The sequence below is a fragment of the Caulobacter sp. FV1ye6ST genome (assembly GCF_058681225.1).
Map to the genome: position 1 here is coordinate 3,366,322 of NZ_CM178733.1, position 55,392 is coordinate 3,421,713.

Genomic DNA, 55,392 nt, shown 5'->3' on the forward strand with positions numbered 1-55,392 from the left:
GGGCAAGTTCTGCTCGGCCGGGTTGACCGAGCGGCCACGCTTCGCCCGCGCCTTTGCCGGCTAAGGATCTGTAAAGCCTAGCTTCCCGCGCATGGCCCACGCCTTGCACACAGTGTCGCACCCTCCAGTTCGAGCGCGCGTCATGTCCATTTCGTCCATCGGTTCGTCCAGCTACGCCGGCGCCTACAGCGGCGTGACCGCCAACACCTCATCGCCCGTCGGCGAAACGTCGGCCAAGGACGACTTCCTGAAGTACCAGGCGATGACCCCGGCCCAGAAGATGCGGGCCATGATGCTGGCCAAGCTGGGCGTCACCGAGGAGCAGGTGAAGGCGATGAGCCCCGAGGAGCGGGCCAAGATCGAGCAAAAGCTCAAGGACATGATCAAGCAGCAGGTCCAGAACGATCCGGCCAAGAAGGGTCAGAAGGGTCTCGTCGCCGACATCATGGCGTAGGGTCCGCCCTCGCCCTTCGACGAGCTCAGGGTGAGGACTACTTTTGACGGCGGTTTGGCAGAAACCTCACCCTGAGCCTGTCGAAGGGCGAGGTTTCGGTCCCCCTAGTTTTCCGCTTTCTCCGGCTCGCCCAGGAAGTCCTGGGCGAATTCCGGCGACTCGCCGTCGTCCAGATCCAGCGGATCCTCGTCGTCGGGGCGCAAGCCCAGCGGATCGGGCACGGTGAAGCCCGGCGGCAGGTTCATTTCCAGCAGACCGGCGGCCTTCATCTCGGCGATACCCGGCAGGTCCGACAGCGCGGCCAGGCCGTAGTGCTCGAGGAACGCGTCCGTCGTGCCGAACGTCACCGGCCGTCCGGGCGTGCGCCGACGGCCGCGCATACGGATCAGGCCCAGCTCCAGCAAAACATCCAGCGTGCCCCGGCTGGCCTGCACCCCGCGCACGGCCTCGATCTCCGCCCGGGTGACGGGCTGGTGATAGGCGACGATGGCCAGGGTCTCCTGGGCGGCCTTGGACAGGCGGCGCGGCTCTTCGCGCTCCTCGGTCATCAGGAACGACAGGTCGCTCGCCGTCTGGAACCGCCAGCGATCGGCCACGCGGACCAGCTCGATCCCCCGCCCCTCGTAGCGCGCCCGCAAGCCTTCCAGGCCTGCGGCGATGTCGGCTCCCGCCGGCAGGCGCTTGGCCAGGTCGACGTCGCTGAGCGGCTCGGCCGCCGCGAACAACAGGGCCTCGATGCAGCGCTCGACGAAGAGAGGTTCCAGAGGGGCGGTCATTCGCTGACCTCTAGCGGCTCCGCCCTGGTCCGCAAGTAGATGGCCTCGAACGCCCCCATCTGCCGCGCCTCCAGGACGCCCTCCTTCACCAGCTCCAGCGAGGCCGAGAGGGTCGAGGCCAGGTACGAGGCGGGCGTGGGGCCATCGTCCTCCTCAAGCGCCCGCTCGATCGGGGCGACGGTGGAGAGGACCGTCCAGTCCTCCATCTTCGGCAGCAGGCTACGCAGGCGGTCGCGGGCGTCCTCCAGAGGATAAGCCGTCGGTGGGCGTGGGGCGTAGTGGCGGCTGTGCTCGCGCTTGCGCTGGGTGATGTAGGCGCTCATCAGGCCGTAGAGGTCACCCTCCAGCCGGGTCGAGGAGACGATCTTCACCGCCTCGGGATCGCCACGCATGAAGACGTCGCGGCCCAGGATGGGGCGCTCCTTCAGGGCCTCGACGGCCTTGCGCATGACGTCGAGCTTGGCGAGGCGGAAGGCCAGTTGGGCGGCCATTTCCTCGGCCGGCGGCTCCTCGGCCTTGGCGCGCTCGGGTTTGGGCAGCAGCAGGCGGGATTTCAGATAGGCCAGCCAGGCGGCCATGACCAGATAGTCGGCGGCCAGGGAAAACCGCACGCGGCGAGCCTGCTGCACGAAGGCCAGGTACTGCTCGGCGAGCTTGGTGATCGACAGCTGCAGCAGGTCGACCTTCTGGCTGCGCGCCAGGGCCAACAAGACATGGAGCGGGCCTTCATAGCCGTCGATGTCGATGACCAGCGCCGCGCCGTCTTCGGCCGCCTCGTTGGCGGCCTCGAAGTCGAAGGTGGGCTGGAAGCCCGTGCTCAAGCGTATTTGCCGTCGAAGGCGGCGTCGAAGCGGGCGCGGGCCTCGGCCACGTCAAAGGGCTCTGGAACCTTGACCAGGCGGCCCATGACGGCCTGGGCCCGGCGGCGGGCCTCCTTGCCCAGGCGGCCGACGCCGGACATCACGGCCTTCATCTCGGCCATGTCGCCATTGCAATGCAGGACAACGTCGCAGCCGGCCGACAGGCTGTCCTTGGCCCGCTGCTTGAAGTCGCCGCTCAGCGCCTTCATCGACAGGTCGTCGCTCATAAGAAGTCCGTCGAAGCCGATGGATTCGCGGATGATCTTCTTGATCACCTTCTTCGACGTTGTCGCCGGACGGTTGCGGTCGATGGCCGTGTAGACGACGTGGGCCGTCATCGCCATCGGCATGTCGGACAGCACGCGGAACGGCGCGAAGTCGCGGATTTCCAGTTCCAGCAGCTTGGCCTTCACGACCGGCAGCTCCAGGTGGCTGTCGCTCAGGGCGCGGCCGTGGCCGGGGATGTGCTTGATGATCGGCAGGACGCCGCCGGCCAGCAGGCCTTCGGCGGCCGCGCGGCCCAGGGTGGCCACCTGCTCGGGCGTGTCGCCATAGGCGCGGTCGCCGATGATCTCGTGGCCATTGGGATCCGGCACGTCCAGCACCGGCACGCAGTCGACATTGATGCCGATCGACCGCAGGTCGTGGGCGATCAGCCGCGAGCCCAGGCGGGTGATCTCGCGCGCCGTCAGCGGATCATTGGCCACCAGCTCGCCATAGGCGCGGCCGGGAGGATAGACGCGCCAGTGCGGCGGCTGCAGGCGGGCGACGCGTCCGCCCTCCTGGTCGATCAGGATCGGGGCGTCGTCACGGCCGACCGCGGCGCGCAGAGCGGCGGTCAGCGCCCTCACCTGCTCCGGATCGGCGATGTTACGCTTGAACAGGATGAAGCCCCACGGCTTCACATCCCGGAAGAACGCGACCTCTTCGGCCGTCAGCGTGGTCCCGGCGCAGCCGAGGATAGCGGCGGAAGATGTGCTCAAGGGGATAGTTCCTTACTTCACGAAGCAGGACTTGCCCGAGGCCGAGATCGCCTCGCAGAAGGCCTTGGCGGCCTCGCGGGTGGCGAAACCGGTCACCGAGGTCCGGTAGAGCGTCGTGCCGTTCTTGTCGATCGCCTCGACCTTCTTGCCCTTGCCGGCGGCGAGGCCCGGGGCCAGGCGGGTGGCGTCGGTCCAGGCCTTGTCGGCCAGGGCCGGCGAGGACAGCGCGCCGATCTGCACGATGGCCGGGCCGCCCGATCCGGCGGCCGAGGTCGCGGCGACCGGCTTGGCGGGCGTGGTGGCGGCCAGTTGCACGGGCTTGGGCGCCGGCTTCTGGGCGGCGGCGGTCGCCAGGGATTCGATGGTCGGGGCCGGCTTGGCGGCCTGGGTCGCCGGCTGCGCCGCGGTCGGCGCGGGCTTGGCGGCCGGCAGGGCGGCGGTCTGCACCGGGGCGCTGGCGACCGGCGCAGCCGGACGGGCCTGCGGCGCCTCGGGCGGCGCGGCGAAGGTGGCGGAGGGCTGCGGCTCCTCGTTGTGATAGATTTGCAGGCCCGCGGCGGGATCCTGCGGCTGGCTGCCGGCCGGCGGCGGGGTCTTCATCTGGGCCACTTCCGTCCCGACGGCCTGCGGCGGATCGTTCGGATTCCGCACGCCGCCGCGATAGACCAGGATCACCCCGACGACGAGGGTCACCAGCACCACCGCGCTGATGATCAGCGTCATGGGCAGCGGGCGAGCGCCGCGTACGGGCTGACGCGCGTCGAAGGACAACGGCGCGTCGGTGGGCGGCGTATAGGCCCCGCGGTGCGGATCGGACATCTCGGCTAGGCTCCAGATACTCTTGGGCGTCCAAACAGGGTCGCACAGGTCGAACGCATCGAATCAGACGCGCGCGACCCTAGGTTACCCTTCGCCGGCCCGTCCCAGAAGCGTCCGCCCCGCTCAGGTGGCAGACGATCGGCCGCTCGCGTCCCCGCTCTGAGTCTCTGAAGCCCCGAGAGCAGAATAGCCGGCTATCCTGCTCCAACGTTTAAGATTGAGCCTGTCTGAAAGACAGGCTCGAGCCTCAGTTCCAGACGTCGAGGTGGAACAGCTTTCGGTGTTCTTCTATCGCGAAGCGGTCGGTCATGCCCGCGATGTAATCGCAGACGACGCGGGCGCGGCCGGCTTCGTCGCGGTTCTGCGACTTGGCGAACCAGACGGTCGGCAAGACCTCCGGCTCCTTGAGGAATAGCGTGAACATTTCGCCCAGAATACGGCGAGCCTGGCTGCGGGTGCGGTTGACGCGCCAGTGGCGGTACATGCGCTCGTGCAGGAAAGCGCGCAGACGGGCCAGGTCCTCGGCCATGTCCGGCGAGAAGGCGACCAGGGCGTGGTCCAGAGCGCGGACGTCGTCGGCTGACGACACGCCGGTGGCCGCGGCGCGCTGCAGGGTTTCGCCCATCACGTCGTCGATCATCGCGCCGATCATCCGGCGGATGGCTTCCAGGTGGGTCAGGCGCGGGTCGAGGTCGGGGCGCTCGCTCTTCACGGCCGCCAGGATCGGGCCGATCAGCGGCACGTCCATCAGCTCATCCAGGGTGAACAGGCCCGCGGTCACGCCGTCGTCGACGTCGTGATTATTGTACGCGATGTCATCGGCCAGGGCCGCGACCTGCGCCTCGGCCGACGCCCAGGTGTTCAGGCCGAGGTCGTACTCGGCGTCGTACTTCTGAATCGCCTTCCAGGACGGCTTGCCCAGCTTGTTCGTGACCGGCCCGTTGTGCTTGATGATCCCTTCCAGGGTCTCCCAGGTCAGGTTCAGGCCCAGGAAATCCGGATAGCGGTGCTCCAGCTCGGTCACGACCCGGAAGGTCTGGACGTTGTGGTCGAAGCCCCCGAAGGCCTTCATCTGCAGTTCGAGCTCGTCCTCGCCGGCGTGGCCGAACGGCGGGTGGCCGATGTCATGGCCCAGGGCGATGGTCTCGGCCAGGTCGCTGTCCAGACCCAGGGCCGTGGCCAGCGAGCGGGCGACCTGCGCCACTTCCAGCGAGTGAGTCAGGCGCGTGCGGAAGTTGTCGCCCTCGTGCGCAACGAAGACCTGGGTCTTTTCCTTCAACCGACGGAAGGCCGAGGTGTGGATGATGCGGTCGCGATCGCGCGCGAACGGCGTGCGCGTGCGGCTCTCGTCTTCCTTGAACCGACGGCCACGCGACTTGAACGGATCTTCGGCGTAGGGCGCGCGCGGGACGAAGTACGGGGTCGAGGTCATGAACCGCCTTTATCGCGTTGGACGATTTGGCCCCTTCCGTAGAGGCCGCGTCACCCTCATATAGGCCTGAGGTGAGTTTTCCACAGCCATGACCCAAGTAGACTTAACGCTTTCCGAAAACGCCGCGCGTCGGATCAAGGCCATCGCCGCCAGCGAGGGCCGTCCCCTGATGCTGCGCGTCGCCGTCGATGGCGGCGGATGCTCCGGCTTCCAGTACCGTTTCGACCTGGTCGACGCCGTCGAGGACGATGACCTGAAGGTCGAGCGCGACGACGCCGTGGCGCTGGTCGACGTCGTCTCCATGGCCCTTTTGAAGGGTTCGGAGATCGACTTCGTCGATGAACTGGCCGGCGCGGAGTTCCGCGTCCGCAACCCGAACGCCAAGTCCAGCTGCGGCTGCGGGGTCAGCTTCTCTATTTAAGCTGGCACGAACTGCAGCAGGGTCAGCGTCAGCGCGCCCCAGGCCAGCGGCGCGGCCATGGCGGCCCAGGCGAAGGGCGTTTGACCCTTGCGCCACAGGATCCAGCCGGCCAGCGGAGCCAGCAGGCACACCGCCCAGAACAGCGCGCCGAACACGAAGCCCAGCCAGGCGATGGGATTCAGCATGTTGCCCGCCCGGTCGAACACCAGCGGCGTGAAGATGGCCAGGATCGCGCCGATCCCGGCAAAGGCCAGGCATGCGCCGGTGGCCAGCACCATGAGCGCGAGCTGTCTTCGATCGATTGGCTTGCCAGCTGACTTGAGCGCGACCTTCATGCGCCCTAGCCTCCCGCCGCAGTCTGGAGCCGTCAATGCGTATCGCCACTTGGAACGTCAATTCGATCAACGCTCGCCTGGAAGGCGTGCTGGCTTGGTTCGAATCGGAAGCGCCGGACGTGGCCGTGCTGCAGGAGATAAAGTGCGTCGACGAGAAGTTCCCGACCGAAGCCTTCGAGCGGCTAGGCTACAACGTCGTCGTCCACGGCCAGAAGACCTATAACGGCGTCGCCCTGCTTTCGAAGTTCCCCCTGGAGGACGTCCGCAAGGGGCTGCCGTTCCTTTCCGAGGACGAGGTCGACGAGCAGTCGCGCTATGTCGAGGCTGTGATCGCCGCGCCGGTCCCGTTTCGTGTGGTCGGCATCTATCTGCCCAATGGCAATCCGATCGGCACCGAGAAGTTCGACTACAAGCTGGCCTGGATGCGGCGGCTGCACGCCCACGCGACGAGCCTGCTGGCCTTCGAGGAGCCGCTGGTGATCCTGGGCGACTACAACGTCATCCCCGAAGCCGAGGACGTGGCCAATCCGGAGGCTTGGCTCGGCGACGCCCTCTATCAGCCCGAGAGCCGCGGCGCGTTCCGGGCGCTGAAGAACCTGGGTTTCACCGACGCCTACATGCAGGTCGACGGCGCGCCGGGCGGCTACACCTTCTGGGACTACCAGGCCGGCGCCTGGCCCCGGAACCTGGGGATTCGCATCGACCACCTGCTGTGCTCGCCCCAGGCCGTGGACCGCCTGTCCCAGGTCGTCATCCACCGCGACGAGCGCGACAAGGAAAAGCCGTCCGACCACGTGCCGGTCGTCGGCCACTTTCGCGACTAAGCCCCCAATAGCGCCTCTGTCCGGGAATCAGGACTCTCGATAGCTTGGCCTCACTATGAGCGAACTCGCGCGTCTTTTGCTGTTCGTGGCCATCGCCGGCTCGGCGGTGACGTTCCTGGGCAGCCTGGCCATCTGGTACGGCGATGAGGACCGGCGTCTGCGCCGGGCCCTGCGCCATGTGCTGAAAAGCGATCCCGAAGGCTTCGTCGTGGCGCGCGGCCGGGGTCGCGGCGCGGGCTTCTCGTTCTCGACCAACCTGCTGGCCGTGGCCTGGGATCGGGGAGCCTGGTGCCTGATCTATCGCCTTGAAGAGCTGATGGGCGCCGAACTGCTGGTCGACGGCCAGGTGATGGGCCGCGTCTTCCGGGGCGAGGGCCGTCGGGCCATCGATCATGTCGCGCCCCAGGCCCAGTCGGTCACCCTGCGCCTGATCTTCGACGATCCGCGCCATCCAGACTTCGCCCTCGAACTCTGGGCTCCCGGCGACGAGCAGCGCCGCGAGAGCCGCTCGCCCGGCGAGCTGATGCAGGAGGCCAATCGCTGGCTGGCCCGCTGCGAGGCCATCGTCCGCCGCCCGCTGCCGCCGCGCCCGACCCAGCCAACGGCCGCGTCCGTGGCGGCCCCTCGCCCCGCGCCGATGCCCGAGCCCGTCGACTATGACGACGAGGACGAAGACGACGATTTCCGCGCGCCCCCGCCCCTGCCCGACACCCCGCCGCCGCTGGCGCGCCGCTCATCGTTCGACGACGCCTCGCGCGCCGCGCCGGCGCGCCCCGTCTCCCGCCCGACCGCCGCCCCGCCCCCGCCCGCCGCGCCCAAACCCGTCGCCGAGCCCGACATGTTCGACGCACCGCCCTGGGATGACGAGCAGGACGACGAGCCCTACGCCCCGCCGCCGACGCCGACCTACAAGCCCGTCTCCAAAGCCCGGCGCGAGACCCCGACAGACCAGGACGAGCTGCCCTTCGATCTGGACGACTGATCACGCTTGCGGCAACGGTAACGCCGATCCGTCGAATTTCGATTGCTGCGACGCGGGGACGAGCGTAAAGCGCCGCCGCCGGACGTGAGCCGGCGCATCGGAGCCTCGAGCTTACATGGCGGGCAAAGAACCCCTCGCCGACACAGCCTCCTCGACCCCCACAACTCAAGCTTCCAACCACGGCCACGCGACGTCGCGTTTCTGGCCGTTGGCGCTGGGCAGCGTGGGCGTCGTATTCGGCGACATCGGCACCAGCCCCCTCTACGCCTTCCGCGATGCGCTTGAGGAAGCCGCGCGCGACGGCCTGGTGCGTCCCGAGATCATGGGCGTGCTGTCCCTGGCCCTGTGGGCGCTGATCCTGGTCGTGACGGTCAAGTACGTCCTCTTCCTGATGCGCGCCTCGAACAAGGGCGAAGGCGGGGTGCTGTCGCTGATGGCTCTCGCCCAGCAGGGCGCCAAGGGGCGCACGGGCCTGATCTTCGCCCTCGGCGCCATCGGCGCGGCGCTGTTCTACGGCGACGGGGTGATCACCCCGGCCATCTCGGTGCTGTCGGCGGTCGAGGGCCTGAAATCGGTGCGCGGCTTCGCCGGCTGGTTCGACACCCAGGAGGTGATCGTCACCAGCCTGGTGATCCTGACCGCCCTCTTCGCCTTCCAGGCCAAGGGCACGGCCAAAGTGGCCGGCATCTTCGGCCCGATCATGGTCTGCTGGTTCCTGTGCCTGGGCGCTCTGGGTGTCTGGCACATCAAGGACGATCCCAGCGTGCTGGCGGCGATCTCGCCGACCTACGCCATCTATTTCCTGACGCACCACGGCCTTACGGGCTTCCTGGTCATGGGCGCGGTGTTCCTGACGGTCACCGGGGCCGAGGCCCTGACCGCCGACATGGGTCACTTCGGCCGCGGCCCTATCCAGATGTCGTGGTTCACCCTGGCCCTGCCGATGCTGGCCCTGAACTATTTCGGCCAGGCGGCCCTGGCCTCCCAGGCCCTGACCGCCGCAGAGGCCGCGGGCACGCCCCTGCAAAACGCCGACTGGTTCTTCCAGCTTGCGCCGCACCAGTGGCGGCTGGCCCTGGTGCTGTTCTCGGGCGTCGCCACGGTCATCGCCAGCCAGGCGGTGATCACGGGCGCCTTCTCGCTGACCCAGCAGGCGATCCAGCTGGGCCTGCTGCCGCGCATGGACGTCAAGATCACCTCGACCACCGAGGCTGGCCAGATCTATGTCGCGCCGATCAACTGGCTGCTGTTCGTCGGCGTCGTCCTGGTAGTGCTGTCGTTCCGCTCGTCCAGCGCCCTGGCGCACGCCTACGGCATCTCGGTGACCGGCACGATGGTGGTCACCACCCTGCTGGCGTACATCGTCGTGCGCCACGTCTGGAACTGGAGCCTATGGGCGTCCCTGGCCCTGATCATTCCGCTGTTCGCCCTGGACCTGACCTTCTTCGTCGCCAACCTGCTGAAGGTGCTGACCGGCGGCTGGGCGCCGCTGGCCCTGGGCGCGGGCCTCTGCCTGCTGATGTCGATCTTCGTCAGCGCCACCGAGCGCCTGCGCACGAAGCTCAACAAGGACGGCCTACCGTTCGCCGACTTCCGCGAGATGATCGCCCGCCGCCCGGCCGCCGCGACGCCCGGCACGGCCGTCTATCTGACCTCGGACCCCGAGACGACGCCGCCGGCCCTGATGCACAGCCTCAAGCACTTCAAGGTCCTGCACGAGCGCAACGTACTGCTGAAGGTGGTCAACGAGACCACGCCCTACGTGCCCGACGACCAGCGCATCGAGACCAAGACCCTCGACGACCGCTTCTCGCTGGTCACCGTGCGTTACGGCTACATGGAAAGCCCGAACATTCCGCAGGCTCTGGCGGCCTGCCGCAAGCAGGGGCTGAAGTTCGACATCATGAGCACGTCGTTCTTCGTCAGCCGCCGCACGATCGTGCCCTCGGTGGCGCCCGACGCCCTGCCCGCCTGGAAGCGCAAGCTCTTCACCTTCCTGACCCGCAACGCGGCCGACCCGACCACCTTCTTCCACCTGCCGCCGGGACGGGTGGTGGAGCTAGGGGCGCAGGTCAGCCTCTAGCGGCGGTCAGCCCTCGACCGCCTGTTCGACGGCCAGCGCCAGGTCCAGCGCCCGGGAAGCCTCCTCCCCCGTCACCACCGGACGCGGAGCGTCGCCGCGCACCGCCGCCAGGAAGCCGGCGACCGACAGGCCCAGCGGATCCTTGCCGGCCGGGGTCTCGGTGAAGTTTTCGATCAGCGGAAACGGCGTGGTGTTGCGGAAGGTGCGCGCCAGGAAGTCGATCTCGACCTCGCCCGAGGGGTAGACGACCTTCATGGTCCGCTCGCGGGCCTCGGCGACGCGCGAGCTGTCGAACACGGCGATGAAGCCGTTCTCGAACAGCGCTTCGACCTTCACCCAGTCCAGCGACGACGAGCGGGTGATCGCGCCTTCGCCGTCCACCGTCATCGGCTGGGCCTCGCAGATCGCCAGGGCCAGGTCGATGTCGTGGATCATCAGGTCCAGCACCACCGAGACGTCGAGATTGCGGTCCGAGGGCACGCCACGTCGCACGGCCTCCAAACGCAGCGGCTGCTCGGGAATGTCCAGCAGGCCCATGGCCTGGAACACCACCCGTTCCTGGTGACCGCAGGCCAGCGGGACCCCAGCCCTGGCGGCGGCGGCGACCATCCGGTCGGCGTCCTCGGGCGTCACCGCCAGCGGTTTTTCGGAATAGACCGGCTTGCCCGCCTTCAGCGCCTTCAGCGCCGCTTCGGCGTGGTGGACGGCGGGCGTGGCGACCGTGACCACGTCGACCGCCGCCAGGAAGGCGTCCATGTCGTCGAAGCCCAGGGCGCCCAGCGGCTCGGCCAGGGCCTGGGCGCGCGACAGGTCGATGTCGAACACGCCGACCAGGGTCACGCCGTCCAGCTCGGCGTACTTCTTGGCGTGATAGCCGCCGAACACTCCGGCGCCGACGACGCCTGCTCTTAGAGTTTGGGTCATGGCCCGCTGTCTACTCCGCTTCGGCGACGCTTAGAAGCACTGGAGCCTTGCGTAAGGACGCGCTAAACATTCGTTTGAATTAGCAACACTGGCCATGAGCCAGGGAGGAACGACCATGACCACCTCGCGCGAAATCCGCCTGAAGAGCCGTCCCGTGGGCGTGCCCAAGGTCTCCGACTTCGATCTGGCCACGGTCGAGCTCGCCGCGCCCGGCGACGGCGAGATCCAGGTCAAGAACCTGTGGATGTCGGTCGACCCCTATATGCGCGGCCGCATGTACGACCGTCCCAGCTACGTCCCGCCGTTCCAGATCGGCCAGGCCCTGCAGGGCGGCGCGATCGGCGAGGTCGTCACCTCGAACGATCCGGACTTCAAGCCGGGCGACATCGTCAATTCGATGTTCGGCTGGCGCGAGGCCTTCAACGCCAATCCCAAGGCTCTGGCCGCAGCCGGCATGGGCGCGATCACCAAGGTGGACACCCAAGGCGTGCCGCCCCAGGCCTTCCTCGGCGTGGCCGGCATGCCGGGCCTGACCGCCTATGTCGGCCTGCTGCGCGTCGCGGCGCTTAAGGACGGCGACGTGGTGTTCGTCTCGGCCGCCGCCGGCGCGGTGGGCTCGATCGTCTGCCAGATCGCCAAGCTGAAGGGCCACACCGTGATCGGCTCGGCGGGCGGCCCCGAGAAGACCGCGTTCCTCAAGTCGATCGGCGTCGACCACGTCATCGACTACAAGGCCACGCCCGACGTCGTCGCCGAACTGGCCAAGGTCGCCCCCAAGGGCATCGACGTCTATTTCGAGAACGTCGGCGGCATCCACCTAGAAGCGGCCATCAACTCGGCCCGCCCCTTCGCCCGCTTCGCCCTGTGCGGGATGATCTCGCAATATAACGAGACCGGTAAGGCCGAGGGCCCGTCCAACATCATCCTGGCCGTCGGTAAGAGCCTGCGGCTGGAGGGCTTCATCGTCTCCAACCACTACGACCTCTATCCGCAGTTCGCCAAGGACATGGGCGAGTGGATCAAGTCCGGCAAGATCACCTGGAAGGAGACCGTCGAGGACGGCGTCGAGCGCGCTCCGGACGCGTTCATCAAGCTGTTCTCGGGCGAGAACATGGGCAAGATGCTGGTGAAACTGGGCTAGTTCCCGCCATCGCCTGGGGGTAGATGACGCCCATCTACTCCCAGGAGATTCCCATGCCCGTCGCCCATCTCAAGCGCTGGAACCTCTCGATCGGCGACGGCCAGCCGCTGGCCGTGATCGCCGGCCTGAACGTGCTGGAGAACCTGGACCTGGCCCTGGAGGTCGGTCGCGCGCTGAAGGCGACCTGCGCCGATCTCGGCCTGCCCTATATTTTCAAGGCCAGTTTCGACAAGGCCAATCGTTCGTCGATCAAGAGCTATCGCGGCCCGGGCCTTGCCGAGGGCCTGAAGATGCTGGCCGAGGTCAAGCGCCAGCTGAACGTGCCGATCGCCACCGACCTGCACGAGGTAGAGCAGGCCGAGCCGGTCGCCGCCGTCGCCGACCTCGTCCAGATTCCCGCCTTCCTGGTGCGCCAGACCGACCTGGTCGTCGCCGCCGCCAAGGCCACCGCGGCCCAGCAAGGGATCATGCACGCCAAGAAGGCGCAGTTCATCGCGCCCTGGGACTGCAAGAACATCATCAGCAAGGCCCGCGAGGCCGCCCCGGAACTGGAAATCGTGCTGTGCGAGCGCGGAGCCTCGTTCGGCTACAACAACCTGGTGGTCGACATGCTGGGCATCGCCGAGATGCAGGCCCTGGGCGTGCCGGTGTCGATCGACGCCACCCACGCCGTGCAGCTGCCGGGCGCTGACCCGCGCACGGGCGGCGCCTCGACGGGCGGCCGCCGCTCGGGCGTGCCGATCATCGCCAAGGCGGCGGTGGCGGCCGGGGCGGACGCGGTGTTCCTGGAATTCCATCCCGAGCCCGACAAGGCCCTGTGCGACGGTCCCAGCTGCCTGCCGCTGGACGGCGCGGCGGCGCTGCTGAAGACGCTTAAGGCCCTGCACGGGGCGGTGCGCGCCTAGGCTCGCGGCTCCGTGATCGCGCGTGAGAATTCGGCTTTCCCGATCCGAAATCACGCGCGACACGTCAGCCTTTGACGGGCAAATCGGCGCTCCTAGGCGCTCCTAGGCGCTCCTAGGCGCTCCCGCCGGGCGCGAACGTGAAGAGGCGTGTGGCCAAGCTCTATGATCCATTTCGACTTGTCGAGCTTGTATCGTCACCATCAAAATCAAATTAATTCAGCATCTTATGGAAATCCCCCCCAGCAGGCGAGCGGTCACGACCCAGATCGCCGAGGATGTTTTTTCTCGCACTTGCGAAAATCACGTGATTTCTGGTAGCGAATTTGTGATCGAAGTTTTACTCTAGGGGAAGTCGGCGGGTCTCCGCGCCGAAACAGCCCGAGATTTCAAGACATGAGCGACCGCTCCAGCCTCTTCGACGTGCGCTCCTCCACGAGCGTGACCCTCGATCAGGTCGTTCGCCGTGAAACGGTGGAAATTCCCGCCGAGGCGCCGCTGGCCATGCCGGTTCAGCCCCTGGGCTTCTGGCAAGGCGGCTCGCGCCGCGCCGCCGCCCTGGCGGCCAACATGACCCTGCGCCGCTGGATCGTGGCCCTGGCGACGGTCGCCATGGGCTTCGCCGGCTGGAAGGCCACCTTCGACACCATCGCGCTCGGTGGCGTCACCCATCTTGAAGGCGTGGTCCTGACCTTGCTGGCTCCGCTGTTCCTGGCCCTGTCGCTATGGTTCTGCACCGCCGTCGCCGGCTTCGTGATCCTGCTGGGCAAGCCCAAGGATCCGCTCGGCATCGACGGCGAGGCCCCGATCCCCAAGCTGCACACGCGTACGGCCATCCTTATGCCCGTCCACAACGAGGACGCCGCTGGCGTCTTCGCACGCCTGCGCGCCATGGACGCCTCGATCGCCGAGACGGGCATGAGCCGCCAGTTCGACATCTTCGTGCTCAGCGACACCCGTGACGCTCAGGTGGCCTTGGCCGAACAGGCCTGCTTCGCCCGCTTCCGCCGCGAGGCGCACAGCAACGTCTTCTACCGGGTCCGCAAGGAAAACACGGGCCGCAAGGCCGGCAACGTGGCCGACTGGGTGCGCCGCTGGGGCAGCGCCTACGAGCACATGCTGGTGCTGGACGCCGACAGCCTGATGACCGGCGAGGCCATGGTCCGCCTGGCCGACGCCATGGAGCGTCACCCCGGCGCCGGCCTGATCCAGACCATGCCGATGATCATCAACGGCCAGACGATCTTCGCCCGCACCCTGCAGTTCGCCACCCGCCTTTACGGCCGCGTCGCCTGGACGGGCCTGGCCTGGTGGTCGGGCTCGGAGAGCTCCTTCTGGGGCCACAACGCCATCGTCCGCACCCGCGCCTTCGCGGAGACCTGCGGCCTGCCGCACCTGGCCGGTCCCAAGCCGTTCGGCGGCGAGGTGATGAGCCACGACGCCCTGGAAAGCGCCCTGCTGCGCCGCGGCGGCTGGAGCGTCCACCTGGCCCCCTACCTGGAAGGCTCGTACGAGGAGAGCCCCTCGAACCTGCTGGATTTCGCCACCCGCGACCGCCGCTGGTGCCGAGGCAACGTCCAGCACGTGCCGCTGGTCGCCCTGCCCGGCCTTCACTGGATGAGCCGTATGCACCTGGTGATCGGCGTGCTGAGCTACGCGCTGTCGCCGCTGTGGTTCATCGCCCTGACGGCCGGCATCACCTCGCGCGCCCTGATGCCCGAGCTGAAGAAGGCGGCCTTCACCATGGCCGACCTGCAGGCCGCGGCCCACGCCCTGATCGACTGGCGCGAGATCCAGGCCACCGCCTGGGCCATGATCATCACCTTCCTGCTGCTGTTCGGACCCAAGATCATGGGCTCGATCCTGGTCTTCTCGCGCAAGGCCGAGATCAAGGGCTTCGGCGGCAAGCGCCGCGTCGCCGCCGGCCTGGCCGTCGAGATGCTGCTCTCGGCCCTGGTGGCCCCGATGCTGATGTTCACCCAGACCCGCGCGATCGTGGAAATCATGGCCGGCAAGGTCGGCGGCTGGGCCACCCAGCGCCGCGACGCCGACAAGGTCGCCTTCAAGGAGGCCTCGGCCGCCATGGGCTGGATCAGCGTCACGGGCCTGGTTCTGGGCGGCGTGTTCTGGTTCACCCCGGACCTGTTCACCTCGACCGCCCCGATCCTGCTGGGCCTGGTTCTGGCCGTGCCGCTGACCATGCTGGGCGCCAACAAGATCGCAGGCCTGAAGGTCAAGACCAACGGCCTGTTCATGACCCCGGAGGAGCGCCGCCCGCCGGCCATCGTCCGCGCGGCCCTCGGAACCGCCTGCGAGCCGCCGATCCGCTGGTTCGCCCGCGACGGCCGCCCGATCGGCCCGACCACCCGGATCCGCGACGCGGCCTGATCCACTGCTCCAATGCCCAAGAGCCTGTCCGAAAGGACAGGCTCTTTTGCTATTGGGCTTAGCGGCGGGCTGGCCGTGAGGTTCGCGCCGGAGTAGAAGCGCGGCTCCTGTCCTTCCCGGGGAGCCGCCTGCCGTGTCGCGTCTGTTCAGCGCCTATGTGATCGTCGATTGGAGCGCCGCGGCCAAGCCGACGACGGGCGCGGACTCCATCTGGATCGGCGTGCTCAAGCGCGACGTGCGCTTCCGCCTTACCTTCGAGAGCTACAATCCCGCGACGCGCGGCGAGGCCGAGACGAAGCTGGCCGCCGTTCTGGACGACCTGAAGAAGCGCGGCGAGCGGGCCCTGGTGGGCTTCGACTTCCCGCTGGGTTTCCCGCGCGGGCTTTCGCGGGCGCTGTCGCTGCCGGGCGAGACCGCCTGGCGCGCGGTCTGGGACCAACTGGCCAAGATGGTCAAGGACAAGGCCGACAACACCAACAACCGCTTCGGCGTCGGCTCTGAGATCAACCGTCGACTGACCGGCGGTCCCTTCCCGTTCTGGGGCTGCCCGCCCAAGGACGCCTTGACCACGCTGCAGCCCAAGCGGCCCCGCGATCACGGCGAAGGCGACCTGCCCGAGTTCCGCTACGCCGACGAGGCCGCTAAAGGCGCGCACTCGATCTGGAAGCTCTACTACAACGGCTCGGTCGGCGGCCAGGCGATCATGGGCATCCCGGCCGTGCGCCGCCTGAAGGACGCGCGCGGCGAGGCCGTAAGGGTCTGGCCGTTCGAGACCGGCTTCAAGGCCCTGACCGAGGCCGACCTCGAGGGCGTCGCGGTCGTGGTCGCCGAGGTCTATCCCTCGCTGATCAAGCCCGCCCCAGTGCACGGTGAGATCAAGGATCTAACCCAGGTGCGCGCCTTGGCCGAACACTTCGCCAAGCTGGACGAAGCGGGAAAGCTGGAGGCGCTGTTCGACGCGCCGAAGGGCCTCTCCGAGGACGCGCTGGCGGCGGCTTCGACTGAAGAAGGCTGGATCCTGGGAGCTTAGGCCCGCTCGCCCGCCGCGAGTTTCCGGTCCCGCCAGTCCAGCATCCTGAACCTGAACAGAAGGAATCCCGCCGCCAGGAAGCTGGTGACGATCACCGAGATGATCACCCCGTTCAGGCCCATGCCGCGCGGGATGGCCAGCCACCAGGCCAGCGGCCCCATGACCAGGGCGTAGCTGATCAGGTGGGTGAAGGTCGGGACCCACACCTCACCGCGCGCCCGCAGGGCCTGGGCCGCCACCACCTGCACCGCGTCGGGCGCCAGGAAGAAGCAGGTCAGGACGAGGGCGGGCAGGATCAGGCCCAAGGCCGCCGGGTCGGTCGTGTAGGCCAGGGCCACCCAGTGCCGGGTCGGATACAGCAACAGGCCGCACGCCACGCCGATCACGGCGATCACCGCGAAGGCGATCCAGCCGGCGCGCTTCATGCCTTCCGGATCGCGGGCGCCATACGCCCGTCCGACCTGCACCGCCGTGGCCGAGGCCACGCCCAGCGGGATCATGAAGATCACCCCCGCCACGTTCAGCACCACCGCCCAGGCCGCGACGGCCAGGCCGCCGATCCAGCCCGCCACCAGGTTCATGCCGGCGAAGGCCGAGACCTCGAAGAAGTTCGACGCGCCCGCGCCATAGCCGATCCGCCGCTGCTCGATCTCGGCCGGCCGATCGCGGGCGGGCTTGTCGAACACGCCCAGCGCGCGGGCGTCCTTCATGCGCAGCACATAGATGGCCAGGGCGACCGCCAGGACCGTGCGGGCGACAAAGGTCGACCAGGCGCCGCCCACCGCGCCCAGGGCCGGCAGGCCGAAAGTCCCCGGCACGAACAGCAGGTTGGCCGCGAGGTTCACGACATTGGCCAGCCACATCATCACCGCTCCGGGCGTCGGCCGCGCCAGCCCCTCCAGCCAGAAGGTCAGCGCCACCGAGATCGCATAGACCGGCAGGGACAGCGAGAAGACGACCAGCGGCGCCGTCGCCCCGTCGGCCAGTCCATCCTTGAGCCCCAGGCTGTGTAGGAACGGAGGGCCCAACAGCGCCAACAGCGCCGCCGAGCCGACCCCCAGCCAAGCGCCGTAGCTAAGGCCGCGCCGCAGCACCGCGCCCGTCTCATGCCGGCGGCCGGCGCCGATGGCCCGGGCGGTCATCACCTGCACCCCGACCAGCAGGCCGACCGTGGCGGTCACGAACACCGAGGTCGGGGCCCAGGCCATGGCGTGGAAGCCCAGTTGCCTCGCCGAGAAGTGACCGACTACGATCGCGTCGGTCAGGCCCATGACCATGATGCCCAGGCGCGACAGCACGACCGGCCCCGCCAGACGGAGCAGCTCGAGCAGGTCGGTCAGAATGGGGCCGCGCGGCCGCTCCGAGGGAAGCGCCGTTCCGGCCGCGTCGCGCGGCATGGTCGTCCTCCCAAAATCAAAGGGGTCGAAGAAGGGCGCGCAAAGTGGCTCATGCCCGATTTGTGGGCAACCCGCTTTCGGCAAGGCTTGGAACATCGAGGGCGGCCAACGGTTCTTCGGGCTCAGTCCTTCAGGAGCGCGCCATGGCCGAGACCCAGACCCCCGAGTTCGAGCACACCGGCGACCGCGTCGCGGAAGCCTATCGCGACATCCAGGCGCCGCTGGACGCCAAGGAGGAACGCTCGTTCAAGTCCGACGACGAGGAGGAAGGCGACAAGCCCAGCCGCGCCATGCAGGCCGGCGCTCGCCCCTACCCCGCGCCGCCCTACCCCGAACAGCACCAGACCAAGCCCGGCGACGAGGCCGCGCTGAATCCGGCCCCGATGTACGACGCCCCATTCTACAAGGGCTCGGGCAAGCTGGAGGGCAAGGTGGCCCTGATCACCGGCGCTGACAGCGGCATCGGCCGGGCCGTGGCCGTGCTGTTCGCCCGCGAGGGCGCGGACGTCGCCATCGGCTATCTCAATGAGGACGATGACGCCAACATGACCCGGATGGCCGTCGAGCAGGAGGGTCGCCGCGCCATCCTGCTGCCCGGCGACGTGGCCGATCCGGCCTATGCCAAGGCGGCCGTGGAAAAGACCGTGGCCGAGCTCGGCCGGCTCGACATCCTGGTCAACAACGCCGCCTTCCAGGAGCACGTGCTCGACTTCGAGGACCTGACCGAGGAACACTTCGACCGCACGCTGAAGACCAACCTCTACGGCTATTTCCACATGGCCAAGGCGGCGGTGAAGCACCTGCCCAATGGCGGTTCGATCATCAATACCGGTTCGGTGACCGGCCTGATGGGCAACAAGGACCTGCTGGACTATTCGATGACCAAGGGCGGTATCCACGCCTTCACCCGCTCATTGGCCACGCACCTGATCGACAAGGGCATCCGCGTGAACGCCGTGGCTCCCGGCCCGGTCTGGACCCCGCTCAACCCGGCCGACAAGCTGGGGCCGGACGTCGCCCAGTTCGGCGCCCAGACGCCGATGAAACGCGCGGCCCAGCCGGAGGAGATCGCCCCGGCCTATGTGTTCCTGGCCTCGCCCCAGACGGCCAGCTACATCACCGGCGAGATCCTGCCGATCATCGGGGGTTACGCTGGCGGGTAGGCCTCGGGACCGAACCACGTCCCTCGACAAGCTCAGGATGGTTCTCGTGAACCGCCGTAGCCGTGGGTCCTCATCCTGAGCCTGTCGAAGGACGAGGACTGGCCCTCCGGCCGTGCTATGGCTTGGCTCCCAAAATGGAGTCGCAAATGGCCCGCCGTGTCGCTCTCGTCTCTCTGCTGGTCGCCGACTATGACGAGGCCATAGCCTTCTATGTCGGCAAGCTGGGCTTCACCCTGGTCGAGAACGCCGACATGGGCCACGGCAAGCGCTGGGTCGTGGTCTCGCCGGGGAGCGACGGCACGAACTTCCTGCTGGCCCGCGCCACCGGCGATCAAGCCGAAGCGATCGGCCGCCAGGGCGGCGGGCGCGTCTGGCTGTTTCTGCACACGGATGACTTCGCCGGCGACCACGCCCGCATGAGCGCCGCCGGCGTCACCTTCCTGGAAGCGCCCCGCTTTGAGCCCTATGGCACGGTGGCGGTGTTCGAGGACCTTTCCGGCAATCGCTGGGACCTGCTGCAACCCAAGAGCTGAGACGACGATGCGCCGATTGCTGACCCTGTTCGCGGCGGTCGCCGCGCTCTTCTCCGCTTCTTTGGTCACCCCCGTCGCCGCCCAGGCGGCGCCGGCCAAGATCCGCGTGCTCTATCTCGATCAGTCCGTCGGGTTCGTGCACAAGCCGGTCACGCGCCCCGCCAACAGCAACGGGCCGACCCAGTCCGAGATCGCCCTGGCCGAGATCGGGGCCACGACCGGCGTCTTCACCGTGGAATCCACCCAGGACGCCCGGCTGATCACCCCCGCGAAGCTGAAGAACATCGACGTCCTGATCTTCTACACGACCGGCGAGCTGCCGATCTCGGCCGAGACCTGGGCCGCCGTGCAGCGGTGGGTCGAGAGCGGCAGGGGCGGCTTCATTGGCCTGCACAGCGCCACCGACACCCACTGGGACTACAGCGGCCCAGGCCAGACCTACACCGCCTTCATCAACGGCAAGTTCGCCGGCCACCCGTGGACGCAAGGAACGCCGATCACCGTGCAGGCGCTTGGCCAGAAGGCGGGGGGCGGCAAGGATCCCGTCAACACCGCCTGGCCCGCCCGCTTCCCCTATGCCGAGGAGATCTATCAGTACTCGGACTATGATCCGGCCAAGGTCCGCGCGCTGCAGGCGCTGGACTTCACCGACATGGCCCTGAAGCGTCCATGGTTCGTCCCGATCACCTGGACGCGCCAGATCGGCAAGGGCCGCCTGTTCCAGACCAATCTGGGCCACACGCCCAGCACCTGGAACGACCCGCTCTACCGCGCCCAGATCCTGGAGGCCGTGCGCTGGACGGCGCATCGCACGCCGGGCGCGGCCAAGCCCAATCCCGACGAACAGGCCCTGTGGGCACTGCGCTCGCTGCTGGCCTATGACGGTCGCCCCAAGGCCGAGGTCGAGGCGCGCCTGGCCAAGCTGGCCAAGGCCGATCCGGCCTGGCTGCGCGACGCCGCCGCTCGCACCGCCGCCCTGCGTCCGCTGTGGCCCGCCAAGCCTGACAGCGACAAGGCCCAGTTCGACGCGGCCTACAAGGCGGTGCTGGACGAGGTCGTGGCGACGTCAGGCGGCTAGGAACGCCTCCGCCGCGTAGGTCCGCAGTTGGGCGGCGATGTCGACCGGCCAGCCTTGGATCCGCGCTTCGAAGCCCGCGCCGTCGCCGGCGAACAGGGCCCGCATGGCTTCTTCGAAGTCCGGCAGGTCGCCGCCGATCCCCGAGGCGAAGCGGTAGGCCGCCTCGCGGGCTGCGCGGATGCGGTCTGGCCCCTCGCTGGCGCGCCGAGCGGCCTCGACCAGCTTGCGCAGCGCCACCGAAGCGCCGCCGGGCTGCGCGGCCAGCCAGTCCCAATGGCGCGGCAGCAGGGTCACCTCGCGCGCCACCACGCCCAGCTTGGGCCGGCCACGACCGCGTGGGGCTTCTTCCGGCGGCGCGAGACGCGCGGCCAGGGCCTCGGGTCCGCCGCTGAGATCGAAGTCCACCGACCGGCCCGCCGGGTCGAAGATCAGCACCCCCGCCTCGTCGATCAGCCTCTGGGCCGCGAGAGCCGCTTCGAGGCGCGAGCCGGCCGCTACACGCGTCTGGCCATGGAACACGACATAGAGCTCCTCGCCCGCGGCGACAGGCATCAGTTCAGCCCCGTGGCGTTCAGCGTGGCGATCCAATGGGCGCGACGGTCCTTGAGCCTGGAGGCCCGCATGGAGCCCTCCAGCCCTTCGATGTCGACCGCCTCGACGGCCTCGAACACGAAGGCCTCCGCGCCATGGGCGTTCCAGGCGGACTGCAGGCTCTTTTCGCGATGCGAGCCTTGGCGGAGCGAGAACCAGACGCCGTTCTGACGGTTGGACAGGTCGGGGGCGACGCCGATCCAGACCTGGCTCGTCGGCACGCAGCGCACGGCATAGACGCCGGCCTCGACCTTGCGTTCCTTGTATTCGCGCAGCAGCGCCTTGCGGTCCGACATGCCAAACTTCTCCGGAGGCGAAGCGCCTGGCGCGCCTTTTACCCGGACGAAACTCGAAGTCAATATTGCCCGGGTAATTATCCCTCCAGGGCGCGGAAGGGCACGTAACCCCGTTCGACCAGACGCCGGGTCGCCTCGTAGACCGCCACCAGCTCCTCATAGGCCGAGCGCAGGTGGGCAAGGCGCGCGACCTGGGCCTCGGACAGCGACGCGCCGGCGTCCGCCATCGACGCCGCTTCGGCCACCCACTTGGCGCGGGCCGTCGCTGTGGCCACCGCCAAACGCTGGAAACGGCTGGCGTCGGCGTTCGGCACGGTCGCGCCCAGCACCGCCTTGTTTGAAGCGTAGGCGGTATAGTCAATCTGCTCCAGATAGCCGCGCAGGCGGCGCTGGACCAGGGGATCAGCGTCGGTGGGCTCGAAGTGGTCGCCGGTGCGGCGTGTGCTGGAAGTCATGGTCGCCATGACGGCCTCCGATCCGGCCGAGGGCGGCCGTTCTAGCTGGAAGCGTGCGCCTGACAGTTTAATGACCTATTGAGCCGCGATGCGACCAATCGACTGACGCCCAGGTTGATCGCACTGGCCTTGCCGCCGGCGGCTTGGCCAAGGACGGCTAGGCCGCCCCGGCCAAACCGTGGGGTCTAAAGCAGCTTGCGGAAGCCCAGGCGCACCGTCCGGCCCAGCGGGTCCAGATAGTCGCGCTGATAGGCCTGGGGCGTCGCGCCGCTCTGGTCGCGTACCGACTGCTTGGAGTCGAACAGGTTCTCGAAGTTCAGCGACACCTGTGCGCCCTTCAGGAGCGGGAACTTGTCGACCATAGGCTTGCGCGCCGGCGCGCTGAAGTTGGCGAACAGGTTCACGCCCAGCGTGGCCAGGTCCGAGAAGTACAGGGTCTGGCCGCCGGTCGAGCCGCCGTCGACCCAGGTCGAGGCCTTCCAGGCGCCGTTGAAGCGGAAGCCCAGGCCGTCCTTGAAGTAGCCGCCCTGGATCGAGACTTCGTGGCGTGCCTGGCCATTGCGAGCGCTGATCGCCGCGCCGTCCAGCTGATCCAGGACCGGCATGCCCTTGCGGACGGTGATCTCATCACTGAGGCGCCAGGTGTGATAGACCGATAGCTGGAATAGGCCCTGTCCAGGACGCATCATGCCAGGGGGCGGCCCCCCCATGCCGCCACCACCCGGGGGACCGCCAGGACCACCGCCGCCCATGCGCATCATGCCGCCGCCACCGCCGGGCGGGCGGCCGCCCGGGCCGCCGAAGCGCGCTCCGGGACCGCCGCCGGCTCCGGCCGTCGGCTTGCCGACCGCCTTGAACAGGTTGAAGCCCCAACGGATGTTCTCGTTCTGGGCGCTGGCGAAGTTCACCGGACGGGCGTCGATCGACAGCAGACGGCCCGAGGCGTCACGAACGAAGCGATCCGGGAAAGCCCGCTCCAGGTCCGGGGTGATCGCCGGGAACGAAGCGATCACGTTCTTGGTCTCGGCGCGGGTGTAGGTGGCGTTGAAGGTCAGCTCGATCTTCTCGAACGGCTTGTAGTTGACGCCGAACTTGCTGACCTGCCGATTGTCGTTCAGCAGGTTGGCGTTGCCGCCGTCGGTGCGGCTGATGATCACCGTCTGGCCGGTCGTGAAGTCGAACACCGAGACGTTCGGCGTCACCACCAGGGGGTCGTTGATCTGGTTGGTCGTCGGCGCGCCTTCTTCGTCGGTATAGCTGGCGATGAAGCTGATCAGCTTGATCGGCGACCAGTTTAAGCCGCCGCCCAGGGTGGTCAGTCCGCCCAGGTCCGAGAGGTTGTCATAGCCGGCGTTGAAGTTGGCCGAGAGGTCGCCCAGCTTGGCCAGCACGTTGTTGCGCGTGCTGGTGATCGGCAGGTTGAAGCTGCTCTGGAAGCTCTCGGTGGTTCGGGTGATGTCGCGCTTGCTGGTCACGCCCGAGCGGACGGTCTCGGAGTTCAGGCCCTTGCTGTTGGCCCCCACCTTGAACGTCGTCTGCAGGCCGCCGGCCGGCAGCATGAAGAGGTTGCCGTTCAGGACCAGCTCGGCGCTGGCCGCGGTCGAGATCGAGTGGGCCGTGTCCGGGGCCACGGCCTTGTAGAGGCTGGGCGCGATGACGCCGAACGGATTGACGGTTGGATCGCCCGCCGCCACGGCGGCCTGGAACGCCGAGGTGTCGAGACCCCGGCCGGTCTCGGTGTCGGTCTTGGTGCGGTCGAAATCGCCGGTGACGTTCCAGCGCCAGTCCTTGACCCGGCCATTGGCGGCCATGCTGACCTGGGTGCGCAAGGTGTCCACGTCGCGCGACAGGGCGCCCGGCGCGTCGATGTAGCGATAGCCGGTGACGGCCTGCGAGAACGGCGAGAACGGGCTGCCGCCCGGCAGGGTGAAGGTCACCCCCGGCAGGCCCAGCAGGGCGTGGGTGCTGGAGTCTTCCAGGTTGCCGCTGAGGGTCAGCTGGGTCTGCTTGTTGAGGTCGCGGCTGATCGAACCGCGGAACGTGCCTTTGTCCGACTTGGAGATCAGCGAGCGGCTGGCCGTAAGGTCCCCGGTGTTGTAGCGGCCGGCCAGCGGACCGAAGTCGGCCAGCGGCGCGCGGCCGTTCACCGCTGAATTCGGCACGCCAGCGAAGGTGGAAGCGATCGCAGGATCCAGCGCCGCGCCGTTCAGGCTGGCGACATTGCCGACGAGGTCGAACGGCTGGCCGTTCGGCGCGCGGACGATTTGGCGATCGGTCTCCAGCAGGTAGGGATCGTGCGACAGCTGGACGTCGACGTTCCAACGCTTGTCGCCGTTGATGTTCACGCGGTTGCCGCCCGCGCTGGGTGAGGTCCGGCCGCCGTCGGTGGCCACCGTGAGCGCGCCTTGCGTCTGCAGGGCGTTGTAGTTCTTCTTGAGGATGATGTTCACGACCCGCTGGTCGGCCTTGTAGCCGTAGCTGAGCGCGACCTCTTCCGGCAGCACCTGGAACTTCTCGATGGCTTCGGGCGGAATACCCTGGATCTCCTGAAAGCCCGAGATGCGGCGGCCGTTGATCAGCAGCACCGGCCCGCCGCCGCCATCACGGCCTCGCGTGCTTGTGGTCTGGGGCGTCAGCATGGTCAGCAGCTCGCCGATGCTGCCCGCGCCGAAGCTCTTGATCTCTTCCTCGTTCAGTTCGATCTCGGGCTTGATGTCGCCCTCGACCTTGCCGCGCGGATCGGCCTGGATGACCAGACCCTCGACCTCGTTGGGGCCGTCGTCCTTGACCCGCGGCTTCTTCGGATCCGCCTCGGCGACCGCCTCCGGCGGCGCCATGGTCGGGATCGCCGGCGCGGCCGAAGCGGCGGTCACGGGGTCGAGCGCGGCCGAGGCCAGCCCGTAGAGGAGGATGGTCGAAAGGGTCATACAGGCCCACGAAAAACAAGTGACAAGAACGTCGACGCTCGGCCGCGCCAACGCTGGGTTGCCGCTCCTTACGGGGGTGCGACGCCCTCCGCAACGCCCCCCGGCGTTAAGAAAAAGCAATGCGCCATAAAGCGCACACTCGTGTGTCTTCAGACGCTCAAACAACGTCCAGGCATTGAAATATCGTCACATTTTCGACCACGGCGTGTTGCGCGCGAAACGATGTTGCAGCTTGGCAATAAAGCGCGCCCCGATCTCGCGCCGGCGCATCAGGCGCGGATTCGGGGCGTCGCGCGGCTGAGCCTTCCAAACAGCGACGCAACCATGGCGTGCTACCTCTCCAGGAATGCCTGGAAGCCTCCGTAGATCATCCGCTTGCCGTCGAACGGCATATTGGCCATGCCCGACTTCAGGCGCTCGTCGGCCATGACCTTGGCGTTGATCTCGTCGCGGCTGGCGCGGTCCTTGTAGGTGATCCACGAGAAGATCACGATCTCGTCTTCCTGGGCCTGGACCGCCCGTGGAAACGAGGTCAGCTCGCCATAGGGCACGTCGTCGCCGATGCATTCGACATAGGACAGCGCGCCGTACTCCATCCAGACCTCGGCCCCGAGCCGGGCCATCGCCGTGTAGGCGTCTAGCTTGTCCTTCGGCACGGCGAGCACGAAACCATCGACATAGGCCATGACGTTTCCTCCGCTTCAATGGGCGTTGTCTAGGACAAGGACGTTCAGCGCCCCGCCGTTCCGACAGCCCCTTCGTGGATTTTCGCGATCAGGCCGATGATGGCCTTGGCGTGGCCGTTCGAGAGGTCGCCATCGGGGAAGACGGCCATCGGCACGTCGGGGACGAGCCCCCGGCCCTCCAGGTCCTGGCCCTCCGGCCCCTTGTAGAGCTCGGCCGGCAGCGCCATCGCCCAGCCGTTCGGCAGCGGCTTGGGCAGCTGGTCGGAGAACGCGCCGCGCGTCGTCCCACCCACCTGGGTGACGTTGGGCAGAGCCTTCATCATCAGGGTGAAGGTCTCGCCCGCGCTGACGGTGATGTCGCTGGTGACCAGGTAGACCGGCCCGGTGAAGCGGAGCGCGCTGGCGGGCTCGATCTTGATCGGCTGCGGCGGCGCCTTGGCCCCGACCGGGACCTTGGCATAGGCCGCGCGGGGCTGGGCGGCGAAGCGGGCGGCGATGCGCTGGCCGACGGTATCGTAGCCGCCCCGGTTGTTGCTGACGTCGACGATCACCGCCTTGGCCCCGGCGAAGGCGGCCATGGCCTCGTCCAGCACGGCATCCAGCGGCCGGGGATCGTCCGGCGCGGCGTTGCGGGCGAAGGCGCCCATGGTCACGATATTCAGATAGCCGACGTCGTCGACCCGGCCCCAGAAGACGCGATTGTTGGCCGCCTGCCGCCCGCGCCCCTGCAAGATCCCGGTCAGGATCCCCTCGCGATAGGCCTGCAGCCACGTCTTCTCCTCGCCTTGCGGGTCTGCGGCGTGGACGCGGTTCAGGGTCGGGGACTCGCCGGGTTCCAGGTCGCGCCGGGCGCCGTCGACCATGCCATGCAGATCGACATGCGGGTCGTCGAGCCCGGCTATCAGGCCCGACAGCGCCGTCCATAGCTGGGCGTCGGTGGCGCTGGGTCCGACCTGGGCGAGGGCCGCGGCCTTGCGCGCCGGCCAGTCCAGCTCGCGCTCGGCCGAGCGCGGGTAATAGGCGGCGAAGGTGTCGGCGGCGAAGGCGACGATGCGGTCCGGCGTCCAGGCCGCCGCCGCGATGCAGGGCGTCGGCAGGTTGGGCAGCTTGTCGAACAGGTAGCGCGTGCCGTCCTGGCCGCCGGTCAGGGTGATCGTCCCCTGCCCCTCGGCGCGCCAGAGGGCCATGACGCCGTCGGGATCGGGCTCCCGGCGCGGATCCGGATAGCAGGCCTCGCCGGCGGTCTGGAACAGTTGGGGCCCGTCGGGTCCGAACTGCACGATCCAGCCGTAACCGCGCGACTTCCAGGCGCCGCGCAGCTCGGCCTCCACGGGTTGTCCCTTGGCCTGCACCGGCCATAACGGGCTTTCGGCGAACGCCGGCGCGGCGACGGAGAGGCCGGCGACGGCAGCCACGAGACTCAAGCGTTTCATTGGAAGGTTCATGGGCCGCGACGGTGGAGATGTCTCCGCCGCCGCGCCAGTTAAATCAGCCCTACTCCGTCTTCAGATAGATCTCCGAGCCCTGTTCCTTGAACTTCTCGCTCATCTCGGCCATGCCCAGCGCCGCGTCGTTCGGGGCGATGCCGGCCGCGAAGTCGCGGACCTCGTGGCTGATCTTCATCGAGCAGAACTTGGGTCCGCACATCGAGCAGAAGTGGGCGGTCTTGTGCGCTTCCTTCGGCAGGGTCTCGTCGTGGAACTTGCGGGCGGTTTCCGGATCGAGACCCAGGTTGAACTGGTCCTCCCAGCGGAACTCGAACCGCGCGCGGCTGATGGCGTCGTCCCACATCGCCGCGCCAGGGTGACCCTTGGCGAGGTCGGCGGCGTGGGCGGCCAGCTTGTAGGTGATGACGCCGGTCTTGACGTCGTCTCGGTCCGGCAGGCCCAGGTGCTCCTTGGGCGTGACATAGCAGAGCATCGCCGTGCCGAACCAGCCGATCATCGCCGCGCCGATGGCCGAGGTGATGTGGTCGTAGCCAGGCGCGATGTCCGTGGTCAACGGGCCCAAGGTGTAGAAGGGGGCCTCGTGGCAGTGCTTGAGCTGCTCGTCCATGTTGGCCTTGATCTTGTGCATGGCGACGTGACCCGGCCCCTCGATCATCACCTGGACGCCGTGCTTCCAGGCCACCTTGGTCAGCTCGCCAAGGGTGCGCAGTTCCGAGAACTGGGCCTCGTCATTGGCGTCGGCGGTCGAGCCCGGACGCAGGCCGTCGCCGAGCGAGAACGACACGTCATAGGCGCGCATGATCTCGCAGATGTCCTCGAAGTGTTCGTAGAGGAAGTTCTCCTTGTGGTGCGCCAGGCACCACTTGGCCATGATCGAGCCGCCACGGCTGACGATGCCGGTGACCCGCTTGGCGGTCATCGGGATGAACGGCAGGCGCACGCCGGCATGGATCGTGAAGTAGTCGACGCCCTGCTCGCACTGCTCGATCAGGGTGTCGCGGAAGACCTCCCAGTTCAGGTCCTCGGCCACGCCGTTGACCTTCTCCAGCGCCTGGTAGATCGGCACGGTGCCGATCGGGACGCTCGAATTGCGGATGATCCAGTCGCGGATGTTGTGGATGTTGCGACCGGTGGACAGGTCCATGACCGTGTCGGCGCCCCAACGGGTGGCCCAGACCAGCTTGTCGACCTCGTCGGCGACGGTGGAGAGCACCGCCGAATTGCCGATATTGGCGTTGATCTTGACCAGGAAGTTGCGGCCGATCGCCATCGGCTCCAGCTCGCCGTGGTTGATGTTGGCCGGGATGATGGCGCGGCCGCGGGCGATTTCCTGGCGTACGAACTCGGGTGTCACGAAGTCGGGGATCGAGGCGCCGAAGTCCTCGCCGTCGCGAACGCACGGACGGTCCTGCTCGCGGCGCAGGTTCTCGCGGATGGCGACATATTCCATCTCGGCCGTGATGATCCCGGCGCGGGCGTATTCCAGCTGGGTGACCAGCTTGCCGGGCTTGGCGCGATAGATCGGCCGGCTGTTGTCAGGGAACTCGGGCGCTAGGTGCTTGCCTTGGGCGAAGCCGTTGTCCTCCGGCTTAACCTGCCGGGGGTTGGCCACCAGCTCGACGTCGCCGCGCGCCACGACCAGGGCCTCGCGGGTGCGCGGCAGGCCCTTCTCGATGTCGATGGCGACGGTCGGGTCGCTGTAGGGGCCCGACGGGTCGTAGATCGTCACCGGCGGTTCGTTGGCCGACGGGTGGACGGCCACCTCGCGGAACGGCACGCGGATGTCGGGGAAAAGCTGGCCGGCCTGGTAGACCTTGCGCGAGCCGGGGATCGGGCCCGTGGAGATGGTCTCGGCCACGGACTTGATGGTGGTCTGGATGTTCATTTCGGGCGCTCCTTCGGCTTCGAGGAGACCCGGACGTGTCGCGCTTGAGTCGGTTTACGGACGGGCTGCGAGCGCCGACCGCGTTCCCTCCCTTCGCCGGCATGACCCGGATCAGGTTCTACGGGTCAGGGCCAAAGCCCAATCTCAGCCGCGCGAGCGACCCCCCGGTGAACAACGGCCGGAGACTAGGCGTGTTGACGCGGGGGTCAAGCGCGAACGACGTGACGGGAAATTCACTTGCCGCCGGCGGGCGGTCACGCGATCCGGAGATCCACGTTCTTCGGAGATCCGCTGATGGCCTTCCGCCGCTTGCTCTTGCCCGTCCTCTGCGCCCTTGTCGCCACGCCCGCCCTGGCGCAGGAGACCTATCCGAAGACGATCCCGTCCTCGGGCGGCGAGGTGATCATTCCGGCCGAGCGCAATCAGAAGGCCTATGACGAGTTCAAGTACGCCCCCGCCCGCCGGGCCGGCGACATGCTATACGTCTCGGGCGCGGTCGCCGGCCGGGGCAAGGACGAGGGCACGGACCCGGAATCGTTCAAGCGGCAGGTCCGCCGCGCCTTCGTCGCCCTCGACAACACCCTGAAAGCCTCGGGCGCCACCTTCGACGACGTGGTGATGATCAACAGCTTCCACGTCTGGGAAGGCCCCGATCAGCCCGCCCCGCGCTGGGAGCAGCTGGCCATCATCAACGCGGTCAAGAGCGAGTTCATCAAGGGCGCCCATCCGGCGTGGAGCGCTGTGGGGACCAGCGGCCTGCTGCCAGAAGGCGGCATCGTCGAGATCCAGCTGATCGCCTACGCCCCGAAGAAGAAGTAGCCTCTTAGAGCCGACTAGCCTTGAAGGTGTCGCAGGCCGACGGATCGCCCTGGTCGTAGCCGCGCGTGAACCAACGCATCCGTTGGGCGCTGCTGCCATGGGTGAAGCTGTCGGGCACGACCTGGCCTTGGGTCTGCTTTTGGATGGTGTCGTCGCCGACCGCGGCGGCGGCGCCCAGGCCGTCCTGGATGTCGGCGCGGTTGATGACGATCTTGCCGCCCGAGGCCTCGCCCGCATGGGCCGCCCAGACGCCGGCATAGCAGTCGGCCTGCAGTTCCAGCCGCACCGAGCCGCTTTCCTCGCCCCGCGCGCCCAGGCGGCGGGCCTGCTGGTCGGCGCCTAGCAGGTGCTGCACGTGGTGGCCGATCTCGTGGCTGACGACATAGGCGCGGGCGAACTCGCCCTTGGCCCCGAAGCGGCTTTCCAGCTCCTGCCAGAACGACAGGTCCAGATAGACCTTCTGGTCGGCCGGGCAGTAGAACGGCCCCATGGCCGACTGGCCCGTGCCGCAGCCCGTGCCGGTGGCCTGCTTGTAGAGCACGATGGCCTCCGGCGGACGGTAGTCGACGCCCTCGTCGCGGAAGATCGGCGTCCAGACGTCCTGGTTCGAGGCCTCGATCACGTCGATGAACTGGCCCTCGCGGTCGGAAACCTCACCGCGCGTCCCCTCTTGAGCGGCCGGCTGCTGCAGACCTTGCGTCGCCTCCATCGTCGTGCGCGGATCGATGCCGAACACGAAATAGCCGATGGCGGCCAGCACCACCGCGCCGATGCCGCCGCCGGCGATGCCGACTGGCCCCAGACCACGCCGATCCTCGATATTGCCGGATCGCCGACCGCCTTCCCACTCCATGCAGTCCTCGCTCAGTTCGGTTGGCTGGCGGGCTTGATGGCCCGCATGCGTGCATTGCTCTGGTCCAGCGCGTCCTGCGTCAAGCGTTCCATGCGGTTCGCGGAGGCCGCGAGCTCGGCGTCGCGTCGCGCGGCCTCGTCACGCGGCGGGACGGTCCCGTTCCTTTGGTCGCTGAGATCGCGCAGAATCACCTGGGTTCTGGCCCGTTCATTGGCGTTCGAGGTCTCGATCTGGCTGGCCAGCGCATCGCGCCGTACGTCGTCCACCGCTTGAGCGGCGGCGTTGCGCGCCTGGATGTCGCGCAAGGTCGTCTGGGCCTGAGCCGCGCCGCCCAGCGCCAACAAGCCAACCGTGAGCAAAAGAACCGTGCGCGTCATCGGGATACTCCTAGCCACTGGCGCGAGCCGACGACGCGCCGTGCGTCAGGGCCGCTTGACCGTGAAACGCGCGAGTTCGGTCTTCGGCGCCAGCCAGCCCGGCTTCAGTTCGGCCGCCCGCGAATAGTCCCTGTAGGCGGCTGTCAGGTCACCCAGGCCTTCATGGGCCAGGCCCCGATTGAAGAAGGCCTTCTCTGGCGCCTTGACGCCCATGCCCAGGCCCTTGTCGATCTGCTCGACGCCTTCACGATAGCGTTCCTCGCCGACGAAGGTCGCGCCGCGATTGACATAGGCCTCGCCAAGGTTGGGGTCGATGTTCGAGGCCTGGTCGAAGTCGGCGCGGGCGGCGCCGAACTGCCGCTGGCGCATCTGCAGCACGCCCCGATTCACCAGGGTGCGCGCCCGGTCGCGGAAGCTCAGGGTCTCGACCTCAAGGGCCGTGGTGCAGGCCAGGATGGCGCGGTCATCCGTCCGGCCCTTTTCGGCCGCGTCGGAACATTCCTGAGCCGAACCGCCGCCGATGATCAGGTTCGAAGCGCCGGCGGCTCCGGCGACGGCCAGGACGGCCGTGGCGCAGAGGGCGGCGAGAGGGATCGCTCGCATATGTCTTCCTCCCATTGGGCCGGTCTCGATGGCCAGCCGCTTATGATTTGATCATAGCACCGTCGCGCGGTCCGTCGAAGCGTCGCCATCGCATCGAGCGCGGGGCGTGCTAACAGAGGCGGCGACTCCGTCAGGGACCCCAAAGATGCACCTCGCCCGCTTTCCCCGCGCCCGCTTCGCTCACCTGCCAACGCCGCTGGAGCCCCTGCCCCGCCTGGGCGCGGCGTTGGGCATCGATCTCTGGGTCAAGCGCGACGACTGCACGGGCCTGGCCGGCGGGGGCAACAAGACCCGCAAGCTGGAGTTCCTGCTCGGCGAGGCCCTGGCCCAGGGCGCCGACACGCTCGTCACCCAAGGCGCCGTCCAGTCCAACCACGTACGCCAGACCATCGCCGCCGGCGCCCGCTTCGGCCTGAAGACCGAAGTGATCCTGGAAGAGCGCACCGGCTCCAAGGCCAGTGACTACATGGGCAACGGCAACGTGCTGCTCGACAAGCTGATGGGCGCGGCGATCCGCTATGTGCCCGGCGGCACGGACATGGTCGCCGAGCTGGAGAGCACGGCCGAGAGTGTCCGTCAGCGCGGCGGCAAGCCCTATGTCATCCCCGGCGGCGGCTCGAACACCGTCGGCGCCCTGGGCTATGTCGACTGCGCCCGCGAACTGGTGGTCCAGGCCGACCAGATGGACCTGAAGATCGACCGCTTCGTCACCGCTACCGGCAGCGCCGGCACGCACGCGGGCCTGGTCGCCGGCTTCGCGGCTCTTTCGGTCGACATTCCGATCCTGGGCTTCGGGGTTCGCGCGCCCAAGGCCAAGCAGGAAGAGAACGTCTTCAACCTGGCGCTCGCCACCGCCGAGAAGATCGGGGCGGCCGGCCGGGTCAAACGCGAGATGGTGGTGGCCGACTGCGACTATGTCGGCGAAGGCTATGGCCTCGTGGACCAGGGCGTGATCGACGCCCTGGCCCTGGCCGCGCGCACCGAAGGCCTGCTGTTCGACCCGGTCTATTCGGGCAAGGCGCTGAAGGGTCTGATCGACCAGGCCGGCAAGGGCGCGTTCAAGGGTGAGCGGGTCGTGTTCCTGCACACCGGCGGCGCCCAGGGCCTGTTCGGCTACCAGTCGGTGCTGGAGCCCGCCCTCTGATGAGCAAGGTTCTGGGGGTTCTCGGTGGCATGGGTCCGGCGGCGACGCTGGACTTCCTGGCCAAGCTGCAGGCCGCCACGCCGGTCAGGCGCGAGCAGGACCACCTGCGGGTGCTGGTCGACATCAATCCCAAGGTCCCGGACCGCAACGTCTCGATGTCCGATCCTGGTCCGGTGCTTGCGGCCATGGCCGCTGGCCTGCGCGATGGCGGGGCCCAGGTGCTGGCCATCGCCTGCAACACCGCCCACGCCTATGCCGAGGAAGTCCGCGCCTCGGGCCTGCCGCTGGTCGACATGCTGGAGACCGCCGGCCTGGCCGCTAGGGCCAAGGGCGCCAGCGTCGTCGGCGTGCTGGGCACGGGCCTGGCGCTCGGCCTCTATCGTGACCGCTTCTCGCACATGGGCCTGGAGGTGGTGATGCTGGACGACCACGAGCAGGTCGAGTTCATGGCCCTGCTCTATCGCATCAAACAGAGCCATATCGGCCCGGACTCGCGCGAAACCATGGCCGCCCTCGCCCACAGGCTGGTCGGCAAGGGCGCGCGGAGCGTGGTGGCGGGCTGCACGGAAGTGCCGCTGGTGCTGGGCGCCGCGGACCTCTCGGTCCCGTTCCTGGATGCGACGGAAGAACTGGCCAAGCGCTGCGTGGCCGTGTGCCTGGGCGAAGCCGCCTAGAGCCCTTTAGCTTTAGATGGAACCATCTAAACCGGATAAACAGACTCTAGAGGTTCGGGCTCGGACGCTCTTCGCCATAGGCTTCGAACAGCCCCATCAGGGCCGCCGCGCCCCGCGAGGCCTGGGCCATGCGCAGCAACGCCGCGCGAGCGTGGCCGTTGTCGGCGATCTCGGCCTGACGCTCGAGATGCTCCGCTTCGCTGAGATGATCGTTTCGGTTCCCCATGCCGCAAACGTTTACAGAACATGAACGAGTCCACCATGCGACCGCTCGACGCACACCGTTCGTTAACCAATGTTTGGGCGCGCGCCCGATTGTCACGGACTGCTGTGGCATGGCGCTGAATGAAAACACCCCCGGACCTCAAGAGGCCCGAGGGTGTCGTCCTGTTCCCCAACAGGACGGCGTCGGCTGCGCTTGTTCCAGCGCTGCGGCGTCGCCTCGAAATCGCTAAGCGTTGTTTCGCCGAACGAGAGTCCACAAGCAACGTGTCGCCCTGTCGCACCCCCCATTATGGGGACGCCGCGACCCGTGAAATCCTTTGCACACAACGGCCTCATCCAAGGTGCGGCGTGCTGCCCTAGAGAGTCCCAAAATGAGGGAAGCTGTCGCAAAAAGTGGGTAGCCAATCCATGACACCGGTAGCAAACTGTCTGAAACCGTTGCAGCAGACGACGGGGCCTAGATGGGCTGGGAGGAACGCCAAAGCTGTACAGCGTGACAGCCGAAAGGGGGCGCCGGTTTCGGCGCCCGTCACGCTCCGAGCTTTGAGATAGCGCCTGTTAGACAGGCTCTTGTGGCTTCCCGATCGTCGACGGCTCCGCCTCACCCGGAGTTCCGCATGCCGCTCAGCCCCCTCTCCCGCCGTCGCCTGATGGCCACCACGGCCGCCGCCTTCGCCGCCGCGGGCCTACCGCTCAAGGCCGCGGCCGCGCCGACCAAGGCCGACGCGCTGGGAACCATGAAGAAGGCCGCCAGGTTCATGGTCGAGAAGGCCGCCTACAAGGGCGGATACGTCTGGTCGTACTCGGCGGACCTGACGCGCCGGTGGGGCGAGATGGAAGCCTTCCCGACGATGATCTGGGTGCAGCCGCCCGGCACCGGCACGGTCGGCCACCTCTTCCTGGACGCCTATCACGCCACCCGGGACGAATATTACTACGACGCCGCCTGCAAGGCCGCCGACGCCCTGATCGCCATCCAGAACCCGGCTGGCGGCTGGAACTATCTCGGCGACCTCGCCGGCGAGGCCTCGCTGAAGAGATGGTACGACACCATCGGCAAGAACGGCTGGCGCCTCGAGGAATTCCAGCACTACTACGGCAACTGCACCTTCGACGACGAAGGCACCGCGGAGTGCTGCAAGTTCATGCTGCGCTTGTACGTCGAGAAGAAGGATCCGAAGTACAAGGCCGCCTTCGAGAAGGCCCTGAAGTTCGTGCTGGAAAGCCAGTATCCCGTTGGCGGCTGGCCGCAGCGCTATCCGCTGAAGGACGAGTTCCACCACCACGGCAACCCGGACTACACCAGCTTCATCACCTTCAACGACGACGTGATCGGCGAGAACATCGAGTTCCTGATCATGGTCTACCAGGCCCTGGGCGATAAGACCGTCCTGGAGCCGATCCGGCGCGCCATGGACTGCTATATCGCCTGCCAGCAGCCGCAACCGCAGCCCGCCTGGGGCCTGCAGCATACCGTGGCCGACCTGAAGCCGGCCGGGGCCCGCACCTACGAGCCCAAGGCCTTCGCCACCCACGCCACGGCCAGCTGCCTGTCGCAGATGATGACCTTCTACCAGCTGACCGGCGATCCGAAGTATCTGGCGCGCGTGCCCGAGGCCCTGGCCTGGCTGGACTCGGTGCGCCTGCCCGACGACGTCATGCCCGGCAAGCCGCGCTATCCGACCTTCATCCAGATCGGCAACGGCCGCCCGCTGTACGTCCACCGCACAGGCTCGAACGTGGTCAGCGGCCGCTACTTCACCGACGAGAACCCGCACAATACGGTCACCCACTACTCGTCGTTCCGAAACGTGGACGTCAAAGGCCTGCGCGCCCGCTACGAGACGCTGAAGGCCACGCCGCCGGACGAAGCCAGCAAGCACTCGCCCCTGAAGGGCCAGCGCCCGCTGCCCAAGTACTTCATGGTCAAGGACATCTCGGTCGAGGACCTGTCGGTCGGCGGCGACCTGTCCAGCGCGGCCCCGAAGGCCGTGTCGGCCGACGCCGACAAGGTCGCCAAGCTGACCCTGGCGCTGAACGCCGAGGGCTGGTGGCCCACGCCCCTGACCTCGACCAGCCAGCCTTATGCCGGCGAGCCTCCCGCCACGCCGACCCCGGGCGACTTCTCGGAGACCAAGGTCGGCGACAAGTACGATACCTCGCCCTACCCTGATCCGAACCCGAAGATCGGCATCTCGACCGGCGCCTTCATCGCCAACATGGCGACGCTGATCAAATATATCGACGGCTAGTGGGTCAGGCGCTGAGTCTCAGGGACGGCGAAATCAGGTCCAGAAGGCGATCGACAGCGTAACGGTACAGAGCCAGGTCGAACTGGTTCTGGCCGTCCAACTGTTGATAGGCTCGCCGCCCCAGCTGGCGGGCCGCCTCCGGCGCGCGGGTCTCGTTCAGGCGATCGATGTCCGCCAGGCGACCGTCGAAAGCGTTCTCGGCCCAGACCATAGACTCGTAGGCGTGCTCGGCGACGAAGAACCACGGCATGTGGTCGACAAGGTCCATGGCCTGACCGAGCTCGCCTTCGACCGCCCCTGACCAGCCCGAACCGGTCAGCTGACGGAAATGGTGGTCGCAGGTGTGGATACGCACGGCCGGATCGTCGCAGGTCACGTAGTCGTCCATCGTCAGGAGCTTGGCCAAAACCACCGACCGGAACCGAGGATCGGCGGCTTCCGCGTCGGTGATCTCCACCACATGGCGAAAGTAGCGGTACAGCGAAATGACCCTCGCCACGGGCCAGCGGAAATTCGTGACGCAGGCCATGGACGGACCAACCGCCTGATGAATGTCCCGCCCGTAGTGGCCGCCGTAGTAGTCATAGCCTCGATAGGCGCCGTAGCGCCCACGATGGGCCGCGTGCTCCATCGCGTCGTTCTCGATCCTGGGGCATCGTTGTTCGGCTTCGAAGAGACCGGCCAGCGCGGTGGCGACAGAGGTGCCGCCAGCCTTGGGATTATGAAAGAAGAACAGCTGCTTGATCATGCAACGCTCCGCGGAGAGGTCGGGACCGTCTCCGCGGCCCCATGATGCTCACACGGGCAAGCGTCGCCATTCCGTCGCAAGGAAAGCTTGATATGGATCGTTAAGTTCGGCGGCCCGCGCCGCCTACTCGCAGGCGCGCCTGAGGTTCATCAGGACCTTCGGCGTGTCCTTGCGCAGCGCCTCGCGCATCATGGCCTTGGGCACGGGCCAGTCGACCGCCAGGCGGTTATCGTAGAACACCCGCGTGCCCCGGCCGCCGTCGAGGGCCTGCAGCCGCCATTCGCCCTGCTCGACCTTCAGGTCGCCCTCCACCAGGTGAAAGCGGATCCGGCTGAACGGCTCGTAGTCGGAGCGAAAGACGATCCGCATCCCCGGAAAGACGAAGGTCCGCCGCGTGACGTGCTCACGGATATCCCAGCCCCTGCGCTGGTCGCCGGACAGGATCCGGCAACTGGCCAGGTTGGTGATCATCCGGCCAGCCGTGGCGCAGTCGGTCATGACCGCCCAGACCTTCTCCGGCGGCGCGGCGATGTCGACCACCGCCCGCACCCGACCGGAAATGCCGTCGGGATCCGGCGAAACCTCGGCGTAGGCCTCGCCCCTGGCCAGCGCCGCCTGCGCCTTTGGCGTCAGCTCGAAGGCCTGGGCGGACCCGCTCAAAGCCCACGCCACAACCGCCGTCACGATCCATCGCCGCATATGCCTGCTCCATTACCTGAAGCAGCTACGTCGGCGGCGCGACCATGGACGCTAAGGCCCAGCTAGAGACCAGCACGCTCCAGCGCTTCGCGCACCACATCGGGGGCGTGATCGATCACACGGAGGTAGGCGGTCAGGGCGGCGTCCGGGCGGGCGTCGCCATGTTCCAGGTCTTCCAGCAGCGTCCGGTCGATGTGGAACGCGCGGGCGAAGTCGGCCTGGCTGAGCCCGGTGCGCCAGCGTACGGCCTGGACCAGGGCCCTGGCGGATCGCGCCCGCGACGGGGCGGCGGCTTCGTCGATCGCGGGGTCGGCGGGTCTGGTCATCGTTACGCTCCTACGGCCTATCCCCGAGGAGGCTTCTAGAGCGGCTCGATTGCAGAAATTCGACGGCTTTGAGTCAGGGCCGCCTTATCAATCGGCTTTCTTGGCCAGGAACGCCGCCGTCGCCTCGATGGCCTCGACCAGGCTGACCCGCTCCAGGGTGATGCCCTCGGGCAGGCTGGAGAACAGCCGCGTCGGCGCGGCGGCGTCCAGCATGACGAAAACGCCCCGGTCGTCGGCGCGGCGGATCAGGCGGCCAAAGGCCTGGCTGATGCGGGCCCGCGCCACGGCGTCGTCATAACCCTTGCCGCCGAAGCGCAGACGGCGCGCCTTGTGCAGCACATCCGGACGCGGCCACGGCACCCGGTCGAAGACCAGCAGGCGCAGGGACCGGCCCGGCACGTCGACACCGTCGCGAATGGCGTCGGTGCCCAGCAGGCACGCGTCCTCTTCCGCCCGGAAGATATCGACCAGCGCGCCCACCTCCAGCGGATCGACATGCTGGGCGTAGAGCGCCAGCCCCTGGTCGGCCAGGGGCGCGGCGATGCGCTCGTGCACGGCCTTCAGGCGGCGAATGGCGGTGAACAGCCCCAGCCCCCCGCCCCCGGCGGCCAGGAACAGCTCGCGCATGGCGGCCGAGACCTGGCGCGGGTCTTCCTTGTTCACGTCGGTGACGACATAGGCCTTGGCGTTGTTCTCGTAGTCGAAGGGCGAGACCAACCGCAGCACCTTGGGCGCGGTCGGCAGGCGGGCCGCGCCGGTGCGCATCTCGGCCAGGGCGAAAGGGTCTTCCAGGGCCGGATCAACCAGGGTGGCGCTGGTCACCAGCACCCCGTGGGCCGGCGACAGCACCGCCGCGCGCAGCGGCTCGGTGGGGTCCACCCAGTGTCGGCGGCAGGCGGCGTCGACGACGCGGCCGTACAGGAAGGTGGCCTCGAACCAATCGACGAAGTCCGGGTCGGTCTCGCTGGGCTCGACGTCGTCGTCCTCGATGGCCTTCAGGATCGAGCGCCAGGCCGGCAGGGTCATGCGGGCGCGGCGGTCCAGGCCGCGCAGCGCGCCTTCGATGCGGGCGCGCTCGGAGGCGCCCAGATGCTCGGCGTCCTCGTCCAGCACGTCTTCCAGAGCGCGGGCCAGCGCCAGCAAAGGCGCCTCGATGGCGGCCAGGGCCTTGGCCGCCTCCGGCGCGCGCTCGCGGACGAGGTCGGTGGCCGGGCGGGCGTCGCATTGCAGGCCGAGATCCGCGCCGCCGCCCCGCTCGCTGGTGCGGGCGCGCAACTGCTCGATCACCGCGACCAGGAAGTTCTCGATGGGTCCGATCGGATTGATCTGGCCGTCCGGCGGCGCGACCCGGCCGGACCACCCCTCGCCCGGCAAGGCGGCGGCGGCGTGCAGGGCCTGGGTCATCGCGCCCCGCGCGCCTTCGCGGTCGCCCAGGATGTCCAGAAGGCGCGCTTCCAGGCCCCGCCCACGCCGGCCGCGGCCTTCCGGTCCGCGAATCCAGCGGCGCAGTTCAGCCGCCTCGGCGCCGGACAGGGCGGCCGAGAACGCGCTGTCGGCGGCCTCGAACAGGTGGTGGCCTTCGTCAAAGACGATGCGCTTGAGGCTGGTGGTCTCGTTGTCGCCCTTCAGGCCCCGCGCCGTCCTCGCCCCGTCGAACGCGGCCTGGGTCAGGACCAGGGCGTGGTTGGCGATGACAATGTCGGCGCGCTTGGACGCCCGCACGGCCTTCTCGATGAAGCAGATGCGATAGTGCTGGCAGCCAGCGTGGATGCACTCGCCGCGCCGGTCGACCAGGTTCGAGGGACTGGCCTGGGCGGAGGGCGGCACCGCCGATAGCGTCGGCAGCCAGGCGGGGAAGTCGCCGCCGGTCATGTCGCCATCCCGCGTGGCGCGCGCCCAGCGGGTCGTCAGCGCCAGGCCGATCAGGTCGCCATTGCCCAGCTGGGCGCCGTTGATCTGCTCCTGGAAGTTCAGCAGGCAGAGATAGTTCTCACGCCCCTTGCGCACGACCGCCTTCTTGGCGCGCTCCTTGGGGTCGGGATAGATCGAGCGGCTCTCGCGCTCGATCTGGCGCTGCAGGGCGCGGGTATAGGTGCTGACCCAGACCGATGGCCCGTTGGCTTCGGCCCATAGCGAGGCCGGGGCCAGATAGCCCAGGGTCTTGCCGACGCCGGTGCCGGCCTCGGCCAGCATCATCCGCGGCTCGCCCTCGCGCTCGCGCGGCTGGAAGGCGAAGGCGGCCTCCTTGGCGAAGGTGATCTGGGCCTCGCGCACCTCGTCCAGGCCGGAGCGCTTCAGCAGCTCGGCCAGGCGCTCTCCGGCCCGTTCGGGATCGATCGGTCGGGAGCCGGGCTCGCCGGGCGGGGCCTGGTCCTCCCACTCGACCAGACGCGCCCAGACGTCGAGGCCCGAGCCCCGGAACTGGTTGCCCGCCTGAACCGAGCGCAGCGCGCCGATCACGGCCGGCCCCCACGACCAGCCGGCCTTGGCCAGGGTCTCGGCCACGGCCAGAGCCTCCTCGCGTGAGGGAACGGGCGTCAGGGAAAGATCGCGCAACAGGGCGTCGGCGCTCTCGCGCAGGCTCTGGGCCTGTTCGGCGGCGCCGTGCGGCTCGCGCAGACCCAGCGCCATGGCCAGGCCCACCGCCGACGGCGCGCAGAACGTCGCCGGCCGGACGAAGGCGTAGAGCTCCAGCACGTCGAACAGGCGGGCATGGCGGGACGGCGCCGACAGGTTCAGGCGGCGGGCGGTCATGGCCGCGTGGGCCACCAGCACCGGGCCGTGTTCGAACAGGTCCCGGGCGTCCGGCGGACGCAGCATCCGCCCCTCGCCCGTCCCGTCGGCCACGCCCGCGCGCGGCCCGGGCAGCACGACGAGCGCGGGGGCGAGATCCAGAGTCGGTGGGAAAGCGGTCACCCGAATCCGTTAGCAGAAACCGCCACGAAACAGAATAAGAACAGACGCTTCAGACGACCGGAACCTCGTCGTCGTCGAAACCTTCCAGGCGGTTGATCGCCTTCTGGGCCTTCTGGCGCAGGTCGGCGTCCTTGCTCTCGGCCGCCTTGCGGTACATCCGCAAAGCGAGGTCATCGTCAGCCTTGATGCCCTGGCCGCGCTCGCACATGACGCCAAGGTCGTACCAGGCCTCCAGATAGCCCCGGTCGGCCGCCATCTGGAACCAGTGCATGGCCTGGGTGTAGTTGACTGGCACACCCTCGCCATTGTGGTGCACGACGCCCAGGTTCGACATGCCGGCCGCCAGATCGTTGGCGGCGGCGGCGCGGTAGAACTTCAGGGCCTCGGCGGGGTCCAGACGCACGCCCGTTCCCTCCGAGTGAAGTCTGCCCATCTCGTTCATGGCGTCGGGCGAGCCCATCTCGATCGCCTTGCGCAGCAGGGCCACGCCCTTGGCCGTGTCGGCCCGCGCGCCGTCGCCGTCCAGATAGGCCTCGGCGGCGCTGTAATAGCCGCGCGCGGAACCGGCGGCGGCGGCCTTCAGGTACCAGGCCAGCGCCAGGCGCGGGTTCTCGGGCAGCCCCTCGCCGCCTTCGTAGGCGACGCCGAGATTGTACATGCCATTGGGATCGCCCAGCCGCGCGGCCTGGGCGTAGAGCTTCATGGCGGCGCGGCGGTCGACCTTCACCCCGTCCGCGCCGTCGAAATAGACATTGCCCAGCTCGACCATGGCGTCGGAGTCGCCGCCCGCCACACCCTTGCGCAGCCAGGCCAGGGCCTGGGGCACGTCGCGGTCAACGCCCTCGCCGCCCAGGTACAACAGGGCCAGGTCGACATAGCGCGTGGCGTCGCCGCCCTGGGCGTCCTTCAGGGCCGCCGCGAAGGTCGCCTTGGCGTCGGAAGAACCGTCCGGTCGTGCGAAGGCAACGCCGCCGCCCATCAACAATGACGGCGACAACGCCAACACCAACGCCAACACCACGGGCGGCACTCTGCTACGCATCCCATCCCCACCGCCTCCAGATCGTCGCATCGACGAGGGGAGCGTCAAGGCAGACAACCGCGCGCTGGACGCCGCGCAACCGGACTCGCCCGATACGGGTTCAAAAGGCGGATGAAACAGAAAGGGAACATGCTATATCGCGGTCAATGCTCGCGGCTGACGCCCTCCCTCCCAAGTTTCGAGACTGGTTCGCCGCCCGCGGCTGGAGCCCGCGCGAGCACCAGCTGGCCATGCTGGAAAAGGCGCGCGAGGGCCGCGGCGCCCTGCTGATCGCCCCGACGGGCGGCGGCAAGACCCTGGCCGGCTTCCTGCCCAGCCTGATCGAGCTGTCCGAGCGACCGCCGCGCAACACGCCGGCGGGGGTGCATACCCTCTACATCTCGCCGCTGAAGGCCTTAGCCGTCGATGTCGAGCGCAACCTCCTGACCCCCATCCGCGAGATGGGCTTGAAGATCGTGGCCGAGAGCCGCACCGGCGACACCGGCGAGGCCCGCAAGGCCCGTCAAAGGGTGAGGCCGCCGGACATCCTTCTGACCACGCCCGAGCAACTAGCCCTGTTCTGCGCCTGGGAAGGCGCGCGGGAATACTTCAGCGACCTGCGGTGCGTGATCATCGACGAGGCGCACGCGATCTGGCCCAGCAAGCGCGGCGACCTGCTGGCGCTGGGGCTGGCAAGGCTGCAACAGTTCGCGCCGTCGATGCGGCGGGTGGGCCTGTCGGCGACGGTGGATGATCCGGACCTGGTGCGGAAGTGGCTGGGGTGTAACGACGTGACCTCCCCTCCCCCTTGCGGGGAGGGGGCAGGGGGTGGGGGTGTCAGCGCCGCCGCCGCCCAGAAAGCGCCCCCATCCCCAACCCCTTCCCCGCAAGGGGGAAGGGGCTCGAACATCGACCTCGTCCTAGGCTCCGGCGGCGCTCAGCCGGTCGTCGAAGTCCTCGTCTCGGGCGGCCGCGTGCCCTGGGCCGGTCATACGGCCGAGCACGCCATGGCCGAGGTCTATGAGATCATCAAGTCGTCCCGGACGGCGCTCATCTTCGTCAACACCCGCTTCCAGGCCGAGTTCGCCTTCCAGCGCCTGTGGGAGCTGAACGAGGATGACCTGCCGATCGCCCTGCACCACGGCAGCCTGTCGGCCGAGCAGCGGCGCAAGGTCGAGGCGGCCATGACGCGCGGCGCGCTGCGGGCCGTGGTCTGCACCTCGACCCTGGACATGGGCATCGACTGGGGCGACGTCGACCTGGTCATCCAGCTGGCCGCGCCCAAGGGGGCCTCGCGGATGGTCCAGCGGATCGGCCGCGCCAACCACCGTCTGGACGAGCCTAGCCGCGCCCTGTTCGTACCCGCCAGCCGCTTCGAGATGCTGGAGTGCCGCGCCGCCGCCGACGCCATCCTGGAAAACCACCTGGACGGCGAGCCGGCCCGGATCGGCACGCTGGACACCCTGGCCCAGCACGTCATGGGCTGCGCCTGTTCCGAGCCGTTCGCGCTGACCGCCCTCTATGACGAGGTGCGCTCGGCCGGCCCCTATGCCGAGCTCGTGTGGGAGGATTTCGAGGCCGTCGTCGACTTCGTCTCGACCGGCGGGTACGCCCTGCGCGCCTATGACAAGTTCCGCCGCATCGTGCGGACCCCCGAGGGCCTTTGGACCGCGCGCAACGCCCAGGCCCGCCTGCAGCACCGGATGAATGTCGGTGCGATCATCTCGCCGGGCATGATCAACATCCGCATCGGCGGCGGCAAGCGGCCGATGGGAGGGCGCAAGATCGGCGAGGCCGAGGAAGGCTATTTCGAGCAACTGACGCCGGGCGACACCTTCGTCTTCGCCGGACAGGTCTGGCGCTACAACAGCCTCGCGGGCGCCGACGCCTTCGTCTCGCCCGCGCCGAACGATGACCCGAAGATGCCCAGCTGGGGTGGCTCGAAATTCCCGCTTTCCACCTATCTGGCCAGCCGCGTGCGCCAGATGATGCACGACGAGCGCGAATGGGCCGCCCTGCCCCCGGATGTCCAGGAGTGGCTGAGCTGGCAGAAGGTCCGCTCGGCGATCCCTGGCGATGGCGAGATGCTGTTGGAGACCTTCCAGCGCGGCAAACGCTTCCACCTTGTCTGCTATCCGTTCGACGGCCGCCTGGCCCACACCACCCTGGCCATGCTGCTGACCCGGCGGCTGGACCGCCTTGGCGTCGGACCGCTGGGCTTCGTCTGCAACGACTACGCGCTGAATATCTGGTCGCTGCGGCCGATGGACGATCTGGATCTCGACGAACTGTTCGCCCAGGACATGCTGGGCGACGACCTCGAGGCCTGGCTGGACGAGAGCTTCATGATGAAGCGAGCGTTCAAGCACTGCGCCCTGATCGCCGGACTGATCGAACGCCGCCACCCCGGGGCCGAGAAATCCGGACGGCAGGTGACCTTCTCCACCGACCTGATCTACGACGTGCTGCGCAAACACCAACCCGACCACCTGATGCTGCGCTGCGCCCGCCACGACGCCGCCACCGGCATGCTCGACATCGCCCGCCTCGGCGACATGCTGACCCGCGTGCGGGGCCGCATCCGCCATGTACGACTGGACCGCGTCTCGCCCTTCGCCGTGCCGATCATGCTGGAGATCGGCCGCGAGCGCGCGCCGGGCGACGCGGCCGGAGAAATGATCCTGGCCGAGGCCGAGGAAGACCTGATCGCCGAGGCCATGTCGTGACGCGTTTCGAACCCTCTCTCTGCGGCGGCCTGCGGGTCGGTCTGGCCAATGTCGAGGTCATGCTGCGCTGGTCCGGCGCGCTTTGGCTGGAGCGCGAGAGCACGCTGGTGGTCGCCGACCTGCACTTCGAAAAGGGCAGCAGCTACGCCGCGCGCTTCGGCCAGATGCTGCCGCCCTACGACACCCGCGAGACCCTGGACCGCCTGGACCGCGAGATCGCCCTGCTGTCCCCGGCGACGCTGATCTTCCTGGGCGACAGCTTCCACGACGGCGGCGGCGAGTCGCGGCTGGCGGCGGACGACTACAGGCGGCTGGAAGGCCTGGCGCTGGGCCGGGAACTGGTCTGGGCGGTGGGCAACCACGACGCCGACGGCCCCACGGTTCTGCCCGGCGACATCGTCGACGAGGCTTCCGTGTCGGGTCTGACCCTGCGCCACGAGCCCGTGCCCGGCGTCCAGCTTGGCGAGGTCGCCGGTCACCTGCACCCGGCGGCCAAGATCACCAGCGGCCGCGCTACCACTCGGCGCCGCTGCTTCGTGACGGACGGCCAGCGCCTGGTGCTGCCGGCGTTCGGGGCCTTCACCGGTGGGCTGAACATTCTGGACGAGGCGTTCTCGAACCTGTTCGCCGGTCCGCTGCTGGCGGGCGCGCTAGGGCCCAAGCGGGTCCACGCGGTGGGGCGGAAGTCGCTGCGGCCGGATTAGTCCTGCCCCAGGATGCTTTCGTAGTCCTGGCCGCCATGGAAGATGCCGACAATGACCACCTGTTGCCCCCTCACGGCATAGGTGATCGTCACGCGCCGAAAAGGCAGGGTGCGAAGATCTGGCCGCACGTCGAACCGCGGCGCGCCACGTTCGGGAAAGCTGCTAAGCGCTTCACAGTGATCGACGATCTCATCCGTGAAGCGCGCCGCCGTCCTCGGCGACGCCTGGACGGACAGTAGTGGTAGAGCGCGAGGAGTTGAGCCTCCGCCTCGGGTGTATAGACGACCGAATAACCGCTCAGCCGGCCTTGGAGCCGCGTGCGTGCGCGGCGGCGAGCGCGGCTCGAACATCCTGGCTCGAACGTCCTCGGGAAGGATCGGCTTCAAAGGCGTCATAGGCCTTTGCGGCCTCACCGTGCAGCCAGGCTTCAAGCGCCCGTTCCTGGGCCTGAAGCGCACGCAGGCCCTCCCGGATGACTTCGCTCTCGCTGGCATAGGCGCCAGACTCGACCTTGGCCCGAACCTGAGCGGCCATTTCATTGGGAAGCGTTACGCCGAGTTGCTTGGTCGATCGCATGACAGGCCTCGGTTCCAGTAGGATTAAATCCTATCGAGCTACAGCCAGCAAGCAGAGCGCTACATATGCAGCGCCTGCTCCAGCGCGAAGGCCAGGGAGATGGCGGCGCCGGCGGTCATCAAGGTGCGCATACGCGGACGCCAGCTGGGACCTTCGTGGTCCGTGACGTCCCAGACCCATTGCAGCAGGAACACCAGCAGGAAGCCCGACAGCTGCCAGGCCGGCTCGAACTTCAGCTCGCCCAGCAGCAGGCCGAACCCCGACAGCGGGAACAGCAGCGAGATGCCCAGGATGCGCCAACGCGGGCTGGGGTTCTCGATCTCCAGGCCCGTGCGCACGCCGCCGAAGTACGAGACCATGGCGGCCGAATAGGCCAGCAGCGCCAAGAGCGACGACTTCTGGATGTTGTCGGGGCCATAGCAGAACAGCACCGACGAAACGAAAAAGGGAATGAGGGTCGATAGACCAAAGACCCAAACCGCCGGCGGAACCGGCGTCCGCTGGTCCGCGGACTCGTTCATGCTCAACTCCTTCGGAAGGCGACCGAAGCCGCCCCCCCTGCGCCGAGGGCGACTATTACCGACACGAGCCCATAGGTCCACGGACGATCTTTCGCGAACAGATACAAGGCTCTCTCCGCTCCAGCCTTCTCGACCACCAGGGTGCGGTCGCGGATCGACACCGGTTTGCCATCCTGGAACAGCACGATGCGGGCCGTGTACTGGCCGATCGGCGCCTCGGCGGGGAGGTCCAGCTGGGCCCGGAACAGCCCCTTGTCGACGAAGCGGACGCCTTGCGGATCGGCGGCGTAGAGGCCGGCCTTCTCCTTCAGGCGCAGCACCGCGCGCCGCCAGTCCAGATAGTCGGCGCCCAGGCGACTGACCACAACGTCGCGGACGCCGTAGGTCGTCTCGACGCGCTGCTCCAGGGGCGCGGCGATGGCCAGGTGCTCCAGCCCCGCGCCAAGGTGGCGCAGCGGCGCGAAGCCCGCGATGTCCTGCAACCTCCGGGTCGAGGCCACGCGGTAGAAACCTGGCGCGCCGCGAAACACGACCGGCCGACTGTTCAGCCAAAGCCCGGCGACCTGGGTCTTGCGGGCGATACGCAGGGGCTGGTCGGGGCCCCGGACGATGACGACGATGTCGCTGGGCCGGTCCTTGGGGTCGAAGACGGCGCCATAGAGCACGATCCGCGCCCCACGGAAGCCTGAGCTGACCCGGATCTCGGTGTCGGTCATGGCGGCCGAGACCGCCGGCGCCGGGGCTGCTTCGACGAGCGGGATCATCGCGCCGTCCCCGTCATGATGACGAAGGCTTCCTCGGGCTTGATGAACAGGTCCGCGCCCATGCGTAGGCCGACCAGCAGCACCAGCAGGCCCAGGAGCGCCCGAAGCTCCTCGGCGCGGAAGCGGCCCGAGGCTCGCGCGCCCATCTGCGCCCCGACCACCCCGCCGATCAGCAGCAGGGTCGCCAGCACGATGTCGACCGTCTGGTTGCGGCCGGCCTGCAGCACGCTGGTCAGCGAGGTGGTGATGACGATCTGGAAAAGGCTGGTGCCGACGACCACGGGCGCGGGCATGCGCAGAAGGTAGATCATGGCCGGCACCAGGATGAAGCCGCCGCCGACGCCCATCACCGCTGACAGGACGCCGACGAACAGGCCCAGCAGGATCGGCGGGATGACGCTGATATAGAGCCGAGAGCGCGGGAAGCGGACCTTGAACGGCAGGGCGTACAGCAACGCCGGCCGGCGGTCGCGGCGCGGTTTGGGCGGCTGGCCGCGGCGGCGGCGCAGGATCGTCCCCACGGACTCCGTCAGCATCAGCGCGCCGATGACGCCCAGGAACAGCAGATAGGACAGCGACACCGCGAAGTCCGCTTGACCGATCAGACGCAGCCAGCGGAACACCTCGACCCCGATGAACGAGCCGATCGCCCCGCCGCAGGCCAGCACCCCGCCCATCCGGAAGTCGACCGAGCGCTTCTTGCTATAGGCGATGACGCTGGAGACCGACGAGGCGGCGACGTGGTTGGCCTCGCTGGCCACGGCCACCACGGGCGGAATGCCCATGAACACCAGCACCGGCGTCATCAGGAAGCCGCCGCCGATGCCGAACATCCCGGAGATGAAGCCCACGAGCCCGCCCAGCACCACCAGCAGCAGCGCGTTGACCGACACCTCGGCGATGGGCAGGTAGAAGTGCAAGGCGCGCGCGGCCCTTCCGGCGTCAAGGATATCCCTGATTGCCGGGTGGGCGCGGTTGCGTCAACGCGTGGCCTATTTGCTTAAGCGCGCGTTGGGCGGCGAAGCCGCTCACACCTTCGCCTAACGCGCTTACCGCGCGTAGACCGACAGGCGGTTCAGGGTCTCGCCGTCCATACTGCCCGAGGCCGGCAGGCCCTGGTCGCGCTGGTAGGCGGCGATGGCCATGCGCAGGGCCGGCGAAGCGACGCCGTCGCGCGGACCTTGGTAATAGCCGAGCTGCGACAGCACCTTCTGGGCCAGGCCCAGATTGGCGTTGGGGGCCGGGGCCGACGCGGTCAGGCTGGCCGTCTGGGTCTGGGTCTGCGGACGGAAAGCCAGGGCCGAGCGGTCGGCGGTCTGCTGGGCCTCGGCCGTCAGCTGGGCGCGCAGGGCGTTGGCGCGGCTGCGAGCCGTGGCGTCGCCCGAACGGCCGGCGATCACGTACCACTTGTAGGCCTCGGCCGGGTTCTGGCTGACGCCCAGGCCGCTTTCGTAGAGCTGGGCCAGGTTGAACTGGCTGTCGACCAGACCGGTGTCGGCGGCCTTGCGGAACCAGGTCGCGGCCGTGGTCGAGTTGCGCGGACCGCCCTCGCCCTTGAAGTAGTAGAGCGCCAGGTTGTGCATGGCGCGCGGATCACCGCCGGCGGCGGCGCGCTCGCTCCAGCGGCGGGCTTCCGGCATGTCCTGCTTCACCCCGCCCTTGCCGCCCTCGTACATCTTCGAGAGGTAGAACTGGGCGGCCGGGTAGCCGCCGTTAGCGGCCTTGCGCAGGGTCTCGAGACCCGAGCGATCGCCGGTCTCGATCTTGCGGACGCCGTCCTCGAACAGGGCCTTGGCATTGTCGGTGGCGACCGGCGCGGCGGCGACGGCGGCCTGGACCGGCGTCGGGGTCGTGGTCAGGGCCACGGCGGCGCGCGGCTGGCCGGGGGTGGTGTCGGCCTCCGGACGGGTGATCTCGACGTCGGACTTGCGGCCGGCGATGGCGTCGGCGACGCGGGTCGGAGTCGCCCCGCCGCCGTCCGCGCTGAGCAGCAGGAAGCCGCCGACCATGGCGCCCAGGGCGCCAGCGCCGCCGAACACCATCACGACGGTGGCGACGGTCGCGCCCAGGCGGCTCTTGGACTTCTTGGCGAAGCCGAAGCCGCTGAACAGCGGCGTTCCGGTCTTCTCGGCCTTGGGAGCCTTGGGAGCCTTGGCCTTCTTTTCCGGCTTGGCCTTGCCGACGGTCTTGGCGTCGGCGGCCGCCGCTGCGCGGGCAGCAGCGCGGGCCTGCTCGATGATGTCACGGGTCGACATCGGGCGGGCGGGCTGGGCCGGGGCGAAGTCGGAGACCTCGGGTTCGACCTCTTCGTATCGCGGCGCTTCCGGCTCGAAGCCGTCGGCCATGGCGTAATCGTCGTGCGCGAAGGTGCGCTCTTCCGGCTCGGCGGCCGGGAACTCGGCGATCTCGAAGCTGGGCTCACGCGACGGGGCGACAGGCGCGTCGAACACATCCTCGTCGACGTCGTCGTCGAAAGCGGTCGACTGACTGAACGAAGCCGACTTGCCGAAATAGGGGTCGTCGAACGGCGAGACGGCCGGGGCCGGCGCGGCGCGGGCCGGCGTGGGGGCCTGGGCGGGCGCCGGGGCCGGCGCCTCCAGCTTGCGGGCCGCATCATGCAGGCGAGTGTCGATCTTGTCGCGCGCCTCTTCCAGCATGCGGAGCGTGCGCTCCTCGCTCTGGCGGATGCGGTCGACCAGTTCCTGGCTGGAGCGCTCGTGGCGTTGGTTCAGGCGCTCGGTGACGCGGGCGACCTGCTCGCCGACATCGTCGATGGCCAGGGCGTTGCGACGCTCGGCGCTGCCGATGCGCTCGGCCAGCTTCTCGGTGATGCGGGCGATTTCCGCGCCCAGCTTTTCCAGGGCTTGAGCCTGGACGCTGTCGGCGCGGTTCAGCTTGTGCTCGACGGTGGCGGCGATGCGGGCGACTTCGCCGCCGACCTGCTCGATGGCCGTGGTGTTGCGTTGCTCGGCGGCCTGGACGCGGCGGTTGAAGGCGTCGGCTACGCCGACCACTTCGCGGCCCATGCGTTCGATGGCCTGGGCCGAGCGCTGCTCGGCGGCCTGAACGTGGGCGGCCATCTCGCCCAGCTTGCGCTCCATGCGGTCGAAGCGGCCGTCCGCGCTCTCGCGCAGCTTGGCGGCCATCTCCAGGCGCGCGGCCTCCATCTTCTGGGTCAGGCTCATCGCCAGACCGTCCAGGCGCTCCTGCACGCCGGCGACGGGATTTGCGCCCTCCAGCGCGCCCATGCGCTGGTCCAGGGCCGAGAACGACGAACTCATGTCGCGCAGGGCTTCGGTGGTGCGGGTCTCGGCGGCTTCCAGACGTTCGGAGAGGCGCGCCACGACGGCGTCGACCAGGGTGGTGGGATCCTGCGGCGCCGAGGTGGCGTTGACGCGGGCTTCCAGGGCGGCGATCGCCTCGCGGGTGCGGGCCTCGCCGTCATAGAGGTGGCCGGCGACCTTGCCCAAGGCGCCTTCGAGCGCACGAAGCGCCTCGGCCGAGCGCGGCCCGGCCGCTTCGGCCTCCATGCGGCGCGTACGCTCCGCGGCGCGCGCCTGCTCGGTCTTCAGCTCGTTGACGGCGCCCTCGAACCGAGCGGCCACGGCGATCTGTTCACGCTCCGACTGTCCCAGACGCGTGAGAGCGTCGCGGACGGAATGGTCGATGCCGGAGATGGCGGCGGCGTTGCGGCCTTCGGCGGCCTCGATGCGCTGGGTCAGGCGGTCCAGGGCCACGGCCACGCGGCCGACCTCGTCCGCCGGGTGCTCGGCGATTTCGATACGCGGCGGCGCGTCTTCCTTGACGATTTCCAGATAGGCGCGGTTGTGCGCCTCGCCCCGATCCCCGGGCTTGTCGGTAAACTGGTCCGCCGCCTGACCATCGCCTTCGATGATCATGCGATTGAGCCATTCGCCAAGAGTCATGCCGGAGCGACGCGCGAGGTCCTTAGCGACCTCCCGTGCCTTGGGGTCTATCCCCTTAACGCTCCATGGCGAAGCCGCCGTCATGCGAATCGATCTCCCCGCATCTTGGGGAAACGCTAGTCATCGATTCCTAGATAGTAAACGCGACGAAAACGCCAGATGTAGTGGCGGTGCGGTTCACTGTGGAGGAATCAGGACAGAGTCTTGACGTTCTGTAGCGCGCCTTAAAAGCAAGAGGGTTAACGCGGGTTAACCATTTGCCAGGCGGATTGTCGCAGGCTTAGAAGCGGCCATGGATCTGCCCCTGACCATTTCCGCCGCGGTTGTGTTCCTGACGCTTGCACTCGTCTGCGGGTGGCTGGGGGCGCGTCCCATTAACGTTTTAAAGGGTCCGCGCATGATTCCGTGGCGCCCGCTGATGATGGTCTGCGTGGTCGGCCTGATGCTGATGCTGGTGCATCTGGCGAACCTCCTCGGCGTGCAGACCGGCAACCAGCAGCGCTACTAGGTCGCAGGCGTCGCAGGGGCCTTCTTGGGCCGTTTGGTCAGGCCCGACATGCCGCCCGACGACAGCAGACCGATGTCGGCGAGCAGGAAAGGGATCGCCCACTTGTGAGGCGCGGCAATGTAGCGCGGCTGCCAGACGGGGTCGTACTTGTCCTTGTACCGCCGCACGCCCTGGAAATTGTAGATCTCCTCGCCGCGCTCGTAGAGCAGTCGGCCGACGCGCGACATGATCGGCGCCAGCGGCCGGTCCTCCAGCCCCGCCAGCGGGGCCATGCCGAATTCGAACGCCTGGTAGCCCTCGTCCTTGCCCCACTGCAGAAGCTCGACGAACAGGTAGTCCATGACGTTCTTGGGCGCCTCGTCGGAGTAGCGCATCAGGTCCATCGAGAACGCGGTCTTGCAGGCGGTCAGCCACAGGGTGGCGAAGGCCACGATCTTGCCCTCCTCGCCCCGCACCACCGCGACCGGGAACTCGGCCACATAGCGCGGATCGAAACCGCCCATCGAAAAGCTCTTCTCGCCGCCAGCGTGGTGGCTGAGCCAGGCGTCGGAGATCGCCTTCAGTTCGTCCATGATCGCCACGGCCGCGCCGACCGGCAGGATCTCGAAGGCCGCGCCGCCCTCGCCGGCCTTGCGCCAGTTGCGGCGCAGCACCTCGCGGCGGCGCCCGGCCAGGCTGAAGGCTTCCAAGGGGACCGCGGCGCTCTCGCCAGTCTTCTGGATCGCCAGGCCCAGGTCGACGGAGTCCGGCAGGTCGTCGGGGCCCAGGCCATAGAAGCCCGCGCGCGCGGCGTGGGCGTCGGCCAGTTCGCGGAAACGCCAGAAGAGCTCCATGCGCTCTTCCTCCTTGCCGATCGGCGCGCCCAGGGCGATCCACGACCGCCCCCGCACGCCGAACATCAGGAAGCTCTCGCCCGAGGCCGAGAACAGAAAGCGCTTGTCGCCCAGCAGGGCCAGGTTGGCGCTGGGCTCGGCGTCCTGGGCCTTGGCCAGGATGGCGCGAACGCGGTCGAATTCCGGATCGGTGTCGTCGACCACCGACGGCGTGGCGGCGGTGGCGACCAGGCGCCAGACGCCGACGGCCAGCAGCACGATGGCGGCGGCCACCGACGAGCGAATGGCCCGAAGCTCATCGTCCTGCAACACGCGCAGGAAGGACTTGTCGACATATTCAGTGTGGTTGAACGACCACCATCCCAGCAGCGCGACGCCGACGACAACCGCGCCGGCAGACAGAAGCCAGGCGGGCGTGACCTCCATCCTGGTCAGCGCCGCCTTGCGCGGGAAGGCGTCGTGGAAGGGGACTATGGTGAGGAAGCAGACGCTCAGCATCGCCGTCTCTTCCCAATTCAGGCCCTTGAAGATCGCCAGCACCGCCGAGGCGGCCAATACGACCAGCGCCGCCCACCAGGCCGCGCCCAGCCGCGCCCGCAGGCCGAACGCCAGCAGCAGCAGGACCAGGCCCAGGATGGACGAGAAGAAGTGACTGATCTCGATCAGCAGGTCCGGCGCGAAAGCCAGCAGCAGCAGGAACCGGGTCGGCTCGGACGGGGTGGCCCCCGAAGCCAGCAGCATGACACCGGCCGACGCGGTCAGGATCGCCGCCAGGGTCGGGGCGATCGCCAGGGCCGCGGGCCTGAAAACTGTCGAGGACATCCAGATCCCGAAGTGACGAATCCCCTGCGGGATCCAACAGCGAGCCCTTCTATACCGCGCAAACCATGACACGGTCGCCAGCCAAGACACGAACGACCGTTTGAATCGACTTGCCGCGGCCGCCGGGCGGCGTAGTGTGTCGGCCAATAACCGTCCGCTTAGGGAGATGAGACGATGGCCGATTTCGGGGGAACCGAGCTCGACGCCTTCCGCGCCGAGACCCGCGCCTGGCTCGAGGCCAACTATCCGCCGTCCCTGAGCGCCCCGATGGGCGAGGACGAAGCCCCGTGGGGCGGCCGCAAGATGGTCTGGAAGAATCCCGACGCCAAGCTGTGGCTGGACCGCATGGCCGAGCGCGGTTGGACCGCGCCCATGTGGCCCAAGGAATACGGCGGCGGCGGCCTGTCCAAGGCCCAGAACAAGGTGCTGGAGCAGGAACTGCGCCGCATCAAGGCCCGTCCGGCCCTGATGAGCTTCGGCGTCTGGATGCTGGGCCCGGTGCTGCTGGAATACGCCACCGAGGAGCAGAAGCAGCGCTTCCTGCCCGCCATCGTGCGCGGCGAGACCCGCTGGTGCCAGGGCTATAGCGAACCGGGCGCGGGCTCCGACCTGGCCTCCCTCCAGACCAAGTGCGAGGACAAGGGCGACCATTACCTGATCAACGGCCAGAAGGTCTGGACCAGCTATGCCGACCAGGCCGACTGGATCTTCTGCCTGGTGCGCACCGACACGACCAAGAAGCACGAGGGCATCTCGTTCGTGTTGTTCGACATGACCTCGCCCGGGGTCGAGGCGCGCCCGATCAAGCTGATCAGCGGCTCCTCGCCCTTCTGCGAGACCTTCTTCGACAATGTGAAGGTCCCCAAGGAGCAGTTGGTCGGCAAGTTGAACGGCGGCTGGGATATCGCCAAGCGCCTGCTGCAGTACGAGCGCCAGAACATCAGCGCCTCGGGCTTCGGCGGCGGCGGCGGCCTGGGCCCCGTCGAGGCGGCAAAGCGCGAGATCGGCGTCGACAGCGAAGGCCGGATCGCCGACGGCGACTTCCGCGCCCGCCTGGCGGCCCATTCGATGGACGCCCACGCCTTCATGCTGACGGTGCGCCGCGCCGAGGCCGAGTCAAAACAGGGCTCGGGCCCCAGCGCCGCCGTCTCGATCATCAAGTACGCCGCCGCCAAGATGAACCAGGAGCGCACCGAGCTGCTGGTCGAGGCTCTCGGCTTGCAGGGTCTCGGCTGGGAAGGCGAAGGCTTCAGTTCAGAAGAGCTGGCCGCCCCGCGCGCCATGCTCCGCGCCAAGGGCAACTCGATCGAGGGCGGCACCAGCGAAGTGAACCTCAACGTCGTCGCCAAGCGCGTCCTGGGCCTGCTGGACCACCAGTAGAGCCATGATCGAGTTCTGGCCATGTTAGAATTTTGGTACGAGTTCGCCTCGACCTACTCCTATCCGGCGGCCATGCGCATCGAGCGGCTGGCCGCCGACAAGGGGGTGGCCGTGGCCTGGCGGCCGTTCATCGTCGGGCCGCTGTTCCATGAGCAGCAGGGCCTGAAAGATAGTCCGTTCAACGCCTTCCCCGTGAAAGGCGAGTACATGTGGCGTGACCTGGAGCGGGTCTGTGACCAGCAGGGTCTGCCGCTGCATCGTCCCAGCCAGTTTCCGCGCAACAGCCTGCTGGCCGCCCGCGTGGCCCTGGTCGGGCTGGAGGACGGCTGGACACCCCAGTTCAGCCGCGCCGCCTATCAGGCCAACTTCGTCGACGACCTAGACATCGGCAGCCCCGAGGTCCTGGCCCCGCTGATCGCCGAGGTCGGCGCGGGTCCCGAACACGTCCTGGCCGCCGCCCAGTCCGATCCGATCAAGGCCCTGCTCAAGGACCATGTCCGCATGGCCAAGGAACGCGGCCTGTTCGGCGCGCCAAGCTTTCTCACCGCCGACGGCGAGCTCTTCTGGGGCAACGACCGTCTGGAACAGGCCCTCGACTGGGCCGTCCTTCATCAATCCAGGGAGCACGCCTGATGGCCGTCCTGACCGAAGAACAGACCATGCTGCGCGACGCCGCCAAGGGCTGGGCCAGCGAAAGCGCGCCCGTCGGCGCCCTGCGCAAGCTGCGCGACGGCAAGTCCAAACAGAGCTTCGATCCCGGCGCGTGGGCCGAGATGGGCCAGATGGGCTGGGCCGGGGTGATCGTGCCGGAAGACCATGACGGCTCGGGCTTCGGCTATCTGGGCCTGGGCCTGATCCTGGAAGAGACCGGCCGCACCCTGGCCGCCTCGCCTTTGCTCTCCACCGCCATGATCGGGGCCTCGGCCCTGCAGCTGGGCGGCTCGGACGCGCAGAAGTCGGCCTGGCTGCCGAAGATCGCCACCGGCGAGGCCGTCGCCACCCTGGCCATCGACGAGGGCTCGCACCACAACCCGGCCCGCACGGCCCTGACCGCCACCAAGGGCGCCTCCGGCTTCGTGCTCAACGGGACCAAGACCCTGGTGCTGGACGGCGAAGCCGCCGACCTGCTGGTCGTTGTCGCGCGCACCGGCGGCGCGCCGGG

Annotated in this window: 53 protein-coding genes and 1 riboswitch (1 of these 54 only partly in view); of the genes, 22 read left to right on the forward strand and 31 right to left on the reverse strand. The window is 68.3% G+C overall.

Going from position 1 to position 55,392, the window contains the following annotated elements; all coding sequences use genetic code 11:
- Positions 1-142: 142 nt before the first annotated feature.
- Positions 143-454 (forward strand): hypothetical protein, encoded by a 312-nt coding sequence (locus ACW175_RS16260; RefSeq protein ID WP_492101054.1) that lies wholly within the window; start codon positions 143-145, stop codon positions 452-454.
- A gap of 104 nt (positions 455-558) precedes the next feature.
- Here ACW175_RS16260 and scpB read toward each other — a convergent pair whose 3' ends face one another.
- The 5 genes from scpB to ACW175_RS16285 all read right to left on the reverse strand — a co-directional run bounded on the left by scpB (position 559) and on the right by ACW175_RS16285 (position 5,324).
- Positions 559-1,230, reverse strand: coding sequence for an SMC-Scp complex subunit ScpB (gene scpB, locus ACW175_RS16265; protein ID WP_492101055.1), 672 nt, complete (start codon positions 1,228-1,230; stop codon positions 559-561).
- Entirely contained in the window at positions 1,227-2,051 is an 825-nt protein-coding gene (locus tag ACW175_RS16270) for a segregation and condensation protein A (RefSeq protein ID WP_492101056.1), read from the reverse strand. The genes scpB and ACW175_RS16270 overlap by 4 nt, the downstream gene beginning before the upstream one ends.
- Positions 2,048-3,073 carry a beta-N-acetylhexosaminidase gene (nagZ, locus tag ACW175_RS16275; RefSeq protein WP_492101057.1) on the reverse strand — a complete coding sequence of 342 codons (1,026 nt, stop codon included), beginning with the start codon at positions 3,071-3,073 and terminating at the stop codon, positions 2,048-2,050. Before nagZ ends, ACW175_RS16270 begins: the two co-directional genes overlap by 4 nt.
- Positions 3,074-3,085: 12 nt before the next feature.
- Positions 3,086-3,892 carry a cell division protein FtsN gene (gene ftsN / locus ACW175_RS16280; protein WP_492101058.1) on the reverse strand — a complete coding sequence of 269 codons (807 nt, stop codon included), beginning with the start codon at positions 3,890-3,892 and terminating at the stop codon, positions 3,086-3,088.
- Positions 3,893-4,139: 247 nt separating this feature from the next.
- Positions 4,140-5,324, reverse strand: a complete 1,185-nt coding sequence (locus tag ACW175_RS16285) for a deoxyguanosinetriphosphate triphosphohydrolase (RefSeq protein WP_492101059.1) — start codon at positions 5,322-5,324, stop codon at positions 4,140-4,142.
- Positions 5,325-5,412: 88 nt separating this feature from the next.
- Between ACW175_RS16285 and erpA the strand changes: the two genes are divergently transcribed.
- Positions 5,413-5,745 carry an iron-sulfur cluster insertion protein ErpA gene (erpA, locus tag ACW175_RS16290; RefSeq protein WP_099579704.1) on the forward strand — a complete coding sequence of 111 codons (333 nt, stop codon included), beginning with the start codon at positions 5,413-5,415 and terminating at the stop codon, positions 5,743-5,745.
- On the opposite strand, the gene ACW175_RS16295 is transcribed toward erpA, so the two are convergent.
- The gene (locus tag ACW175_RS16295; protein WP_492101060.1) at positions 5,742-6,116 is read right to left on the reverse strand and encodes a hypothetical protein; all 375 of its coding nucleotides are present in this window, start codon (positions 6,114-6,116) and stop codon (positions 5,742-5,744) included. The two genes, erpA and ACW175_RS16295, sit on opposite strands and share 4 nt — an antisense overlap.
- Between ACW175_RS16295 and xth the strand changes: the two genes are divergently transcribed.
- The 3 genes from xth to ACW175_RS16310 all read left to right on the forward strand — a co-directional run bounded on the left by xth (position 6,116) and on the right by ACW175_RS16310 (position 9,969).
- Complete coding sequence (gene xth, locus ACW175_RS16300) at positions 6,116-6,904, forward strand: exodeoxyribonuclease III (RefSeq protein ID WP_492101061.1); 789 nt, start codon at positions 6,116-6,118, stop codon at positions 6,902-6,904. The genes ACW175_RS16295 and xth overlap by 1 nt on opposite strands.
- A gap of 55 nt (positions 6,905-6,959) precedes the next feature.
- Positions 6,960-7,886 (forward strand): hypothetical protein, encoded by a 927-nt coding sequence (locus ACW175_RS16305; RefSeq protein ID WP_492101062.1) that lies wholly within the window; start codon positions 6,960-6,962, stop codon positions 7,884-7,886.
- Positions 7,887-8,001: 115 nt separating this feature from the next.
- Entirely contained in the window at positions 8,002-9,969 is a 1,968-nt protein-coding gene (locus ACW175_RS16310) for a potassium transporter Kup (protein WP_492101063.1), read from the forward strand.
- Between the two features lie 6 nt (positions 9,970-9,975).
- Here the strand turns inward: ACW175_RS16310 and ACW175_RS16315 are convergent, their stop codons facing one another.
- The gene (locus ACW175_RS16315) at positions 9,976-10,893 is read right to left on the reverse strand and encodes a Gfo/Idh/MocA family protein (protein ID WP_492101064.1); all 918 of its coding nucleotides are present in this window, start codon (positions 10,891-10,893) and stop codon (positions 9,976-9,978) included.
- Positions 10,894-11,008: 115 nt separating this feature from the next.
- Here ACW175_RS16315 and ACW175_RS16320 point away from each other — a divergent pair, with 115 nt between their 5' ends.
- The 4 genes from ACW175_RS16320 to ACW175_RS16335 all read left to right on the forward strand — a co-directional run bounded on the left by ACW175_RS16320 (position 11,009) and on the right by ACW175_RS16335 (position 16,354).
- Positions 11,009-12,034 carry an NADP-dependent oxidoreductase gene (locus ACW175_RS16320; RefSeq protein ID WP_099579718.1) on the forward strand — a complete coding sequence of 342 codons (1,026 nt, stop codon included), beginning with the start codon at positions 11,009-11,011 and terminating at the stop codon, positions 12,032-12,034.
- A gap of 53 nt (positions 12,035-12,087) precedes the next feature.
- Positions 12,088-12,939, forward strand: coding sequence for a 3-deoxy-8-phosphooctulonate synthase (kdsA, locus tag ACW175_RS16325; protein ID WP_492101065.1), 852 nt, complete (start codon positions 12,088-12,090; stop codon positions 12,937-12,939).
- Positions 12,940-13,332: 393 nt separating this feature from the next.
- Positions 13,333-15,324 carry a glucans biosynthesis glucosyltransferase MdoH gene (mdoH, locus tag ACW175_RS16330; RefSeq protein ID WP_492101066.1) on the forward strand — a complete coding sequence of 664 codons (1,992 nt, stop codon included), beginning with the start codon at positions 13,333-13,335 and terminating at the stop codon, positions 15,322-15,324.
- A gap of 133 nt (positions 15,325-15,457) precedes the next feature.
- Positions 15,458-16,354: a cobalamin biosynthesis protein CbiG gene (locus tag ACW175_RS16335; RefSeq protein ID WP_492101067.1), complete on the forward strand. Its 897-nt coding sequence runs from the start codon at positions 15,458-15,460 to the stop codon at positions 16,352-16,354.
- On the opposite strand, the gene ACW175_RS16340 is transcribed toward ACW175_RS16335, so the two are convergent.
- Positions 16,351-17,751 (reverse strand): MATE family efflux transporter, encoded by a 1,401-nt coding sequence (locus ACW175_RS16340; RefSeq protein ID WP_492101068.1) that lies wholly within the window; start codon positions 17,749-17,751, stop codon positions 16,351-16,353. The genes ACW175_RS16335 and ACW175_RS16340 overlap by 4 nt on opposite strands.
- 143 nt (positions 17,752-17,894) lie before the next feature.
- Between ACW175_RS16340 and ACW175_RS16345 the strand changes: the two genes are divergently transcribed.
- From ACW175_RS16345 to ACW175_RS16355, 3 genes are all read left to right on the forward strand, one after another.
- Complete coding sequence (locus ACW175_RS16345; RefSeq protein WP_492101069.1) at positions 17,895-18,914, forward strand: SDR family oxidoreductase; 1,020 nt, start codon at positions 17,895-17,897, stop codon at positions 18,912-18,914.
- Between the two features lie 146 nt (positions 18,915-19,060).
- Entirely contained in the window at positions 19,061-19,447 is a 387-nt protein-coding gene (locus tag ACW175_RS16350) for a VOC family protein (RefSeq protein ID WP_492101070.1), read from the forward strand.
- A gap of 7 nt (positions 19,448-19,454) precedes the next feature.
- Positions 19,455-20,525 (forward strand): ThuA domain-containing protein, encoded by a 1,071-nt coding sequence (locus ACW175_RS16355; RefSeq protein ID WP_492101071.1) that lies wholly within the window; start codon positions 19,455-19,457, stop codon positions 20,523-20,525.
- On the opposite strand, the gene ACW175_RS16360 is transcribed toward ACW175_RS16355, so the two are convergent.
- The 7 genes from ACW175_RS16360 to thiC form a co-directional block, all read right to left on the reverse strand.
- Positions 20,514-21,077, reverse strand: coding sequence for a DUF2239 family protein (locus ACW175_RS16360; RefSeq protein ID WP_492101072.1), 564 nt, complete (start codon positions 21,075-21,077; stop codon positions 20,514-20,516). The two genes, ACW175_RS16355 and ACW175_RS16360, sit on opposite strands and share 12 nt — an antisense overlap.
- Complete coding sequence (locus tag ACW175_RS16365) at positions 21,077-21,412, reverse strand: GIY-YIG nuclease family protein (RefSeq protein WP_492101073.1); 336 nt, start codon at positions 21,410-21,412, stop codon at positions 21,077-21,079. The genes ACW175_RS16360 and ACW175_RS16365 overlap by 1 nt, the downstream gene beginning before the upstream one ends.
- Before the next feature lie 77 nt (positions 21,413-21,489).
- Entirely contained in the window at positions 21,490-21,876 is a 387-nt protein-coding gene (locus tag ACW175_RS16370) for a hypothetical protein (protein ID WP_492101074.1), read from the reverse strand.
- A 176-nt stretch (positions 21,877-22,052) separates the two neighbouring features.
- A complete protein-coding gene (locus ACW175_RS16375; RefSeq protein WP_492101075.1) occupies positions 22,053-24,794 on the reverse strand; it encodes a TonB-dependent receptor in 2,742 nt (913 codons plus the stop codon).
- A 332-nt stretch (positions 24,795-25,126) separates the two neighbouring features.
- Positions 25,127-25,480: a DUF1428 domain-containing protein gene (locus tag ACW175_RS16380; protein WP_492101076.1), complete on the reverse strand. Its 354-nt coding sequence runs from the start codon at positions 25,478-25,480 to the stop codon at positions 25,127-25,129.
- Positions 25,481-25,524: 44 nt separating this feature from the next.
- Complete coding sequence (locus ACW175_RS16385) at positions 25,525-26,913, reverse strand: S41 family peptidase (protein WP_492101077.1); 1,389 nt, start codon at positions 26,911-26,913, stop codon at positions 25,525-25,527.
- A 61-nt stretch (positions 26,914-26,974) separates the two neighbouring features.
- On the reverse strand, positions 26,975-28,813 hold the full coding sequence (gene thiC / locus ACW175_RS16390) for a phosphomethylpyrimidine synthase ThiC (RefSeq protein WP_099579737.1): 1,839 nt from the start codon (positions 28,811-28,813) through the stop codon (positions 26,975-26,977).
- 71 nt (positions 28,814-28,884) lie between these two features.
- A riboswitch (TPP riboswitch) is annotated at positions 28,885-28,990 on the reverse strand.
- 117 nt (positions 28,991-29,107) lie between these two features.
- On the opposite strand from thiC, the gene ACW175_RS16395 reads away from it, so the two are divergent.
- Positions 29,108-29,632: a RidA family protein gene (locus ACW175_RS16395; protein ID WP_492101078.1), complete on the forward strand. Its 525-nt coding sequence runs from the start codon at positions 29,108-29,110 to the stop codon at positions 29,630-29,632.
- Between the two features lie 4 nt (positions 29,633-29,636).
- On the opposite strand, the gene ypfJ is transcribed toward ACW175_RS16395, so the two are convergent.
- Genes ypfJ through ACW175_RS16410 form a run of 3 tightly spaced genes read right to left on the reverse strand, consistent with a single transcriptional unit; the run spans position 29,637 to position 31,465 of the window.
- On the reverse strand, positions 29,637-30,485 hold the full coding sequence (ypfJ, locus tag ACW175_RS16400; RefSeq protein WP_492101079.1) for a KPN_02809 family neutral zinc metallopeptidase: 849 nt from the start codon (positions 30,483-30,485) through the stop codon (positions 29,637-29,639).
- 11 nt (positions 30,486-30,496) lie between these two features.
- The gene (locus tag ACW175_RS16405) at positions 30,497-30,862 is read right to left on the reverse strand and encodes a hypothetical protein (RefSeq protein WP_492101080.1); all 366 of its coding nucleotides are present in this window, start codon (positions 30,860-30,862) and stop codon (positions 30,497-30,499) included.
- 45 nt (positions 30,863-30,907) lie between these two features.
- A complete protein-coding gene (locus ACW175_RS16410) occupies positions 30,908-31,465 on the reverse strand; it encodes a tetratricopeptide repeat protein (protein ID WP_492101081.1) in 558 nt (185 codons plus the stop codon).
- Positions 31,466-31,610: 145 nt separating this feature from the next.
- On the opposite strand from ACW175_RS16410, the gene cuyA reads away from it, so the two are divergent.
- Positions 31,611-32,609, forward strand: a complete 999-nt coding sequence (cuyA, locus tag ACW175_RS16415; RefSeq protein ID WP_492101082.1) for a D-cysteate sulfo-lyase — start codon at positions 31,611-31,613, stop codon at positions 32,607-32,609.
- A complete protein-coding gene (cuyB, locus tag ACW175_RS16420; RefSeq protein WP_492101083.1) occupies positions 32,609-33,283 on the forward strand; it encodes a cysteate racemase in 675 nt (224 codons plus the stop codon). Before cuyA ends, cuyB begins: the two co-directional genes overlap by 1 nt.
- A 46-nt stretch (positions 33,284-33,329) precedes the next feature.
- On the opposite strand, the gene ACW175_RS16425 is transcribed toward cuyB, so the two are convergent.
- Positions 33,330-33,509 carry a hypothetical protein gene (locus tag ACW175_RS16425; protein WP_492101084.1) on the reverse strand — a complete coding sequence of 60 codons (180 nt, stop codon included), beginning with the start codon at positions 33,507-33,509 and terminating at the stop codon, positions 33,330-33,332.
- A gap of 616 nt (positions 33,510-34,125) precedes the next feature.
- On the opposite strand from ACW175_RS16425, the gene ACW175_RS16430 reads away from it, so the two are divergent.
- Positions 34,126-35,760 (forward strand): pectate lyase, encoded by a 1,635-nt coding sequence (locus ACW175_RS16430; protein ID WP_492101085.1) that lies wholly within the window; start codon positions 34,126-34,128, stop codon positions 35,758-35,760.
- A 4-nt stretch (positions 35,761-35,764) separates the two neighbouring features.
- On the opposite strand, the gene ACW175_RS16435 is transcribed toward ACW175_RS16430, so the two are convergent.
- The 5 genes from ACW175_RS16435 to ACW175_RS16455 all read right to left on the reverse strand — a co-directional run bounded on the left by ACW175_RS16435 (position 35,765) and on the right by ACW175_RS16455 (position 41,491).
- Positions 35,765-36,508, reverse strand: a complete 744-nt coding sequence (locus tag ACW175_RS16435) for a hypothetical protein (RefSeq protein WP_492101086.1) — start codon at positions 36,506-36,508, stop codon at positions 35,765-35,767.
- Between the two features lie 123 nt (positions 36,509-36,631).
- On the reverse strand, positions 36,632-37,207 hold the full coding sequence (locus ACW175_RS16440) for an SRPBCC family protein (RefSeq protein ID WP_492101087.1): 576 nt from the start codon (positions 37,205-37,207) through the stop codon (positions 36,632-36,634).
- A gap of 62 nt (positions 37,208-37,269) precedes the next feature.
- Complete coding sequence (locus tag ACW175_RS16445) at positions 37,270-37,533, reverse strand: helix-turn-helix domain-containing protein (RefSeq protein WP_492101088.1); 264 nt, start codon at positions 37,531-37,533, stop codon at positions 37,270-37,272.
- An 87-nt stretch (positions 37,534-37,620) separates the two neighbouring features.
- A complete protein-coding gene (locus ACW175_RS16450; protein WP_492101089.1) occupies positions 37,621-40,449 on the reverse strand; it encodes an ATP-dependent DNA helicase in 2,829 nt (942 codons plus the stop codon).
- 49 nt (positions 40,450-40,498) lie between these two features.
- Positions 40,499-41,491 carry an SEL1-like repeat protein gene (locus ACW175_RS16455; RefSeq protein WP_492101090.1) on the reverse strand — a complete coding sequence of 331 codons (993 nt, stop codon included), beginning with the start codon at positions 41,489-41,491 and terminating at the stop codon, positions 40,499-40,501.
- A gap of 146 nt (positions 41,492-41,637) precedes the next feature.
- Here ACW175_RS16455 and ACW175_RS16460 point away from each other — a divergent pair, with 146 nt between their 5' ends.
- Both ACW175_RS16460 and pdeM read left to right on the forward strand, forming a co-directional pair.
- A complete protein-coding gene (locus ACW175_RS16460) occupies positions 41,638-44,196 on the forward strand; it encodes a ligase-associated DNA damage response DEXH box helicase (protein WP_492101091.1) in 2,559 nt (852 codons plus the stop codon).
- Positions 44,193-44,900, forward strand: a complete 708-nt coding sequence (pdeM, locus tag ACW175_RS16465) for a ligase-associated DNA damage response endonuclease PdeM (RefSeq protein WP_492101092.1) — start codon at positions 44,193-44,195, stop codon at positions 44,898-44,900. The genes ACW175_RS16460 and pdeM overlap by 4 nt, the downstream gene beginning before the upstream one ends.
- Here pdeM and ACW175_RS16470 read toward each other — a convergent pair.
- From ACW175_RS16470 to ACW175_RS16495, 6 genes are all read right to left on the reverse strand, one after another.
- On the reverse strand, positions 44,897-45,295 hold the full coding sequence (locus tag ACW175_RS16470) for a type II toxin-antitoxin system RelE/ParE family toxin (protein ID WP_492101093.1): 399 nt from the start codon (positions 45,293-45,295) through the stop codon (positions 44,897-44,899). The two genes, pdeM and ACW175_RS16470, sit on opposite strands and share 4 nt — an antisense overlap.
- Positions 45,198-45,476, reverse strand: coding sequence for a type II toxin-antitoxin system ParD family antitoxin (locus ACW175_RS16475; protein WP_492101094.1), 279 nt, complete (start codon positions 45,474-45,476; stop codon positions 45,198-45,200). The genes ACW175_RS16470 and ACW175_RS16475 overlap by 98 nt, the downstream gene beginning before the upstream one ends.
- A gap of 59 nt (positions 45,477-45,535) precedes the next feature.
- Positions 45,536-45,997: a DUF3429 domain-containing protein gene (locus tag ACW175_RS16480; protein WP_492101095.1), complete on the reverse strand. Its 462-nt coding sequence runs from the start codon at positions 45,995-45,997 to the stop codon at positions 45,536-45,538.
- A 2-nt stretch (positions 45,998-45,999) separates the two neighbouring features.
- Entirely contained in the window at positions 46,000-46,761 is a 762-nt protein-coding gene (locus tag ACW175_RS16485; RefSeq protein ID WP_492101096.1) for a TIGR02186 family protein, read from the reverse strand.
- A complete protein-coding gene (locus tag ACW175_RS16490) occupies positions 46,758-47,681 on the reverse strand; it encodes a sulfite exporter TauE/SafE family protein (protein ID WP_492101097.1) in 924 nt (307 codons plus the stop codon). The genes ACW175_RS16485 and ACW175_RS16490 overlap by 4 nt, the downstream gene beginning before the upstream one ends.
- A 129-nt stretch (positions 47,682-47,810) precedes the next feature.
- Positions 47,811-50,771: an SEL1-like repeat protein gene (locus ACW175_RS16495; protein WP_492101098.1), complete on the reverse strand. Its 2,961-nt coding sequence runs from the start codon at positions 50,769-50,771 to the stop codon at positions 47,811-47,813.
- Between the two features lie 208 nt (positions 50,772-50,979).
- Here ACW175_RS16495 and ACW175_RS16500 point away from each other — a divergent pair, with 208 nt between their 5' ends.
- Positions 50,980-51,195, forward strand: coding sequence for a hypothetical protein (locus ACW175_RS16500; RefSeq protein WP_492101099.1), 216 nt, complete (start codon positions 50,980-50,982; stop codon positions 51,193-51,195).
- Here ACW175_RS16500 and ACW175_RS16505 read toward each other — a convergent pair.
- Positions 51,192-52,850 carry a phosphatidylglycerol lysyltransferase domain-containing protein gene (locus ACW175_RS16505; protein ID WP_492101100.1) on the reverse strand — a complete coding sequence of 553 codons (1,659 nt, stop codon included), beginning with the start codon at positions 52,848-52,850 and terminating at the stop codon, positions 51,192-51,194. The genes ACW175_RS16500 and ACW175_RS16505 overlap by 4 nt on opposite strands.
- A 174-nt stretch (positions 52,851-53,024) precedes the next feature.
- Between ACW175_RS16505 and ACW175_RS16510 the strand changes: the two genes are divergently transcribed.
- The 3 genes in view from ACW175_RS16510 to ACW175_RS16520 are tightly spaced (at most 21 nt apart) and all read left to right on the forward strand, a layout consistent with a single transcriptional unit that may run on beyond the window.
- Entirely contained in the window at positions 53,025-54,230 is a 1,206-nt protein-coding gene (locus tag ACW175_RS16510) for an acyl-CoA dehydrogenase family protein (RefSeq protein ID WP_492101101.1), read from the forward strand.
- 21 nt (positions 54,231-54,251) lie between these two features.
- Positions 54,252-54,863 carry a 2-hydroxychromene-2-carboxylate isomerase gene (locus tag ACW175_RS16515; RefSeq protein WP_492101102.1) on the forward strand — a complete coding sequence of 204 codons (612 nt, stop codon included), beginning with the start codon at positions 54,252-54,254 and terminating at the stop codon, positions 54,861-54,863.
- Positions 54,863-55,392 carry the 5' portion of an acyl-CoA dehydrogenase family protein gene (locus tag ACW175_RS16520; protein ID WP_492101103.1) on the forward strand. The gene runs 604 nt beyond the window's last position, so only the first 530 of its 1,134 coding nucleotides appear in the window; the start codon lies at positions 54,863-54,865; the stop codon falls past the right edge of the window. The genes ACW175_RS16515 and ACW175_RS16520 overlap by 1 nt, the downstream gene beginning before the upstream one ends.

Bases quoted from the DNA above. Each gene is read 5' to 3' on its own strand.
- ACW175_RS16425 (WP_492101084.1), bottom strand. From the start codon at position 33,509: ATGGGGAACCGAAACGATCATCTCAGCGAAGCGGAGCATCTCGAGCGT.
- ACW175_RS16365 (WP_492101073.1), bottom strand. From the start codon at position 21,412: ATGTCGGACCGCAAGGCGCTGCTGCGCGAATACAAGGAACGCAAGGTC.
- erpA (WP_099579704.1), top strand. From the start codon at position 5,413: ATGACCCAAGTAGACTTAACGCTTTCCGAAAACGCCGCGCGTCGGATC.
- ACW175_RS16475 (WP_492101094.1), bottom strand. From the start codon at position 45,476: ATGCGATCGACCAAGCAACTCGGCGTAACGCTTCCCAATGAAATGGCC.
- ACW175_RS16430 (WP_492101085.1), top strand. From the start codon at position 34,126: ATGCCGCTCAGCCCCCTCTCCCGCCGTCGCCTGATGGCCACCACGGCC.
- ACW175_RS16385 (WP_492101077.1), bottom strand. From the start codon at position 26,913: ATGAAACGCTTGAGTCTCGTGGCTGCCGTCGCCGGCCTCTCCGTCGCC.
- ACW175_RS16350 (WP_492101070.1), top strand. From the start codon at position 19,061: ATGGCCCGCCGTGTCGCTCTCGTCTCTCTGCTGGTCGCCGACTATGAC.
- ACW175_RS16435 (WP_492101086.1), bottom strand. From the start codon at position 36,508: ATGATCAAGCAGCTGTTCTTCTTTCATAATCCCAAGGCTGGCGGCACC.
- ACW175_RS16355 (WP_492101071.1), top strand. From the start codon at position 19,455: ATGCGCCGATTGCTGACCCTGTTCGCGGCGGTCGCCGCGCTCTTCTCC.
- ACW175_RS16405 (WP_492101080.1), bottom strand. From the start codon at position 30,862: ATGACGCGCACGGTTCTTTTGCTCACGGTTGGCTTGTTGGCGCTGGGC.
- cuyB (WP_492101083.1), top strand. From the start codon at position 32,609: ATGAGCAAGGTTCTGGGGGTTCTCGGTGGCATGGGTCCGGCGGCGACG.
- ACW175_RS16375 (WP_492101075.1), bottom strand. From the start codon at position 24,794: ATGACCCTTTCGACCATCCTCCTCTACGGGCTGGCCTCGGCCGCGCTC.
- ACW175_RS16285 (WP_492101059.1), bottom strand. From the start codon at position 5,324: ATGACCTCGACCCCGTACTTCGTCCCGCGCGCGCCCTACGCCGAAGAT.
- ACW175_RS16485 (WP_492101096.1), bottom strand. From the start codon at position 46,761: ATGATCCCGCTCGTCGAAGCAGCCCCGGCGCCGGCGGTCTCGGCCGCC.
- kdsA (WP_492101065.1), top strand. From the start codon at position 12,088: ATGCCCGTCGCCCATCTCAAGCGCTGGAACCTCTCGATCGGCGACGGC.
- ACW175_RS16470 (WP_492101093.1), bottom strand. From the start codon at position 45,295: ATGACGCCTTTGAAGCCGATCCTTCCCGAGGACGTTCGAGCCAGGATG.
- ACW175_RS16500 (WP_492101099.1), top strand. From the start codon at position 50,980: ATGGATCTGCCCCTGACCATTTCCGCCGCGGTTGTGTTCCTGACGCTT.
- ACW175_RS16380 (WP_492101076.1), bottom strand. From the start codon at position 25,480: ATGGCCTATGTCGATGGTTTCGTGCTCGCCGTGCCGAAGGACAAGCTA.
- xth (WP_492101061.1), top strand. From the start codon at position 6,116: ATGCGTATCGCCACTTGGAACGTCAATTCGATCAACGCTCGCCTGGAA.
- ACW175_RS16340 (WP_492101068.1), bottom strand. From the start codon at position 17,751: ATGCCGCGCGACGCGGCCGGAACGGCGCTTCCCTCGGAGCGGCCGCGC.
- ACW175_RS16495 (WP_492101098.1), bottom strand. From the start codon at position 50,771: ATGACGGCGGCTTCGCCATGGAGCGTTAAGGGGATAGACCCCAAGGCA.
- ACW175_RS16395 (WP_492101078.1), top strand. From the start codon at position 29,108: ATGGCCTTCCGCCGCTTGCTCTTGCCCGTCCTCTGCGCCCTTGTCGCC.
- ACW175_RS16460 (WP_492101091.1), top strand. From the start codon at position 41,638: ATGCTCGCGGCTGACGCCCTCCCTCCCAAGTTTCGAGACTGGTTCGCC.
- ACW175_RS16260 (WP_492101054.1), top strand. From the start codon at position 143: ATGTCCATTTCGTCCATCGGTTCGTCCAGCTACGCCGGCGCCTACAGC.
- cuyA (WP_492101082.1), top strand. From the start codon at position 31,611: ATGCACCTCGCCCGCTTTCCCCGCGCCCGCTTCGCTCACCTGCCAACG.
- ACW175_RS16310 (WP_492101063.1), top strand. From the start codon at position 8,002: ATGGCGGGCAAAGAACCCCTCGCCGACACAGCCTCCTCGACCCCCACA.
- ACW175_RS16505 (WP_492101100.1), bottom strand. From the start codon at position 52,850: ATGTCCTCGACAGTTTTCAGGCCCGCGGCCCTGGCGATCGCCCCGACC.
- scpB (WP_492101055.1), bottom strand. From the start codon at position 1,230: ATGACCGCCCCTCTGGAACCTCTCTTCGTCGAGCGCTGCATCGAGGCC.
- ACW175_RS16510 (WP_492101101.1), top strand. From the start codon at position 53,025: ATGGCCGATTTCGGGGGAACCGAGCTCGACGCCTTCCGCGCCGAGACC.
- ACW175_RS16305 (WP_492101062.1), top strand. From the start codon at position 6,960: ATGAGCGAACTCGCGCGTCTTTTGCTGTTCGTGGCCATCGCCGGCTCG.
- ACW175_RS16345 (WP_492101069.1), top strand. From the start codon at position 17,895: ATGGCCGAGACCCAGACCCCCGAGTTCGAGCACACCGGCGACCGCGTC.
- ACW175_RS16360 (WP_492101072.1), bottom strand. From the start codon at position 21,077: ATGCCTGTCGCCGCGGGCGAGGAGCTCTATGTCGTGTTCCATGGCCAG.
- ACW175_RS16515 (WP_492101102.1), top strand. From the start codon at position 54,252: ATGTTAGAATTTTGGTACGAGTTCGCCTCGACCTACTCCTATCCGGCG.
- ACW175_RS16315 (WP_492101064.1), bottom strand. From the start codon at position 10,893: ATGACCCAAACTCTAAGAGCAGGCGTCGTCGGCGCCGGAGTGTTCGGC.
- ypfJ (WP_492101079.1), bottom strand. From the start codon at position 30,485: ATGGAGTGGGAAGGCGGTCGGCGATCCGGCAATATCGAGGATCGGCGT.
- ACW175_RS16370 (WP_492101074.1), bottom strand. From the start codon at position 21,876: ATGGCGACCATGACTTCCAGCACACGCCGCACCGGCGACCACTTCGAG.
- ACW175_RS16410 (WP_492101081.1), bottom strand. From the start codon at position 31,465: ATGCGAGCGATCCCTCTCGCCGCCCTCTGCGCCACGGCCGTCCTGGCC.
- mdoH (WP_492101066.1), top strand. From the start codon at position 13,333: ATGAGCGACCGCTCCAGCCTCTTCGACGTGCGCTCCTCCACGAGCGTG.
- ACW175_RS16320 (WP_099579718.1), top strand. From the start codon at position 11,009: ATGACCACCTCGCGCGAAATCCGCCTGAAGAGCCGTCCCGTGGGCGTG.
- thiC (WP_099579737.1), bottom strand. From the start codon at position 28,813: ATGAACATCCAGACCACCATCAAGTCCGTGGCCGAGACCATCTCCACG.
- ACW175_RS16480 (WP_492101095.1), bottom strand. From the start codon at position 45,997: ATGAACGAGTCCGCGGACCAGCGGACGCCGGTTCCGCCGGCGGTTTGG.
- ACW175_RS16455 (WP_492101090.1), bottom strand. From the start codon at position 41,491: ATGCGTAGCAGAGTGCCGCCCGTGGTGTTGGCGTTGGTGTTGGCGTTG.
- ftsN (WP_492101058.1), bottom strand. From the start codon at position 3,892: ATGTCCGATCCGCACCGCGGGGCCTATACGCCGCCCACCGACGCGCCG.
- ACW175_RS16440 (WP_492101087.1), bottom strand. From the start codon at position 37,207: ATGCGGCGATGGATCGTGACGGCGGTTGTGGCGTGGGCTTTGAGCGGG.
- ACW175_RS16445 (WP_492101088.1), bottom strand. From the start codon at position 37,533: ATGACCAGACCCGCCGACCCCGCGATCGACGAAGCCGCCGCCCCGTCG.